Source organism: Ignavibacteriota bacterium (genome assembly GCA_016713565.1).
Taxonomy (GTDB): Bacteria; Bacteroidota; Ignavibacteria; order Ignavibacteriales; family Melioribacteraceae.
Window position 1 is genome coordinate 403701 of record JADJOX010000001.1, and the last position, 57671, is coordinate 461371.

At 30.7% G+C, this 57671-nt stretch carries 48 protein-coding genes (2 of these 48 cut by a window edge); 24 read left to right on the forward strand and 24 right to left on the reverse strand.

Annotated features, from left to right (window positions below; genetic code table 11):
- From IPK06_01670 to IPK06_01680, 3 genes are all read left to right on the forward strand, one after another.
- On the forward strand, nucleotides 1–1888 hold the 3' portion of the coding sequence (locus IPK06_01670; GenBank protein ID MBK7978724.1) for a T9SS type A sorting domain-containing protein. Its footprint begins 1028 nt before the window's first position; 1888 of the gene's 2916 nt are visible here — the last part of the coding sequence; the start codon falls outside the window, past its left edge; its stop codon occupies nucleotides 1886–1888.
- A 106-nt stretch (nucleotides 1889–1994) separates the two neighbouring features.
- A complete protein-coding gene (locus tag IPK06_01675; GenBank protein MBK7978725.1) occupies nucleotides 1995–3380 on the forward strand; it encodes a DUF1080 domain-containing protein in 1386 nt (461 codons plus the stop codon).
- Nucleotides 3381–3464: 84 nt separating this feature from the next.
- Nucleotides 3465–4211, forward strand: coding sequence for a glycerophosphodiester phosphodiesterase (locus tag IPK06_01680; GenBank protein MBK7978726.1), 747 nt, complete (start codon nucleotides 3465–3467; stop codon nucleotides 4209–4211).
- 76 nt (nucleotides 4212–4287) lie between these two features.
- Here IPK06_01680 and IPK06_01685 read toward each other — a convergent pair whose 3' ends face one another.
- The 6 genes from IPK06_01685 to IPK06_01710 all read right to left on the reverse strand — a co-directional run bounded on the left by IPK06_01685 (nucleotide 4288) and on the right by IPK06_01710 (nucleotide 12503).
- On the reverse strand, nucleotides 4288–4995 hold the full coding sequence (locus IPK06_01685) for an aquaporin family protein (protein MBK7978727.1): 708 nt from the start codon (nucleotides 4993–4995) through the stop codon (nucleotides 4288–4290).
- 10 nt (nucleotides 4996–5005) lie between these two features.
- Nucleotides 5006–6565: a glycerol-3-phosphate dehydrogenase/oxidase gene (locus IPK06_01690; protein ID MBK7978728.1), complete on the reverse strand. Its 1560-nt coding sequence runs from the start codon at nucleotides 6563–6565 to the stop codon at nucleotides 5006–5008.
- Nucleotides 6566–6580: 15 nt separating this feature from the next.
- Complete coding sequence (glpK, locus tag IPK06_01695) at nucleotides 6581–8071, reverse strand: glycerol kinase GlpK (protein ID MBK7978729.1); 1491 nt, start codon at nucleotides 8069–8071, stop codon at nucleotides 6581–6583.
- Between the two features lie 254 nt (nucleotides 8072–8325).
- Nucleotides 8326–10254 carry a hypothetical protein gene (locus IPK06_01700; GenBank protein MBK7978730.1) on the reverse strand — a complete coding sequence of 643 codons (1929 nt, stop codon included), beginning with the start codon at nucleotides 10252–10254 and terminating at the stop codon, nucleotides 8326–8328.
- Nucleotides 10255–10727: 473 nt separating this feature from the next.
- Nucleotides 10728–11441 (reverse strand): NAD(P)H-binding protein, encoded by a 714-nt coding sequence (locus IPK06_01705; GenBank protein ID MBK7978731.1) that lies wholly within the window; start codon nucleotides 11439–11441, stop codon nucleotides 10728–10730.
- A gap of 177 nt (nucleotides 11442–11618) precedes the next feature.
- On the reverse strand, nucleotides 11619–12503 hold the full coding sequence (locus IPK06_01710) for a cation transporter (protein ID MBK7978732.1): 885 nt from the start codon (nucleotides 12501–12503) through the stop codon (nucleotides 11619–11621).
- 334 nt (nucleotides 12504–12837) lie between these two features.
- Between IPK06_01710 and IPK06_01715 the strand changes: the two genes are divergently transcribed.
- Both IPK06_01715 and IPK06_01720 read left to right on the forward strand, forming a co-directional pair.
- Nucleotides 12838–13362, forward strand: coding sequence for a hypothetical protein (locus tag IPK06_01715; protein ID MBK7978733.1), 525 nt, complete (start codon nucleotides 12838–12840; stop codon nucleotides 13360–13362).
- A 99-nt stretch (nucleotides 13363–13461) separates the two neighbouring features.
- Nucleotides 13462–13995 carry a hypothetical protein gene (locus IPK06_01720; protein MBK7978734.1) on the forward strand — a complete coding sequence of 178 codons (534 nt, stop codon included), beginning with the start codon at nucleotides 13462–13464 and terminating at the stop codon, nucleotides 13993–13995.
- 40 nt (nucleotides 13996–14035) lie between these two features.
- Here the strand turns inward: IPK06_01720 and IPK06_01725 are convergent, their stop codons facing one another.
- Nucleotides 14036–15658 carry a PAS domain S-box protein gene (locus IPK06_01725; protein ID MBK7978735.1) on the reverse strand — a complete coding sequence of 541 codons (1623 nt, stop codon included), beginning with the start codon at nucleotides 15656–15658 and terminating at the stop codon, nucleotides 14036–14038.
- A gap of 123 nt (nucleotides 15659–15781) precedes the next feature.
- Between IPK06_01725 and IPK06_01730 the strand changes: the two genes are divergently transcribed.
- Nucleotides 15782–15994, forward strand: coding sequence for a 4Fe-4S binding protein (locus IPK06_01730; protein ID MBK7978736.1), 213 nt, complete (start codon nucleotides 15782–15784; stop codon nucleotides 15992–15994).
- Complete coding sequence (locus IPK06_01735) at nucleotides 15984–17153, forward strand: NAD(P)/FAD-dependent oxidoreductase (protein MBK7978737.1); 1170 nt, start codon at nucleotides 15984–15986, stop codon at nucleotides 17151–17153. The genes IPK06_01730 and IPK06_01735 overlap by 11 nt, the downstream gene beginning before the upstream one ends.
- Before the next feature lie 154 nt (nucleotides 17154–17307).
- Here IPK06_01735 and IPK06_01740 read toward each other — a convergent pair whose 3' ends face one another.
- The gene (locus IPK06_01740; protein ID MBK7978738.1) at nucleotides 17308–19032 is read right to left on the reverse strand and encodes a T9SS type A sorting domain-containing protein; all 1725 of its coding nucleotides are present in this window, start codon (nucleotides 19030–19032) and stop codon (nucleotides 17308–17310) included.
- 206 nt (nucleotides 19033–19238) lie between these two features.
- On the opposite strand from IPK06_01740, the gene IPK06_01745 reads away from it, so the two are divergent.
- The 6 genes from IPK06_01745 (at nucleotide 19239) to IPK06_01770 (ending at nucleotide 25564) form a co-directional block, all read left to right on the forward strand.
- Nucleotides 19239–20303, forward strand: coding sequence for a PAS domain S-box protein (locus IPK06_01745; GenBank protein ID MBK7978739.1), 1065 nt, complete (start codon nucleotides 19239–19241; stop codon nucleotides 20301–20303).
- A 19-nt stretch (nucleotides 20304–20322) separates the two neighbouring features.
- Complete coding sequence (locus IPK06_01750) at nucleotides 20323–21687, forward strand: sigma-54-dependent Fis family transcriptional regulator (GenBank protein ID MBK7978740.1); 1365 nt, start codon at nucleotides 20323–20325, stop codon at nucleotides 21685–21687.
- A gap of 270 nt (nucleotides 21688–21957) precedes the next feature.
- Nucleotides 21958–23208: a hybrid sensor histidine kinase/response regulator gene (locus IPK06_01755; GenBank protein MBK7978741.1), complete on the forward strand. Its 1251-nt coding sequence runs from the start codon at nucleotides 21958–21960 to the stop codon at nucleotides 23206–23208.
- A 65-nt stretch (nucleotides 23209–23273) separates the two neighbouring features.
- A complete protein-coding gene (locus tag IPK06_01760; GenBank protein MBK7978742.1) occupies nucleotides 23274–23792 on the forward strand; it encodes a UpxY family transcription antiterminator in 519 nt (172 codons plus the stop codon).
- Nucleotides 23793–23804: 12 nt separating this feature from the next.
- A complete protein-coding gene (locus tag IPK06_01765) occupies nucleotides 23805–24794 on the forward strand; it encodes an HD domain-containing protein (GenBank protein ID MBK7978743.1) in 990 nt (329 codons plus the stop codon).
- Nucleotides 24795–24823: 29 nt separating this feature from the next.
- Nucleotides 24824–25564 (forward strand): NAD-dependent deacylase, encoded by a 741-nt coding sequence (locus tag IPK06_01770; GenBank protein MBK7978744.1) that lies wholly within the window; start codon nucleotides 24824–24826, stop codon nucleotides 25562–25564.
- A gap of 4 nt (nucleotides 25565–25568) precedes the next feature.
- On the opposite strand, the gene IPK06_01775 is transcribed toward IPK06_01770, so the two are convergent.
- Nucleotides 25569–25991, reverse strand: coding sequence for a 6-carboxytetrahydropterin synthase (locus IPK06_01775; protein MBK7978745.1), 423 nt, complete (start codon nucleotides 25989–25991; stop codon nucleotides 25569–25571).
- Entirely contained in the window at nucleotides 25988–26626 is a 639-nt protein-coding gene (locus tag IPK06_01780) for a radical SAM protein (GenBank protein ID MBK7978746.1), read from the reverse strand. The genes IPK06_01775 and IPK06_01780 overlap by 4 nt, the downstream gene beginning before the upstream one ends.
- Before the next feature lie 128 nt (nucleotides 26627–26754).
- Here IPK06_01780 and rpsT point away from each other — a divergent pair, with 128 nt between their 5' ends.
- A complete protein-coding gene (gene rpsT / locus IPK06_01785) occupies nucleotides 26755–27015 on the forward strand; it encodes a 30S ribosomal protein S20 (protein ID MBK7978747.1) in 261 nt (86 codons plus the stop codon).
- Between the two features lie 88 nt (nucleotides 27016–27103).
- Here the strand turns inward: rpsT and IPK06_01790 are convergent, their stop codons facing one another.
- The 8 genes from IPK06_01790 to miaB all read right to left on the reverse strand — a co-directional run bounded on the left by IPK06_01790 (nucleotide 27104) and on the right by miaB (nucleotide 35537).
- Nucleotides 27104–28612: an NTP transferase domain-containing protein gene (locus IPK06_01790; GenBank protein ID MBK7978748.1), complete on the reverse strand. Its 1509-nt coding sequence runs from the start codon at nucleotides 28610–28612 to the stop codon at nucleotides 27104–27106.
- Between the two features lie 73 nt (nucleotides 28613–28685).
- Nucleotides 28686–29291 carry a hypothetical protein gene (locus IPK06_01795; protein MBK7978749.1) on the reverse strand — a complete coding sequence of 202 codons (606 nt, stop codon included), beginning with the start codon at nucleotides 29289–29291 and terminating at the stop codon, nucleotides 28686–28688.
- 4 nt (nucleotides 29292–29295) lie between these two features.
- Nucleotides 29296–30762 carry a glycosyltransferase gene (locus tag IPK06_01800; GenBank protein MBK7978750.1) on the reverse strand — a complete coding sequence of 489 codons (1467 nt, stop codon included), beginning with the start codon at nucleotides 30760–30762 and terminating at the stop codon, nucleotides 29296–29298.
- Nucleotides 30763–30843: 81 nt separating this feature from the next.
- Nucleotides 30844–31362: a hypothetical protein gene (locus IPK06_01805; GenBank protein MBK7978751.1), complete on the reverse strand. Its 519-nt coding sequence runs from the start codon at nucleotides 31360–31362 to the stop codon at nucleotides 30844–30846.
- Between the two features lie 97 nt (nucleotides 31363–31459).
- Complete coding sequence (locus tag IPK06_01810; protein ID MBK7978752.1) at nucleotides 31460–32533, reverse strand: sigma-54-dependent Fis family transcriptional regulator; 1074 nt, start codon at nucleotides 32531–32533, stop codon at nucleotides 31460–31462.
- A gap of 185 nt (nucleotides 32534–32718) precedes the next feature.
- Entirely contained in the window at nucleotides 32719–33486 is a 768-nt protein-coding gene (locus IPK06_01815; GenBank protein MBK7978753.1) for an MBL fold metallo-hydrolase, read from the reverse strand.
- 23 nt (nucleotides 33487–33509) lie between these two features.
- Nucleotides 33510–34181, reverse strand: coding sequence for an SPOR domain-containing protein (locus IPK06_01820; protein MBK7978754.1), 672 nt, complete (start codon nucleotides 34179–34181; stop codon nucleotides 33510–33512).
- Entirely contained in the window at nucleotides 34182–35537 is a 1356-nt protein-coding gene (miaB, locus tag IPK06_01825) for a tRNA (N6-isopentenyl adenosine(37)-C2)-methylthiotransferase MiaB (GenBank protein ID MBK7978755.1), read from the reverse strand.
- 162 nt (nucleotides 35538–35699) lie between these two features.
- On the opposite strand from miaB, the gene IPK06_01830 reads away from it, so the two are divergent.
- The 9 genes from IPK06_01830 (at nucleotide 35700) to IPK06_01870 (ending at nucleotide 49738) form a co-directional block, all read left to right on the forward strand.
- Nucleotides 35700–41093 (forward strand): alpha-2-macroglobulin family protein, encoded by a 5394-nt coding sequence (locus IPK06_01830; GenBank protein MBK7978756.1) that lies wholly within the window; start codon nucleotides 35700–35702, stop codon nucleotides 41091–41093.
- A gap of 2 nt (nucleotides 41094–41095) precedes the next feature.
- Entirely contained in the window at nucleotides 41096–43399 is a 2304-nt protein-coding gene (gene pbpC, locus IPK06_01835; GenBank protein MBK7978757.1) for a penicillin-binding protein 1C, read from the forward strand.
- Nucleotides 43400–43416: 17 nt separating this feature from the next.
- Nucleotides 43417–44124 (forward strand): SDR family oxidoreductase, encoded by a 708-nt coding sequence (locus IPK06_01840; protein MBK7978758.1) that lies wholly within the window; start codon nucleotides 43417–43419, stop codon nucleotides 44122–44124.
- Nucleotides 44125–44126: 2 nt separating this feature from the next.
- Nucleotides 44127–44810, forward strand: a complete 684-nt coding sequence (gene rpiA, locus IPK06_01845; protein MBK7978759.1) for a ribose-5-phosphate isomerase RpiA — start codon at nucleotides 44127–44129, stop codon at nucleotides 44808–44810.
- 103 nt (nucleotides 44811–44913) lie between these two features.
- On the forward strand, nucleotides 44914–45846 hold the full coding sequence (locus IPK06_01850; GenBank protein ID MBK7978760.1) for an ATP-binding cassette domain-containing protein: 933 nt from the start codon (nucleotides 44914–44916) through the stop codon (nucleotides 45844–45846).
- Nucleotides 45847–45958: 112 nt separating this feature from the next.
- Nucleotides 45959–46684 (forward strand): ABC transporter permease subunit, encoded by a 726-nt coding sequence (locus tag IPK06_01855; GenBank protein MBK7978761.1) that lies wholly within the window; start codon nucleotides 45959–45961, stop codon nucleotides 46682–46684.
- A gap of 9 nt (nucleotides 46685–46693) precedes the next feature.
- A complete protein-coding gene (locus tag IPK06_01860) occupies nucleotides 46694–48217 on the forward strand; it encodes a Gldg family protein (GenBank protein MBK7978762.1) in 1524 nt (507 codons plus the stop codon).
- On the forward strand, nucleotides 48210–49133 hold the full coding sequence (locus tag IPK06_01865; GenBank protein MBK7978763.1) for a DUF4340 domain-containing protein: 924 nt from the start codon (nucleotides 48210–48212) through the stop codon (nucleotides 49131–49133). The genes IPK06_01860 and IPK06_01865 overlap by 8 nt, the downstream gene beginning before the upstream one ends.
- A 65-nt stretch (nucleotides 49134–49198) precedes the next feature.
- A complete protein-coding gene (locus IPK06_01870) occupies nucleotides 49199–49738 on the forward strand; it encodes an NAD(P)H-dependent oxidoreductase (GenBank protein ID MBK7978764.1) in 540 nt (179 codons plus the stop codon).
- Here IPK06_01870 and IPK06_01875 read toward each other — a convergent pair.
- On the reverse strand, nucleotides 49735–51801 hold the full coding sequence (locus IPK06_01875) for a thioredoxin domain-containing protein (protein MBK7978765.1): 2067 nt from the start codon (nucleotides 51799–51801) through the stop codon (nucleotides 49735–49737). The two genes, IPK06_01870 and IPK06_01875, sit on opposite strands and share 4 nt — an antisense overlap.
- Nucleotides 51802–51923: 122 nt before the next feature.
- Nucleotides 51924–52109: a hypothetical protein gene (locus IPK06_01880; protein ID MBK7978766.1), complete on the reverse strand. Its 186-nt coding sequence runs from the start codon at nucleotides 52107–52109 to the stop codon at nucleotides 51924–51926.
- A gap of 109 nt (nucleotides 52110–52218) precedes the next feature.
- Between IPK06_01880 and IPK06_01885 the strand changes: the two genes are divergently transcribed.
- Nucleotides 52219–54672 carry a PAS domain S-box protein gene (locus tag IPK06_01885; GenBank protein MBK7978767.1) on the forward strand — a complete coding sequence of 818 codons (2454 nt, stop codon included), beginning with the start codon at nucleotides 52219–52221 and terminating at the stop codon, nucleotides 54670–54672.
- Between the two features lie 3 nt (nucleotides 54673–54675).
- Here the strand turns inward: IPK06_01885 and IPK06_01890 are convergent, their stop codons facing one another.
- The 4 genes from IPK06_01890 to IPK06_01905 all read right to left on the reverse strand — a co-directional run.
- Nucleotides 54676–54987: an isoamylase early set domain-containing protein gene (locus IPK06_01890; GenBank protein ID MBK7978768.1), complete on the reverse strand. Its 312-nt coding sequence runs from the start codon at nucleotides 54985–54987 to the stop codon at nucleotides 54676–54678.
- A 226-nt stretch (nucleotides 54988–55213) separates the two neighbouring features.
- Nucleotides 55214–55378, reverse strand: a complete 165-nt coding sequence (locus IPK06_01895) for a hypothetical protein (GenBank protein ID MBK7978769.1) — start codon at nucleotides 55376–55378, stop codon at nucleotides 55214–55216.
- A 15-nt stretch (nucleotides 55379–55393) separates the two neighbouring features.
- A complete protein-coding gene (locus IPK06_01900; GenBank protein MBK7978770.1) occupies nucleotides 55394–56701 on the reverse strand; it encodes a T9SS type A sorting domain-containing protein in 1308 nt (435 codons plus the stop codon).
- Nucleotides 56702–56966: 265 nt separating this feature from the next.
- Nucleotides 56967–57671, reverse strand: the 3' portion of a protein-coding gene (locus IPK06_01905) for a beta galactosidase jelly roll domain-containing protein (GenBank protein ID MBK7978771.1). 366 nt of this gene lie beyond the right edge of the window; the window shows 705 of its 1071 coding nt (coding positions 367–1071); its start codon lies beyond the right edge, outside the window; the stop codon is at nucleotides 56967–56969.

A 57671-nucleotide genomic window follows, 5' to 3' on the forward strand; every position in this document is an offset into this window, starting at 1 on the left:
TACACCGGCTCCGGCATTAGCTCCTAGGTTAGCGTCAAAAGTAACTGGCAGCACACCGTTTACTGATGCAGAAGTAACCTTGACCAATATACCAAATGTGATGATAGAAGTAATGAATTGGTATCGACCATTGGCAGTAGCCCAATTAGCCGGAGGAATGATAACGACAACTGAAGTGGATATGGATAGAAGAAACGCAGAATATTGGTTAAATGAATTGGACGCATCATACACAACAAGCAATCCGGCATTTATCGGTACAGATGGCAAGCCAATTGGCGCAGATTGGGGAAGTAAAGTAAACCAAGAACAAGTAGTTTGGAATGAGAAAGTTATAGAAGAAAATGAAGGATTTGTAAATCAAATAATTTTGGGAGATACACTTTCAGACGGTTCTCAAGCACATAACGCATATATTTTTAAAAGAGGCGCAACTTATTTTGTAAATGGACAAATTAGCAATATTGGTTTTGAGATAAAATTAGCAGCAGAATCAGGAACGGGAACATTGCCAATAATAAGAAATTGGCCGGATGCAAATGGTGAATTAGGAAGAATATTGGATGCAAATGATGATGCATATGTCTATAATTTGTATTTAGATGGTATGGGTCCCGACTTAACAACAACAGAACCGGATCCTTTATACACAATGAACGGACAGTTGTTAAGAGCAGGCGCGGCAGGAAAAGTTTTAGTAGTAGATGGCTGTGTACTAAATAATGTAGGACAAACAATAATACGCTCAAATAGCGGAGCAAGAAAAGTACAGGTAACAAACTCAATAATAGCAAATGCGGGACAATTATCACGGGATAATTTAGGAAATGGAAGAATAATAGATTTTCGTAATGGCATAACAGATACAGTAATATTCAGAAATTGTACAATGGTAAATAGTTATGACAGGTTAATAAGACACTATGGAGCTGCCGCAAATTCAAATACAGCCTATGTAAATTATTTGGAATTAGATCATAACACGATAGTTCATAATACAGGAGCTTATGGATTTATCTATTTAGGCGATATAAGCGGAAGTGTAAAGATCACAAATAATTTATTTTATAACCCAATGACATTAGGAGTAGATCCAGCCGACCAGCAAAGGTTTGCAGAAATATCCTCAATAAGTGAAGTTGGTCCAGATGGAAATCCGGTAAATCCATTGATAATAGAACAGCCGAATGATTTATATAATCCAACATATTTGATGAGTAATAACATAATAGCATACGATCAAACAGTAAAAGAATATATGACGGCAAATAATGTTACACCGGCTCCGGCATTAGCTCCTAGGTTAGCGTCAAAAGTAACTGGCAGCACACCGTTTACTGATGCAGAAGTAACCTTGACCAATATACCAAATGTGATGATAGAAGTAATGAATTGGTATCGACCATTGGCAGTAGCCCAATTAGCCGGAGGAATGATAACGACAACTGAAGTGGATATGGATAGAAGAAACGCAGAATATTGGTTAAATGAATTGGACGCATCATACACAACAAGCAATCCGGCATTTATCGGTACAGATAGCAAGCCAATTGGCGCAGAATGGGGAAGCGTTATTACAAGTATTGAAAGCAATATAAATGAAATTCCTGTTTCATATATGTTGAATAATAATTATCCTAATCCATTCAATCCAACAACAACAATTAGTTTTGGCTTACCGGAAAAATCAATTGTTAGCTTAAGCGTTTTTAATATATTAGGACAAAAAGTTTTTGAATTAAAAGAGCAGAATTTATCTTCAGGAATTCATTCTTATAATTTTGATGCATCTCAACTTACTAGCGGTATTTATATTTATACAATCAATGCAACTGGTATTGATGGCCAAAATTTTGTTTCTTCTAAAAAGATGACATTATTGAAATAATCTGATATTAATCTAAAGTTCCTCCATTAAAATTAATTTTGATGGAGGAATTCTTATTTAAATTATGAACCAATTCTAAAATTAATAATTAAGGGTAAACAATTAAGTGAAATCGAAAATAGTTTTTTGTTTAATATTATTTATAAGTGTTTTCAAAATCAGCTTAGCGCAAAATGGTTGGGTTCCTCTTTTTAATGGTGAGAATCTGCAAGGTTGGAAAGTTGTTGATGGTGAAGCTAATTTCGAAGTTGTTGAAGGCGTAATTGTAGGTACATCAAAATTCAATTCTCACAATACTTTTTTAGTTACCGAAAATGAGTTTGATAATTTTGTATTGGAGTTTGATGTTTTAATTGATGAAGAATTAAATTCCGGAGTTCAGATTAGAAGTGCAAAATCTCCTGAAATAAATGGCGGCAGCGTTTATGGATATCAAGTCGAAATAGATCCATCAAAAAGGAGTTGGTCCGGAGGAATTTACGATGAAGGAAGAAGGGGCTGGCTTTATAATTTAGAATGCAATCAAAATGGTAAAAAAGCTTTTCAAAATGGTAAATGGAATAAATACAAAGTTGAAGCAATGAATGAAAACATTCGAGTTTGGGTTAACGGAATTCAAACTTCAGATTTAATTGATGATTTGAGTCCAAAAGGAATAATTGCTCTGCAAGTTCATAGTATAGATAAAGAAGAATTAAATGGCAGAAAAGTAAAATTTAAAAATGTTAGAATCAAAAACATAGATTTGCAAAAAGAAATTGCACATGAAAATAACCCAATTAGACAAATCAGTTATCTTTCAAATAAATTGACAAAAAGAGAAATTTCAGAAGGATGGAAATTACTTTGGGATGGGGAAACTACTAACGGATGGCGTGGAGCCAAAATGGAACATTTTCCCGAAAAAGGATGGCAAATAAAAAATGGAATTTTAACAGTTTTAGATAGTGGCGGATATGAATCTAGAAATGGCGGAGACATTGTTACCGTTAAAAAATATAAGAATTTTGAATTGGAAGTTGATTTCAAATTAACAAAAGGCGCGAATAGCGGAATTAAATATTTTGTAAATACAGAACTTAATTTAGCCGAAGGTTCCGCAATCGGCTGTGAATATCAAATATTAGATGATGAATTTCATCCGGATGCTAAATTAGGAGTAAATGGAAACAGAACACTTGCATCTTTATACGATTTGATTTCTCCCAATGCTTTACTTTATGCGCCGAATGAAAATAATGCTAAAAGAGTAAATAAGTATGGATGGAATAGAGCTAAAATTGTTGTTAATAAAAATCATGTTGAGCATTATCTCAATGGAATTAAAGTTGTTGAATATGAACGTAATAATCAAGTATGGGAAGCTTTAGTTGATTATAGTAAATACAAAGATTGGCCGAATTTTGGAGATTTTGAAGAAGGACATTTATTATTGCAAGATCATGGAAATGAAGTATATTATAGAAATATAAAAATTAAAGAATTAAACTAATCTATTGATTTTTAAGTTTAGGAAGTCAATCCTATATTGTAAGGTAAATTATTTGTGATATTAATAGTTTTATTAAATTTATTTATGAATTTTAGTTTTAATCAAAAAGACTTTGTTTCAATTACTGCACATAGAGGTGCATCCGGTTATGCTCCGGAGAATACTATGTCCGCCTTTACGACTGCTATTATTATGGGTTCAAATTATATTGAACTGGATGCACAAGAAACTTCTGACGGAGAAATAATAATTCTTCATGATAATACATTAGAACGAACAACTGGTATTAATAAGAATATTTGGGAAGTTAGTTATTCAGAAATAAAAAATTTAGACGCTGGATATTGGTTTAATGAAAAATTTAAAAATGAACCTATTCCGAAATTATCAGATGTAATAAATAATGTAAATGGGAAAATTAAATTAAATATTGAATTGAAAACAAATGGGCATGAAAAAAAACTTGCTGAAAAAGTAGTTAAAATAGTTGAAACAATGAAATTTACTTCAGATTGTATATTAACTTCATTCGATTTTTCTCAAATCCGTAGAGTAAAGGAATTAAATCCAAATATAAAAGTAGGATATATTTTAAAATCATTACCGGAAAATATTGATGTATTTAAATCCGATATTGAAATTTTAAGTGTTCACTATAACCTTGTTAACAATGAGTTTATGGAAAAAGCAATTAAGAATAACAAAGAAGTGCATGTATGGACGGTAAATGATGAGGATGAAATGAAAAGAATAATTGATTTGGGAGTAAATAATATTATTACCAATTATCCAGATAAATTAAAAGAAATTCTTGGTCAAATTAAAAATTGATGAATATTGTTAAATTTATTTAATTTAAATATTAAATAATAATTAAAATATTTCTAATTTATATAAAACTTATCCTTTATATTATTAATAGATAAATAAGTGAAGATAAAATTGAACCTACTATTGGACCAATAACAGGGATCCATGCATATTTCCAATCGCTGTCTCCTTTATTTGCTACGGGCAGAATTGAATGCATAATTCTTGGACCCAAATCTCTTGCCGGGTTAATTGCATAGCCTGTTGTTCCACCAAGAGAGAGACCAATTGCAAAAACCAGTAATGCAACGGGCAATGCATTCAAAGATCCAATTCCAACCTCAGGCGCAGTAATTAGTAAAACTCCAAGAATAAATATAAAAGTTCCGATAATTTCGGAAAGTAGGTTATTGGCGTATGATCTTATAGCGGGTTGTGTACAAAAAACCGCTAATTTTGAATCTTTATCTTCTGTTTCTTGAAAGTATTGTTTATATTGAAGCCAAACAATAGTTGCCCCAATAAATGATCCAATCATTTGTCCTAAAATATATATTGGAACAGTATTCCATGCAAACTTTCCTGTTATAGCCAAACCAATTGTTACGGCTGGATTTAAGTGAGCTCCGCTAAATGATCCAACACAATACACAGAAACAAAAACAGCCATTGCCCATCCAAATGTGATTACAATCCAACCGGAGCCATTTCCTTTTGTTTTTTTTAATACAACATTTGCAACTACTCCATCTCCTAATGTTATTAGAAGTGCAGTACCAATAATTTCAGCTAGAAACGGAATCATAATTTCTCCATTAATTGACTAAATAATTACTCGCTAATTTACAATAGCTTAAAATTTGATTTTTTTCCCACTCTAATGATTTGTTAAGTTCCGATGAAATTATTTTAGCTATTTTAGGCGCCATTTTTATACTTTCTTCTGCATCAAGAAAAAGTGTTCTAGTTCTTCTTGCCAAAATATCTTCAACATTTCTTGCCATTTCATTTTTTATATGCCAAATAATTTCCGCTTTCGTAATTGAAAATATTTCTGATATTTTTCCAGAAAGACCTATATTATTTTCTGAAAGATTTTTAATCTCTTTCATATCTGAGCCATAAACACTTAATGGATCAGTAATATCCGCGTTATTCAAGTAGCCGTGAATTTTCAGATTTTTTGTTATTGATTGTCTTTGCTCAAGATTTCCTACCAAAACAGCTTGATCAATTGTATCTTCACCCATCTTTCTATAAGTAGTCCATTTTCCGCCGGTAATTGTTACTAATTTTGAGTCGGAAATAAATATATTATGGTCTCTTGAAATTGAAGATGTAGCTTTTTTATTTGATGATTTTACAAGTGGTCTAATTCCCGCAAAAACACTTTTTATATCCTTTCGATTTGGATATTTTGAAATATATTTCTGCAAATGTTCAAGAATAAAATCAATTTCCTTTTCTAACGCTATTGGTTCTAAAACTGCATTTTTAATTTTTGTATCCGTTGTTCCAACAATTATTTTATTGTGCCAAGGAACAGCAAATAAAACTCGACCATCTTCAGTATGAGGAATCATTATTGCAGTTTTTCCAGGAAAAAATTCTTTATTAAAAATTAAATGTATACCTTGACTATGCGTTATTATATTCTTTGTATTTGGATTATCTAATTTTAATATGTTATCTGTAAAAATTCCTGTAGCATTTATTACAACTTTAGCTTTTATAGAGTATTCTTTTTCAGATTCTTTGTCTACCGCAATTACTCCGTTTACAATTCCATTTTTTTTTATTAAAGAAACGACTTCAAAATAATTTAGTACAATTCCATTCTGCTCAACTATTGTTTGAGCTAAATTTATTGCTAATCTAGAATCATCAAATTGTCCATCTTGATAAATTATTCCACTGCGCAAACCATTAGTTTTAATATTTTGAATATGGTTAATTACTTCTTCTTTTGTTAATAATTTAGAAGCTCCTAAACTTAATTTACCCGCCAAAAGATCATATGTTTTTAACCCAATTCCATATAACGGATAGTTCCACCAATCATAATTAGGCACAATAAAATCTTGACTATGTACAAGATGAGGCGCGTTTTGCAGTAGCAGTCCTCTTTCATGTAAAGCTTCAAGAACAAGGGTTATGTTACCTTGCTGTAAATACCTTACCCCGCCATGTATTAATTTTGTACTTCTGCTGGATGTGCATTTAGAAAAATCATGCTGCTCTAAAAGTAAAGTTTTATATCCGCGAGATGCCGATTCTAACGCTGTTCCTAGTCCTGTTGCTCCTCCGCCAATTACAATTAAATCCCAAAGCTCATTTTTATTTTCAACCCTTTCCAAGAATTGCTCTCGATTCATTTGTAATACCATCCTTTACTGCAGCCAACCTTTTGATCTGATAACAGATTGCTGCCAATTATTTAAGAGTTTTTCAATATCGCTATTATCCATTTTTGGCTCAAATTTCTTACCAATAATCCATTGATTAGAAATTTCCTCTAAGTCATTCCAATAACCAATTGCCAAACCCGCCAAATAAGCTACACCAAGAGCCGTTGTTTCTGAAATCATTGGTCGAACTAGTGGAATGTTTAAAATATCGCATTGAAACTGCATTAATAAATTATTAGATGTTGCTCCGCCATCAACTCTTAATTCAGAAACTTTTATCCCAGAATCGGATTCCATAGCCTTTAGAACATCTGAAGTTTGATAGGCAATTGCTTCTAAAGCCGCACGTGCAATATGTCCTGAGTTTGTGCCTCTTGTTATTCCAACAATTATTCCCCGTGCATATTGATCCCAATGAGGAGCGCCTAATCCTGCAAACGCAGGAACTAAATAAATTCCGCCATTATCACTAACAGAATTTGCCAATTCTTCAACATTTTCCGAGCTCTTTATTATTCCCAGACCATCTCTTAACCATTGAACTACCGCTCCGGCAATAAAGATGCTGCCTTCTAAAGCATAGGTTACCTTACCATTAATTTCCCAAGCAATTGTAGTTAATAAATTATTTTTTGAAAAAATAGGTTTATCTCCTGTATTAAAAACAAGGAATCCTCCGGTACCGTAAGTGTTTTTAATCATTCCCGGTTTAATGCACATCTGACCAAATAATGCGGATTGTTGATCTCCGGCAATTCCTGAAATTGGGATTTGATTGCCAAATAAAGATCTTGAAGTTTCGCCGTAAATTTCACTCGATGATTTTACTTCAGGTAGAATATTTTTAGGAATGTTTAACAATTTTAAAATTTCATCATCCCAATCTTTTGTATGAATATTAAATAACATTGTTCTGCTTGCATTTGATATATCCGTAATGTGTTTTTTTCCATTTGTTAACTTCCAAATTAACCAGCTGTCTATTGTTCCAAATGCAAGATCGCCATTTTCTGCTTTAATTTTGGCTCCGTGAATATTCTCTAATATCCATTTTATTTTTGTAGCAGAAAAATATGCGTCTAATATAAGTCCAGTCTTTTCTTTTATTTTATTTTCATAGCCTTGCGACTTTAAGTTTGAACAAAAGTCGGACGTTCTTCTATCTTGCCAAACTATTGCGTTGTATATAGGATTTCCACTTTTTCTATCCCAAATTAAGGTTGTTTCTCTTTGATTTGTTATTCCGATAGCTGCAATTTGCTCAGAAGTGAGTCCAGCTTTTGTAATTGATTCTACAGTAACTCCGGCTTGAGTTGACCAAATTTCATTAGCATCGTGCTCAACCCATCCTGGTTGCGGATAATATTGCTTAAATTCTTTTTGTGCAACTGATATTATTTGGCCGCTTTTATTAAATATAATAGATCTTGAACTTGTTGTTCCTTGATCGATGGCTAAAATATATTTGTCCATTTTGTCCTTTAAAAATATATTTGTATAAATTCAGTTTGTTCCGTTAAGGTAATTTTCAACTTAATAAAATATTATAAATTTATTGGATAAACTTGTCTGGCAGTTCAAAATAATTGAATAATAGCAATAAATGAATAATTATATAATTGATATTATAATTATTATCTAAAGAAGAAGTTGTAATAATTATTTTAAATTAATTTTAGTTATTGCAAAAAATGTAAAATATTTTGTTACTAATATGATTCATTCAGTTAATTAAATTCTCTTTTCAAATTATAAAAATCCAGATGTAAGAATTTTGAGTTACATTTGAAATTCATAATCTTAGGCTTGATTTTAGCTTGTATATACGGAGAGTCATATCGGGTATATTTTGTAATTATTTCGGAATTATTGATTAAAAATTTACCATTATATTTTAGTTCATATTTTTGATCGCCGGAAATATATTCCAATGTCAAATCTCTTTCGTTAAATTTTATTTTATTTAATAAAATTCTTTCTATAAAATTTTTAAAAGATTTATCATCTTCTAACGAACCGGCTTCAATAATCCAAAATGTTTTATTTCCTTTTTGCAGCAGATCATTATAATTTTTCAGATTTAAAGTGAAATTATTTTTACCAATTAATGCAATATAAGCTGAATCTTTTTTTCCGAACGCATAATTTTTTGAAATATAAACGGAATCAAATAATTTTGTGGGAAAATATGCATGAGTAAAACTTAAAAGATCAAGTTCCATAATTTGTTTTTTAAGTGGAATGTTATATATGGAAAGGCTCACATTATTATTTTGAACGGAATGTGGTCTATGTCCATATCCAACCCAATAGTTTGGCGACTGAGATTTTACATTTTCATTAACTGCCGGATGTGTATGAAAAACTGCGAAGGAGTTTCCCAGATTCATTCCTGTAATATGTTGTTGATCTGCAAAAGTGCCTGGCGAATAATTTTGTATGGTGTAAAGCGAATAATCTTTTGTCCTAAATGTATAAGTATTTGCCTTTTGTATCGCAACTCCATTAGTCTGAGGGTTAAGAACATAAGCTAGAAATTTATCTAGATAAGTAATTTCAAAGAACTTAAAATCAAGATATTTAAACGAAGCTAAAAACTCATTTGAAAATAAATTATTTCCTTTAATGTATTCAATTGAATTTCTTATTATTTCATAATTGCTAAATGCCCCTGATCCCCATTGCATCATAATACTTCGTTCATCGCTTCCAAAATATCCTTCATTTTTAAACTCGGAAATATCTAAACCGTTACATTGTTTAATTATTACATTAGTTCTATCATTTCCGATTTCTTTTATTACAGTCGGAAGTTTATATTTTTTGCTTGCAACAAAGCCGTAATTCAAGTGCGGACTAAATGCTTCGTAAGGATACCAAATATGATTTATTATATTTTTGAAAGATGATTTAGGATCGCCTTTTCTATTTTTTTCATAAGCTCTTCCGCTAACGGATAAAAACATGTTCTCGTTTTTATGAGCAGCGATATCGTACATAATTAAATCCATTATTATTGAGGCTTTTTTTGAAATTTTCTCATCTTTGGCAAAGTCAATTAAATTAATTACTCCAGCTATTGTTTCATTGTAATATACATTTGAATAAAATTCCGAAAAACCAAATTTCCATTTCATTTCAAGCCAATCTAATATCCTCTTACGAGCCTTCAACATATGCTCACTTCCGGTTTTCTTGTCATTATTAAAGACTTTGTCCGGATACATTTGTCCCAGTAAATACTCTGAAGATGAAAACAATATTTGATGATTTTCGCTCCAATAACACATACCATTTTCACCCGGCTCGTCCATCCAATATCTAAAATTAAAAATAGTTTGTTCAATTTTTAATAAGACGTGTCGGGGAATATTTTCGTGATATTTATAAAGTAAACGGACGAGTGAATTTAATTTAAAGTCCGCAACATCATATTGATTTGAAATATAATCTAACGTTGTATTTAGTCTTTCCCAATTTATTAAAGTTGTCCCATTTTCTAATTCATAATAAATTTCATCAATTTCTGTTGTTATTTTATTACTTGGAAGTGATTTGTAAAATTTATAATTGTTGATTCTAATTAGATCTAAAATTGAGGTTATTATTATTAAGGATGTAATGAAAAATATGCCAAATTTAAAAACTGATTTCAAAATTTATCCAATTAAAAATTATTTATAAAATTAGTAAAAGCATAAATAACAAATTAGAAATACATGATTTAAATTTATTAGTAGTCAATATGAATGGTTTAAAAATTCCAAGTTATCAAAAGGGAATGTTGATGAACTTATTGGAAGCCACAGAACATATTTAATTATTCGATTGCCAAGTTAGATGGAGGTGGCTTATTAGGATTGGTTGTATTCTTTTAAGTATTAAGAATTTTGAAATTTATACATTCCCGGTTTATTGGCTCTGTACAATTCCGCCATTTTTCGTGATTTTATTTGTATTTATTCTATTTCCTACAAAAAAAAAGTTAAGTTATTTTATTGTAGAAAATTTACAGAATTGATTAGACGATTTTGACTAGTCTCTATTTTGTGTTGGAATATATAAAAATTCACCAACTAAATTATTGTTTATATAGCTCTCTTTTGAGACCAGATTTATTTGAATAATTTTAAACTTTATTGTAAATAACCGGTGTCTTGAATTTCCATTTATTCCACAAATCATTGTTTGTAAGTAAATCAACCATAAAATGGCTCACGTTTATTCTGCTGGTTTTGCCGGGATTAAATATTGGACTAGTCTTTTTTTGATCTAAAACTTCATATTCACTTTCAAATGATTCGTCAATAAGTGAATCGGGACGAACGGCTACCCATTCCATATTTGAATCCTTACCGATTTTATTAATTAGAAAATCAGCAGCTAACATATTATCTCTATGCGGCGGCAGAAATATTTTCAGAAGAGAAAGAATAAAAATTTCACCAAAAGTGTTTTTCTCTCCAATTTTACTGTTTGTATATCCTGTTGTATTCATTAAAATAAATTTCTTATTTAGATTCCGGCTTCGCATAATATCAAATATGTTTATAACGGTACCGAAAACAAGTTTATACGGAGGAAGAAAAATTCCTTTAAAACTTAAGTTATGTCCAAGACAGCAAATAACCGCGTCACAATCCATTATTAAATTATTGAGCTGCTCCATACTGAATTCAGTAATATTTCCCTTAACAATTTCTATGTACTGATTATCAGCGAAGTTATTGGGAATTATTGATGATTCTCTATATATAGCTTTTACTTTGTTTTCTCTTTTCAAAGCATTTTGAATAACTAATTTCCCGGTTGCTCCGCTCGCGCCTATAACAAGAACCTTCATAAAGCACCAATTTATTTATATTATTTTTAATTAAGTTAAAGAAATAGTAACAAAAATTCACTTGATATTTTTATGAGTTTAACGCTGAAAGTAAGTGTTATTAATAATTTATAATTAGATAGATAATTGAATTGTACAAATCGTAGATATATAAAATAAGTAGTTTATTAATCTCTATTAATCGTGCAGCGTTTCCAAATGCGAAGTAATTATGACTTTCTTATTTAGACTCGCTTTAATTTTGTTTTCAATTTCCGTGGCGCAATTATGAGCGTTTTCTAATAAAATGTTTTTTGGAAATAGCAAATGAAAATCAACCCAAATTGTTTCACCGCTTTCTCTAATTCTAAGTTTATGAAAATCCAATTTCTTTTCTTTTACATTTTCACTTAAAATGTTTTTAATTATCTCAACATCTTTAATGTCAACCTCATCCATTAGTCCCGCAACAGATTTTCTAATTAACGAACCGCCGGCGAATAATATATTTATTGCGGCAACTATTGCAATTATCGGATCGAAAGGAAGCCATCCGGTAAACCAAGTTAAAAGCAGACCAATTACCACTCCGAAACTTGTCCATGAATCCGTAAGCACATGCTTGCCGTTAGCTATTAAGATTAAAGAATCGGTTTTTTTTCCTTTTCGAATTAAAAATAGACCTAAGAATAAATTTATTATTGATGCAGCTATGGTAAAAAATGTTCCCTGATCGATATTTGAAATTTCAATACCGTAAATAAGTCTATTTATAGAAATGAAGATTATATACAAAGCGGCAAGAATGATTAGTCCGCCTTCAAATCCGGCAGAAAAATAAGTAATTTTTTCATGCCCGTAATTATGTTCGTCATCAGCCGGCTGTTGGCTGTACCATAAGCTGAATACCGCAAAACCCACTCCTATTATATGCACAATCGATTCTGCCGCATCGGATAAAATAGCAGATGAATTTGTTAAAAAATATGCATACCATTTTATCAAAAGCATCACAAATCCAAATGCAAAAGATAATTTTATTGCAAAGAATTTTCCTTCAACATCTTTTTCGATTTTACTCATAAAATAATTTTTAAATATTATGAATGTCAAAAACCCTTATTAAATTACAAAATTATTCAATTAAATTAGTAAAAGTATTTTTAAGTAACTTTGTTCAGCGTTAACAATTTTGCAATAACCTTATTGCAGCAATGCGCCAAAATAATTCTATAGTAAACATTTTTTCATTTTGTTAAATTGCGTTACGCCAAAAGACTCAAAATTTAGTGAGAAAAATTTTCAATTAAAATAAATGCCTTTTTGTTAATGTGAATATTAGCAGACAGTAAAAAATGATTAGCAAAGATGAAATAAAAAGCTTAAAATGCAGTTATTATATAAATGAGTATTGGTTATGAAGAAATTAATTTTTCTTATATTAATTATCTTTGTCGTTTTAAATTGCTCAGATGATAATATAACCGAAAATGAATTAGAAAAAGGATTGAACTTTTACTTACTAAGCGATACTTCTCTTACAGCATATCAGATATCCAATAAGAACATTAATGAGCTTATACTTGCGCCTAAACCGTTCATTTCATATAAAGATATGAATTATTATAAATGGACAACACACACTTTTGAAGTTAATTTAGATTTTGTAAACGAAATAAAAAAACTGTGCCACAATCGTTCAACCGTATTCGGAATTCCATTTGTTGTAACCGTTGATAAAAATAGAATTTACCTGGGCGCAATTTGGTTTTTACATTCCTCAATTTCGCCGACATTACCGCATTTTTTTGAGATTACCGGTTTTGAAGAAAATCCAGAGTTAATAATTATAAGCAGATCATGGAATACTAATGATGAAGATTTACGGTATGATCAAAGCATATACAATTCGCTTAAACAATATGGAATATTAATTGAATAAAATTCTGCCGAAATATTTTACTTGAATATATATTCAATTGATGATAATAAAATATAATTTTATTTTACGAAAATTCATTTCACATTTCAGAAAAAATAAATGGCAACAGTTTTAGAAACGAAACTTATTAGTTCATACAAAAATGAAATGATATCTTTCCTAAAATCCAATCCTCGATATTTTAATGAAGCAATGAACCTGGCGGTTTCAAATAAGCAGCCTTTCGCTTGGCGTTCGGCATTTCTGCTTTTTGACTGCATGGAAATAAACGATAAACGTGTTAAAAAAAATATTAAAACTATTATAGAATCAATTAAAGATAAAAACGACGGACATCAGCGTGAGCTGCTAAAAATTTTATATAAAATGGAAATTAATGAAAAGTATGAAGGTATTTTGTTTAATATCTGCATTGATCTTTGGGAACAAATAAATAAATCGCCATCGGTTAGAGTAACAGCTTTAAAATTTATTTTTAAGTTGATAAAAAAACATCACGAACTTTTTGATGAAATCAAATATCTTCTTCAAGATCAATATTTGGTAACTTTATCTCCTGGAGTAAAATATTCTGTTGAAAAAATGATACTGGAATTGAACGGGAAAAAAACAAACAAGTCGGAAGTAATTTAGTGAAGTAAGCAACTATTTAAATGAAGATTTTTTAAAACTTTTATGTATTGAAAATTACGGTAAATACCGAACCTATATTTTTTTCGCTTTTTACTTTTAATTCAGCATTGTTCAATTCTGCATAACTTTTTACAAGTGAAAGTCCCAAACCAATTCCTTCATATGTTCTTGTATAGCCTTGTTCTTCTTGAGAAAAAGGATCAAAAATTTTGCTAATATAATCTTGAGAAATACCTATTCCTGTATCTGTAATATCCACTTGAATGTTTCCGAATGGATTTTGCGATGACTCAATAGTAATACTGCCTTTGTTTGTATACTTAATTGCATTTTCTATTAAATTGATGAACATTTGATTTATAGAATATTGATCACAAACTAAACGCAAAGGAGATTTTGAATTTATTATTTCTAATTTTATTCCTTTGGCAAAAGCTTTTGAATGAAGTTCTTTTACAATAGGCCAAATAATATCATCTTCCAAATTAACTTCACTTAATTCAATTTTATATTTTTGATTTTGTATTCGAGATACATTAAGAATTAAATCAATTGTTCTTGTAAGTCTGTTTCCGCCGCGTTCTATATATTCAAATGTTTCAGCCAATTCAGAGGTTAATTGTCCGTTTAATTCATTTTTTATCAATGAAGAAAAACTTAATATAGAATTTAAAGGTGTTCTTATTTCATGTGAAATTTGAGCAAGAAAATCTGATTTTAATTTAACGGCATCTTCAGCTTCTTTTCTAGCTAAAACTAATTGTTCTTCATATTTTTTTCTTTCTATAACTCTGGAGATTTGATCCGCAACAAGTTCTAAAATTTCCTTATCCTCATTTGAATAATAATTTCCGGAATATTTTTTAATAACAATTGAACCTACTATTTCATGGTGAAATTTAACCGGGATCCCAATAATTGAAAGCGGACGATTTATATATTCACAAAGATTCGCATTTGAAATTAGCTCTTCTATCTCAAAACTATTTAATAAAACTGAACTTCCTACACTCTGGATATATTTAAATTCCTCAATCAGATTATGTTTTTCATCAAATTCAAATTCATTTAAATGAAAAGGAAATTCAATTTGATTTGTTTTGGAATTTAAAAGAGAAACCGCAAAGTTTTTAATGGGAATTAATTGAGTTAAATAATTATAAATCGATTCGTAAAAGTCGCAGTCAATGTCACATTGATTTATAAGGTTCGAAATTTGCAGCAGTACGGATTGAACAAGTTCATTCTTTAATCTGTTAGTTACATCAATTGCGGTCGTTATTCTTAATTTATTGCCGTCATCGTCATTTACTCTAAAATTAGTAGTTTGTACATAAAAATAAGTGCCGTTTCTATGTTTTACCTTTTCTTCAGCTTTTAGAATGCTTGTTCCGTTAAAAACTTTTAAATGATTCGAAGAAGCAACTGATTGAGAATCTTCGGAAAGTAAGTTTAAATAATCTTTTCCAACTAATTCGTTTTTTTCATATCCAAATAAATCTGCAAAATGCTTATTAATTTCAATTATTTTACCGTCAAAATTAACAATACAAATGGCAGTTTGCGATTCATTGAAAATAGATTTGAAGAAATCCACATATTTTTCGCTATTATTTTCGTCCAAATCCTTTCCGATAACTGTATTTTCTGAATTAATTTGCATTTCGTTGATTATTTTCTTTAAACATTATCGGAAATTGTCAAATGTTTTTGAGATGAATCACATATAATTCTTTAAATTGAACGTACCTTTAATTATTTTTTACAATCACTTCAAAAGGGAACAATAGTGTTACTAATTGAAATTATACCAGACAAATGTGATTTTTGCGGCTGTTGTGTCGGCGTTTGTCCCGAAGACGCAATAGAATTGAAAGAAGCTGAAATAAAGATTATTGAAGAACTTTGCACAAATTGTTCAAAATGTGTGTGGTCGTGTCCAATTGAGGTCTTGAAATTTAACTTTGATAAAACAGCCGGAAAAAAGAATGAAAAATGAATATGATATAATTGTTGTGGGAGCAGGGCCCGCAGGATCGATAGCTGCAAAATATGCATCGGAAAAAGGTGTTTCTGTTTTAATGCTTGAGAAAGATAGAGATGTCGGCTATCCGGTTAGATGCGGTGAAGCTGTAAGTTTAGCAGGCGTTGAAGAATTTGTGAAACCGGATCCAAAGTGGATAGCTTCGGAAATTACAAAGTTCAGCTTTATTTCACCTGATAAAACTGAAGTATTAATTCCCTTTGAAGGAAAAGGAATTATTTTAGAGCGAAAAATTTTTGATTATGAATTGGCAAATTCAGCCGCAAAGAACGGAACGGAAATAATTACAAGAGCATATGTAAATGGATTGTTATTTGAAAACAATTCTGTTGCCGGTGTAAAGTATGAATTCCGCGGTAAACAATATCAAATAAAATCTAAAATTGTAATCGGTGCAGACGGTGTTGAGTCAAGAGTAGGAAGATGGGGAGGATTAAAAACATTTTCGGATTTTAGAGATATGGAAAGCGGAGTTCAAATTACTGCGGCTAATATTAATGTTGATCCGAATACGTGCTATTTTTATTGGGGAAGCGAATACGCGCCTCAAGGTTATTTATGGATATTTCCCAAAAGTAATGGTTTAGCAAATGTTGGTTTGGCAATAACCGGAGATATAGGCAAAAAAAGATCCGCAATTTCATATCTTAATGATTTCATGAATAATTATTTTCCCAATGCTTCGGTTTTATCATCTGTTGCAGGAGGAATTCCATTTACTCCTACTTTAGAAAAAATCGTTAATCCGGGAATAATGCTCGTTGGTGACGCGGCAAGACAAATAAATCCTCTTTCCGGCGGTGGAATTATTAGCGGCATGATTGGAGGCAGTATTGCGGGAAAAGTTGCAGCCGATGCAATTATTAGTAATGAACTAAGCAAAATCTACGAATATGAAAAACTTTGGCATGATCGGCTTGGCAAACGGCACGAAATGTTCAATAGAATAAAAAATGGAATTTATAAATTTTCGGACGAAAAATATGATCAAATTGCGCATTCGCTGGTTGGACTCCCAGATGAAAAAAGATCATTAGGCAATGTGGCAAAAAGAGCGGTTATAAATAATCCGTCGTTATTGATTGATGTAGCTAAAGTATTTTTCAGTAAGTGATTGAAAATGGTGGAATGCTGAAACAGAAGCGTCAATCGAAATACGGGAGAAATTAATCATTAAATTCGCAAGAGAAAAGGATTTTTATTTTTTGCAATTAGATAATTTTCAATATGAACTTTGCTAAACCTTGAAGCATTTGAGAAATTTGAATTTATTTTAAAAGTAATATCTTTTTTGTTTCAATGTAATTATTGATTAAAATCTTACAATAATAAATTCCTGATGCTAAATTTTCAGCGTTGAAATTTACTTCGTAATTTCCCGGATTTTGAAATTCATTTATTAATTCAGAAAGTTCATTTCCCAAAACATCATATATCTTTAATTTTACGGGCAGATTTTTATTCCCTTCAATAAAAGGTACAGTATAATTTATTTTTGTTGAACTATTAAAAGGATTAGGATAAATTCCGAACTGGTAGTTTAAATTGTTATTGCCGTTTTCTCTATTTATATCCGTAATTGTAGATATTCCGTAAATTGTAACGTTCATTAACTTTGGTAAACCGTATTTATAAATTTTTAATGAATGATTGCCTACAGTTAAAATTTTGTTGAAAACAAATGTTACAGGTCTTGTATAAAATTCGTTATTAGCAATAATTTTTTGATCAGATAAATCAACTTCATTATCATCAACAGTTATTTTGATATCGTCATTATAACTCATTTCGAATGAGAGTAAAGAAGTAATTTCAGAATTTTCATTAACATTGAAAACTATATCTTTAAATAAACCATCGTTTTCATCGGCTTCTTCCAAATAATTTCTATTAAAAACAGTTTTGCTGTTTTGCGAATTCAAAATTAAAACATCGCTAATAAAAGGAGTTCCGTCCGTATAAATTTTCAAATTATGATTCCCGGCGGAAAGATTGATGGGAAGTGAAATTGAATAACCGCTGCCTTTTAAATTTTCGCCGTTTAATGAATTTACTGTATTCCATCCAAAATCCACATCATCGACAATTATTTTAAGATCATCGTCATTTCTCAATTCACTTAAATTTTCCGCATTGCCTGTTAAATAAAACAAAACTTCACCGGAATTACTCAATGTAAAATTGTATTCTTTCCATAAGCTTTCAGTATCACCGTTAGGGAATGTATTTGGACTTTCCCACATTAAAATATTATTGAATTGATTTCTTTGAATTTTTGTGCCGTTCAATCCGCTTATTTCAACAAAATCTACATAAATTGAGGAGCCTTCCGAATTATTATTCCAAAAATCAATCGGTGCTTCAATGTTTAATACTCGATTATCAATCCAAACATCGAAACGCATATTGTCATCAGGAATATATTTGTTTGATGAAAAATACAGAAGATCATCAACAAAAAATGTTGCCAAATTATTTTGCAGAACTATTTTATAAGTATGCCATTGTGTTTCGTCGATAACGTTCTGAAGATTAATTGATTGAATTTTTTTAATTGAGTCCTGACCTATTCCAAATTGAAACCAATTGTAATTATTTTCGGTTCTTTCGCTTTTCTGCTGCATAACCCACGCAAAATCATTTTCGTTTAATACATCATTTAATGTAAAATCACCATCCCAAAATCCCCAACCTCTTGAGCCAATATGCTGCGGAGTACATTTAAGTCTTACGCGCAAAATGGTTCCTTGTTTGTAAAGCTCAATTGGATCATAAATTTCGGTATTGCAATATTCAGTACTTATTGCGTTTAATAATGTAAGCTGCAAAAAACCGTTTTTAACTTCGGGAATCGATTGGTTTCCATCATTTCGATTAAACCAGTAATTACCTGGTTTACTAAAATCGTCTCTTAATAATATTTGAGCATTTAAGCACAAAACAGAAGCAAAAATTAAAGCTGTAATTATTTTATAATTCGTTTTTATATTCATGATATGAAGTGCAACTGAAATCTCAATAAAAAATTATTTCCGAAAATTTACTATTTCTTTATTTAATATTTGTGTTTTTGAACATTGTTTTTATCATAAACAATGATAGAAAAACAAAATTTGACAATTAAATACAACTGTAAATTTGTTAAATTTATTAAGATAAAAATAAATTTATAATTTGTTAAAAATTCTAAAATAAATAGATGAATTCAAATTTGGGTGTAAATCCTAAATATTTGCATAATGTATTCAAGTACTTGGACTCTGCAATTATGGTTGTAGACGAAAAAGAGGAATTTCTTGTTTGGAATAAAGGCGCGGAAAAAATATTCGGTTATACGCAGGAAGAGATTATAGGAAAGAATTCATCGGCACTTTTACCCGAAGGTGAAAAATATATTTTAGAGCTTAATAATATTATTGATGAAGTCAAATTAAAAGGTTTTGCCGAAGTAATTGAAACCGAACGAAAAACAAAAGACAATAAAATAATTCCGGTTCAATTAAATGTTGCCAAATTACCCGGCGAAAACAATTCTTATGCTGGAAGAACAGTAATTATAACGGATGTTTCTGAAGTTAGAAAACTTCAGCAGCAGGTGGACCAATCGGAAAAATTAGCTGTTATTGGTCAATTAGCTGCAGGTGTTGCTCACGAAATTGGAAATCCTCTTGCGGCCATTTCTTCAATTGTACAGATACTTCAGAGAAAATCTTCTGATCATTTCACTTCAGAACAACTTTCAAACGTTAAAGATAATATTAATAGAATTTCTAAAATTGTAAGAGAATTGGTAGATCTTTCGCGTCCGCCGAGTCATGACGAAGTAATTACACAGATAAATGAAGTTATTAAAACTGCTGTGGGAATTGTGAAATACGATAAGCGTGTTAAAAAAGTTGAATTTAAAACTTACTTAGATGAAAATTTACCGATGATTAAAGTTGTTCCAGATCAATTGATTCAAGTATTCATCAATATCTTAATAAATTCATTAGATGCTGTTGAAGGTGAAGGAATTATTAAAGTTAAATCATATTTAAATGATAAATTTATTTTTGTAAATATTAGTGATAACGGCTGCGGCATTGATGAAAAAAATTTATCTAAAATCTTTAATCCTTTTTTTACAACTAAACAAGTTGGAAAAGGAACCGGTTTAGGACTTTCGGTAAGTTACGGAATAATTAAAAAATTCAACGGTGATATAAAAGTCAAAAGTCAATTAGGAAACGGTAGCGAGTTTCAAGTGCAGATTCCTATTTAATTTGTTAAAAAGGATAAAAATGGATATCAAAATTTTAATTGTTGATGACGAAAAGGGAATTCGAGATTCTCTTCAAATGATTTTAAATGAAGAAGGATATCAGACAATTGCGGTTTCGGACGGAATGGAGGCATTAAATTTAATTAAAAATAATGAATTCCAGTTAGTTGTTTCGGATATAAAAATGCCCGAAATGGATGGAATTGAATTATTGGAAAAATGTTCAAAAATCTCTCCGGAAACTTATTTTATTATGATGACAGCTTATGCTTCCGTAGAAACGGCTATTAGCGCGCTAAGAAACGGAGCTTATGATTATTTGCTTAAACCGGTTGAATTTGACGACATCTTAAATAAAATAAAACGACTTCTAGATTTTAAAAAATTGTCGGACGAAAATAAATTTCTTAGACAAAAGATTTCGCAAACTGCCGACTTTGAAAATATTATCGGAAAAAGTGACCCGATGAAAAAAGTTTTCAATATTATTAGTCAAGTTGCGCCGACAAACACAAATATTTTTATTTCAGGAAAAAGCGGTACCGGAAAAGAACTTGTAGCAAAAGCAATTCATTACAATAGTAAAAGAAAAGACAGAATATTTTTACCTATCAATTGCGGCGCTATTTCAGAGAATTTAATTGAAAGCGAATTATTCGGACATAAAAAAGGCTCATTTACCGGAGCCGTGGGAGATAAAGACGGCTTATTTAAAGTTGCTGATGGCGGAACTTTATTTCTTGATGAAATTGGCGATCTTCCATTAAATCTTCAGGTAAAACTTTTGCGAGCAATAGAAGACAAGGAATTTATGCCGGTCGGCGGAACCAAACCGGTAAGAACGGATGTAAGAATAATTGCCGCGACAAATCAAGAAATTTATGAAAAAACTAAAACGGGTGAATTTAGAGAAGATCTATATTACAGATTAAACGTAGTTGAAATTAAACTTCCATCCTTAAATGAAAGAAGGGAAGATATACCTCTTTTGGTAGATCATTTTGTTGAAAAATACTGCAATGAAATGGGGAAGCCGGTAACAGGTGTTAGCAATGAATCTATGAAAAAACTTATTAATTATGATTGGCGAGGCGGTGTACGTGAACTTGAAAATATTATAGAAAGAGCGATAATATTTTCACAAGGTGATAAAATTGAAGTAAATGATCTTGCGGACAATGTAAATTCATCTGTCAGCATAAGCAATATGCCGGAATCAATTAAAGAAGCGACTTTAATTTTTGAAAAAGAACATATTAAACGAATTGTTAAAAAATATGAAAATAATAAGGAAGAAGCCGCAAAAGCTTTAGATATCGGATTATCTTCTCTTTATCGAAAAATGGAATTGCTTGGAATTCCAACAAGACCAATTAATGAATAATTTTTGAAATTTTTAATATATTTTAGATTGAATTTATTAGCATAAAATTTTGGGGCTGATATCATAAATAATAAATTACCGGATGAGCTTCTATTTCCTAACGAAAATTATTTTTTTGTTTCATGGAGTTACAGCGGCGGATTTAATTGTCCGTCTTCTTTCGAAAATTTAACCGGATTTTCTAAAGATGAAATTTCCATACTCCCGTATAAACATCATTCTCTCACAGAAAATGGTGAAGATGAAAGTATTTATAATTCTGTAATTCAATTGCAATATGACGACTCTGTTAATCAAATTGTAAAAACATTTAAAGTAATTTCTAAAGAAGAAAAACCGATTTGGTTTAAAGAATTTATTTCATTAGACAAAGTAAATAATAACAGTTTTTTCAGTTTGCTTGTTGATATAACTGATATAAAGCAAAAGGAAATTGAATTCAATAATATTATTGAAGCCAAAACAGTTCAAAATAATTCTAAAGATAAATTAATTTCAATAATTTCTCATGATCTTAGAGCGCCATTTACAAGCCTTTTAGGCTTTTCGGAAATTTTATTGAACGAACCGAATCTTGGCGAAGAAGAAAAACGCGAATACCTAAATTATATTTATGACGCTTCCCAAATACAGCTGCAAATGGTAAATCATTTGTTGGATTGGACAAGACTGCAAACCGGAGCGATGAAGTTTGAACCGCAGAGAATTGAAATTAGAGATATAATTGAAAATTGTATTTCTGTTTTAACGGGAGTCGCAATAAGAAAAAATATTGAAATTAAAGTTGAAGGCGGAAAAGGTGTTTTTGTAAACGCGGATGAAAAACTTATTACACAAGCAATTACAAATCTTTTGAGCAATGCGGTTAAGTTTACGCCCGGCGGAAAAAAAATTAAAGTTGATATTGGATTGTTTAAAGAGAATATGATAGAAGTTATTGTGAAAGATGAAGGTGTTGGTATTTCCGAAAGCAACCAAATGAAATTATTTAAGGTCGAAAGCAAATTTTCACAGTTAGGAACTGCAGGAGAAAAAGGAAGCGGCTTGGGACTTGCGTTAGTGAAAGAAATTGTTGATAAGCACTCCGGTAAAATTTGGTTTTATTCAGAGCTGCAGAAAGGGAGCGAATTTCATTTCACAATACCAAGAGCCGATGATACGATATTAATTGTGGAAGAACATGAAGATTTACGAAAGGAATATGAAAAAATATTTAAAATTAAATTTCCTAATTTTAATATAACATACTGCAAAACCGGTTTTGAAGCAATGAATTTTATTCTTGAACGAATTCCTTCCGTAATTATCAGTTATCATAAAATGCCGCTAATGAACGGTTTACAACTTGCTTCCTCATTAAGAAAAAAAGATATTCATAATAAAGTTCAAGTAATTATTCTTGCAGATAAACTTAATGATGATGACATAGTTGAATATAAAAAAATAAAAGTTGATAATTTTATCAATTTTAATAAATCGCCTAAAGAAATCGCCGAATTAGTCTCCGGTATCATTTCTTAAATTCCAACAATTTCAATTTTTTACTTATCTTTAAGATTCAAATTCAAAAATTTATAAGGGGAAAATTGCATAATTCTGAAATTATTGCGCAAAAATATTGGTATGCACTTTATACAAAACCACGGCATGAATTTAAAGCTTCAAGTCAGTTAACGGCAAGCGGAATAGAACATTACTTACCTACCGTTACAAAAATTAGGCAGTGGAGCGATAGAAAGAAGAAGGTAACTGAACCTTTGATGAGCGGTTATATTTTTATTAGAGGTAACGAAAAAGACAGACTAATTGCTTTAGAACAGCAATCCGTTGTAAGAGCAATATTCTTTGAAGGAAAACCGGCAATTGTTCCAAATTGGCAAATTGAAAATTTGCAAAAAATGCTCGAGAGAGGTTTTGACGTTTCCGTAACAGATAGTATTGCAATTGGAAAAAGAGTTAAAATAATTTCCGGACCATTCCAAGATATAGAAGGAATTGTTTATGAAAATGCAAATCAAGATAAAATTTTGGCTATTACAATTGATCTGCTAAGAAGGTCTGTAATTGTTAAAATACCGAAAGAAAGCGTTATTGAAGCAAAATAGAAAGGAAGAAAAATGTTGAATCAAACAAAATTAAAACAACTGAAAAACCAAGATAAAGTTGATCACTTTTTGTTGCTCTCAAATTTTTCTATTAAATCCGCTAAAACCGGAAAGAATTTTTTGGATATGGAATTAAGAGACGATTCTTCATCACTGAACGCAAAGATGTGGAATGGTTTTGAACAATTTTTAGACCAACTTAAACCCGGTGTTATATTGAAAGTAAACGGAATTATTGATGAATTTAATAATCAGCTCCAAATTAAAATTGATAAATTAAAAGCCGCAAATCCAAATGAAAATATTACAGTAGAAGACTTTCTTCCAAAATCAAAGCGCAGTTTGGATGAAATGGAAGCTGAATTTGGTACAGCAATTAATTCAATAAATTCAATTAAATTAAAGCTTCTTCTTAAAAATATTTTCACCGCAAAAAATTTTAATAAATATAAGAAAGTTCCCGCCGGAAAATCTTGGCATCACGCGTATATTTCCGGCTTGCTTGAACATACATTAGAAATAGTAAAAATTTGTGAATTGATGTGTAAGTTTCACCCTGAAGCAAACAGAGATTTGTTAGTCGCAGGTGCAATTCTACACGATTTTGGCAAAATTGAAGAATTGGATTTTAAATCCGGTTTTGATTATACCGATAAAGGGAAATTATTAGGACATATTGTAATTGCAGCGAATATAATTGAAAATGAATCAAATAAAATTGATGACTTTCCTGAAGAATTGAAAAATCAACTTCTGCATTTAGTGTTAAGTCACCAAGGAAAATTGGAATACGCTTCTCCAGTTACTCCAAAAACATTGGAAGCAATAATTCTTTATCAAGCGGATGAACTTAGCGCAAAAGCCAATGCATACAAAAATGCAATTGCCGCTGAAAAGGAAAGCGGAAATAAATGGACTAAATATTTACCACTTGCCGAAACCTCGTTGTATCTAAAAGATTTTAATGAAGATGAAAATGGATTTAAAGAAACGTTGTTTTAAAAAAGTCTATTATAGATTAAAATATTTTTATGGAACTTAAAAAAGAATTAATCGAAAAGTTGAAATCAGCAGATTCGTTATTATTTTTTACCGGAGCCGGAATCTCCGCTGAAAGCGGAATTGCGACTTTTAGAGGAAAAGACGGATTATGGAATAAGCTTAAACCCGAAGAACTTGCAAATTTTAATGCCTTTATGAAAAATCCCGATATGGTTTGGGAATGGTATCAATACAGAAGAAAAATAGTTGAAGAATCAGTGCCAAATAAAGGTCATTTGGCAATTGCAGAATTACAAAATTACTATAAAGTTTACGTCTCCACTCAAAATGTTGATAATTTACATGCGCGAGCGGGCAGTAAAAATATTGAAGAATTACACGGCAGTATTGTTAGAAATTTTTGCATAAATTGTAAAACATTTTATGAGCATCAAGATTTTTTGTTTGAAAACAAGGTTCCGCGCTGCCCAAAATGCGGCGGCTTAATTCGACCCGACGTAGTTTGGTTTGGTGAAAATTTAAGAGGGCAAGCTTTTCCTAACAGCGAAAAACTCGCGAAACAATGTGATATTTGTTTTGTCGTTGGTACAACCGGTATAGTTTATCCTGCCGCTTACATTCCGCTTACCGCAAAAGAATACGGCGCATATTTAGTTGAGATAAATATTGAGCCAACCGAAATGACTTATAATGTTAACTATTCACTGTTTGGAAAATCCGGTGAGATTTTACCCAAAATATTGAATTTGGTAAAAGAGATTAAAAATTAAGTTACTAATTTCTGTTTAAACAAATTTCATCTTCGGCATATGTATTTTCTGTTTCGCAAACTCTGACTTTAATTTTTGTAACATTATCGGCTAATTTTTTTTCGGAGATTTTCTTCAAAAAATATTTACATAAATTTTCCGCAGTACTTTCAAAATTTACTATAACGTGCGCCGATTTTAATTTTTGTATTGCGTCAATTAATTCAGAATCTTGATCGCTAATAATAATAGTATGATCAAGTTCTTCTACTAAAGGACCGACAATATCCTTAACATCAAAATAATCTAAGACCATACCTTCATTATTTATTTCACCGGAAAATTCTACAATTAATTTATATGAATGTCCGTGCAAATTATGGCATTTACCTTTGTGGCATTGTAATCTGTGACCCATTTCCCATCGGAATTCCTTTGCGATTTTCATACGCCTCTTTTATTTGGTTCCCAAATATGTTTATGCTGCTGAATTTGAAATCTCACATTTAAATTTTCATTTAAGATCCATTCAACTAATTGTTTGTATTCAATTTTGCCGAATACCGGTGAAAATAAAATTTCACATTTTTTTTTCAACTCAAATTTTTCAATTAAATTTTTAGACCATAAAAAATCTTGATAATCTCCAATAACAAATTTTACTTCGTCAATAGGTTTTAAAAAATTAACATTTTCATAATAATTTTTCTTTTCCATTTTACTTGAAGGACATTTAAAATCTAATATTATTTTTACTCTTTTATCTACATTTTCAATGGAAAGACTTCCTCCGGTTTCTAACATTACCTCATAATTTTTATCACACAACATTTCCATCAAAGTCAGACTTTCTTTTTGAAAAAGCGGCTCACCTCCGGTAATCTCAACTAATTTACATTTGTACTTTTCTATTTCAGAAAATATCTGCTCAACTGTAAAATCTTTTCCTTCGTAAAAGGCATATTCGGTATCGCAGTATGAACATCTTATATTGCAGTAAGTCAGCCTTACAAAAATACAAGGTAAACCCGCATACGAGCTTTCGCCTTGAATGGAGTAAAAAATTTCATTTATTTTAATCAATTTTCAACTTTCTTTGCAATTTAAGTCCAAAAATACTAATAAAAATGAAGTTTTTGTACATTTTAAAGTTGCGGATAAAAAATAAATTTTCTAAGTTTATTATCTGAAAAAATTTGATAAGGTAAAGAATGGCAAATCATAAATCTGCTAAGAAAAGAGCAAAAACTAGTGAAAAAAGAAGACAAATAAACAAAGCTTCATTGTCTAAAGTAAAAACATTAGTAAAAAATGTTCTTGAATCAAAAGAAAAAGAAACTGCAGAAGTTAATTTGAAAGATGCTGTTGCATATTTAGATAGAGTTTCCGGAAAAGGTAGAATTCATAAAAATAATGCTGCTAGAAAGAAATCTCAATTAACAAAATTTGTAAATTCATTAGCTGTAAAATAGATTTTAAGTTATACATTAGAATAGATTATAAAGCGATCTTGGAATTTCCCGATCGCTTTTTCATTTTTAAAGAAGATTAATACTTGTTTTATAATTCCTCAATCGCGTCAATTCCTTCAGGCATTGGTAGAAAGAATTTAATCGCTTGAACTTTTCCATCTTTCCTAATTAATTTATCGACTTTTTTCTTGATCAAAACGCTGTGTTCTATGAAAAGATCATCATCTATAATTGACCCAAAAACATAGCTTGTTCCTTTAATTATAACATTTTTGCCTATTCTGGTCGGATCTTCATCACTTCCCGTAATATTTACGCTCGATTCAATTCTTGAATTTTCCCCAATAGTAATATTGCCTTTTATAATGTCGCCCCATAAAATTTCAACATTATCTTTTAGCTCTAACTTTTGATTTGAGAAACATGAAAGATGAACATTTTCACCTACAATAATATTTTGTCCGAAGATTACATTCCCATTTACGTAAACATTTTTTCGCAATTTAATATTATAATTTAATTTTACACCTTCGCCGACAAAAACACCCTTACCTATTTTTACGTCTAACGGCTGACCAATTTTATCAGCTTCAATTATATCGTGCATTACATCATCCGCAATGAAAAAATCGTCCGGATCATCAATTTCAATTATATCTTTTAATTTATCATAAGCGTGTTTTCTTGCAATGTCATCCATTTCTTTTAAAACGGATTTATTATTGAATCCCATTATAACGTGCTGCTGCTGTGCACTAATTGCACCGACCGACAGTTTATTTTGGTTAAAAAGCGCAATTAAATCAGTTATATAAATTTCACCTTGAGCATTGTTGCTGCTGATTTTATTTATAAGTTTTACCAAAAAATTATACTTAAACGCAAAGACGCCGGAATTGAATTCATTGTTTTTTATTAGTTCATCTTTTGTAAAACTATAATTTCTTCCGTTGAAATTTCTTGTATAAGGTTGTTTTTCATCAAGTCTTAAAATATCTTTATACTCAATTATTTCAATTACCTTCCCGGTATCTTTTCCGGAGGATTTTCCATTGTCGTCTGTCGGTTTTACTCTTACAATTCTGCCGTAACTATTTTCAAATGGATCTATCCCATCATACATTCCGGTTAAAACCATCATATCTGTTTTTGATTTAACAAATTCTTTCTTAAACATTTTCAAAGTTGAATCGTCAATTAATCCCATATCTCCGGGAAGTATATAAACCGTGCCATTATATTTTCTATTATCTATTTTCTGAAGAGCAATTTGAACGGCGTGTCCGGTTCCTTGTTGAACTTCCTGAAATGCAAAGATGTTATTTTTTTTACTGCCTATAACTTTTATTACGTCATCAGCTTTAATTCCGGTTACAATAATTGAGTTTGATTTTGAAAGGCCGTTTTTACAAGCTTCATAAACTCTTTGAACGGTTGATTTTCCCCAAATTTTATGCAGCATTTTTGAGGTTTGAGATTTAATTCTTTTTCCATGACCTGCAGCTAAAATAATGGCTGTTTCTTTATTATTATAATTAAAATTAGATGAATATTCTTTAATCAGTACGTCAATATTTGAATTATTGTGTTGAGACATTAGTGCTCCAAAACTTTAATAAGTGATAAATTTTGATGTGCCTAATAACGTGGAATTATTTTCAATTTCCAAATCAGTTTGTATTTTTATTCTCAATTATTGATTTAATTTCTCTAATTCTTGCTTCAAACTTATTTGATAATTCGGGTTTAATAATTTTTAATTTTTCAAAAATTTCTAAAGACTCAAAATAATTTCCCTGCGAAGCGTAAATTTCGGCAAGAGTTTCAGTAATTATAGGTTCAGTATCGAATTTATTTTTAGAAAAATTAAATTCTTCGTCAGAAATTAATTGAGAGGAATCAATATTGTCGAAATCAACTTCGGCAATTTCCGAACTGTATTGTTCATTATCCAAATCAAATAAATCAATATTTAAATTATCTTTATTTAATCTGATATTCTCAATCTGACGATGATAATATTCCAAAGTTGATTTATCGCCGAGAAGATTATCTCCTTTAATAAGACTCTCGCCGGCTAAATCAAATTGACCTGTGTAAGCAAAAGCTACTGCTTTAAGGAAAAAAACAGTAGGGTGAAATGGAAATTTATAAGAAGCTTTTTCAAATAGTTCTAAGGATTTTTCGAAATTTTTTTTTTCTAATTCCTTTGCTGCTTCATATACAATTAACGGAGATTCTTTATTAAACTCGTAAATGAGTGCAAATTTATCCATCGAATCAATTTTTATTTTCTAATGCGTGTTTAATTGATAAACCGGCAACCGATGAAAATCCCAAGAAAAACATTAAGTGAAACGGTAAAGCCGCAATTTCAAAAAAGTATAATGACGCTACAACGCCGATTAAACAATAAGCGGCAAGTATTATTTCTACCATAACTGTAGAATTAATTTTGTGTGATGCTAAATAGCCTTCATTCTTTTTAATTTTATCTGATTTATCAACTATTTTGAATTTCGGTGTTCTAACAAATTCACTTTTTCTATTCATTAATCCTTCAAATACAGCACGCGAATTATTTACAGCAAATCCCATACTTCCTGCCATAAAAATAGGGAATAGCGCAATTTTTTTTCTCCAATCGGTATAAACATCTTTTTGAGCATAAAGATAAAATAAAAATGAACTGATAAATGCCAAAACAAATACAGACATAAAATTGAAAAATATTGCATAAGGTCCGCTGTTTTTAATAAATACAAGCGGAACATTTAATATTCCGGCAATTAAAATAAAAGGGAATACAATATTGTTTGTTAAGTGAAAAGTGGATTGAATTTTAGTTCTAATTGGAATTTTAGATTTCCAAACCAAAGGCAATAATTTTTTTGCGGTTTCAATAGCGCCTTTTGTCCATCTAAATTGCTGAGCTTTTAAGGCATTCATTTCTGCCGGTAATTCGGCAGGCGTAGTAATATCTTTAAGATAAACAAATTTCCAGCCATTTAGTTGTGCTCTGTAACTTAAATCTAAATCTTCGGTTATTGTATCATCATGCCAATTTCCGGCATCTTCAATACAAGCTTTTCTCCAAACTCCTCCGGTTCCGTTAAAGTTAATGAAAAATCCGGCACGATTTCTTACCGGCTGTTCCATTACAAAATGACCGTTTAATGCTAAAGCTTGAATTCTGGTTAAAATTGAATAATCTTCATTGAGATGTTCCCAGCGGGTTTGAACCATTCCAATTTTAGGATTAGAAAAATATTTTAAAGTATTTTTCAAAAAATCCGGTTTCGGAACAAAATCAGCGTCGAAAATGGCAATTAATTCACCGGTGGCCGTTAATAAACCTTCCTTTAACGCACCGGCTTTGTAACCCTTTCTGTTGCTTCTTCTAACTTGTTTAATGTCAAAACCTTCTTTTTGTTTTTCCTCAACCTTTTTTCTAACCAAATCAACCGTCATATCAGTTGAATCATCCAAAACTTGAATTTCCAATAAATCTTTCGGATAATCAATTTTACAGACAGAATCTATTAATCTATCAGTAACATATTGTTCATTATATAAAGGAAGCTGAATGGTTACTTTTTTATCAAAATTATCGGTTTCAGATGGCTCCGGAATGTTTGATATGTACTTTTTGTAATAATAGAGCATAATAACGCCGTGACTTGCAAATACGAGCAAAACAACCATTGTAAGAATGTAAACTATTAAAACTATTTCGTCTAAAATCATTTTAAATCCTAAATTTTTAAAATAAATATTTCAAAAAAAAACAGACAGTAAATATAAGTATTTTTAGAAGATATACAATTGCTACCAATCAGAAACAACGGCGAGCAAAATTTCATCGGATAACTTGTCAATTGCTTCGGTAATTGCGTTAACTCTATTTGTGTAAACATCACCGGTATTTGAATAATCTGCGTAATCCGAGAAATTTTTTTCAAAAATTGTTTTTTTCATAACAAAATCTTTGTAAACAACTCTTGTGTTTATGGTTAATCTAATTGAAGAAACAGATTCGCCGCTTTTTATTGAATTTGGCGATTCGGAAATTGAATTTATTGTACAATCTAAAAGAGCATCTGATTTAGCTTTATCAGTAATTGCGAGAGAATTATCAGTAATGAATTTTTCAATTAAAGTGCTAGTAAAATTATCAGCCATGTTTGGTTCACCTGAACCGCTTCTATCAATAGCAAAAGGTATTGCAATTGTTTTCAAGTGATTAGGAACCGAACTTCCGGTAAATGAATAAGCGCAGCCAGCCAATGTTATTGTTATAAAAACCAATATAACAAATTTTTTATACTTTATTATTTTTTTTAACATTTACAATTTTCAACAATCAATTTTTCTTTTGGTTCAAATTTATAAAGATTTCCAAACATATTTTTTTACTTTAATTCAGCAGATATAGAATTTCGGCTTAAATTCCATATTCCTTAATTTTTCGGTAAAGAGTTCTTTCACTTATTCCAAGTAAGTTTGCTGCTTTTCTCTTGCTCTCTTTTGTAAATGCCAAAGCCTTTTTAATAGCATCTTTTTCAAGTTTGGTAATTGGAATAATTTCATCTAAATCGATATTTGTTTCTTCAGTTTTAGTTGATACACTACTTCTATATGCCAAATTCTTAAGTTCATTTAAATCTTTTTTTATTTCGATTAAAGCGCCTAAAATTATTTCTCTGTCTAATGATTCTGATGATTTTTGTAAAAGTATAGGAAGATTTTTTGTCTCTTCAATTTTTGGAACAGAAAGTAAATTTTTAAAAGATTCTTCCGTTAGTTTTCCTGTTTTGCTTAATGCCGCGGCAGTTTCAACCACATTCTTTAATTCTCTAATATTCCCCGGCCAAAAATAATCATTTAACAGATCATATGATTCATTTGTCATGGTAAGAGATTCAATCTTGTGATTTTCAGCATAATTTTTCAAAAAATAATTGATGAGAAGTGAAATATCTTCTCTTCTTTCTCGCAATGGAGGAATATTTAGAGTAACTGCCTTCAATCTGAAAAATAAATCTTTTCTAAATCTTTTTGCGTCCACTTCAGCTTGCAGATCTTTATTTGTAGCGGCAATAATTCTAACATCTACTTTTTTTGTGGTTTCGCTTCCAAGCGGTAACAATTCTCCGGTTTCTAAAACCCGCAGTAATTTTACTTGAGTTGTTAATGGCATTTCCGCAATTTCATCCAAAAAAAGCGTACTTTTATCCGCCATTTCAAAGTATCCTTTTCTGTCATCTATTGCTCCCGTAAACGAACCTTTTTTATGTCCGAATAATTCGCTTTCTAAAATTCCTTCGGGAATTGCTCCGCAATTTACGCTTATTAATTGCTTATTTGCCCTTTTGCTCGTGCTGTGAATTTCTTGAGCAAAAACATCTTTTCCCACTCCGCTTTCTCCGTAAATTAATACAGAAATATCAGACTGTGCTACCTGATGCGCGATATCTATCAGATCTTTTATTTGTTTGGATTTACCTATTATTTCCATTTTTAATAATAATGTGACATTATGACAAATTTATACGACAAAAATATAGATTTTTACCGATTTTTTCAATGCATCGCAGTTTAAAAATTACCGTAAGTTTTGTTTTGTATAATTTGATGAGATCTTTTTTTAATGTTTTTTTGGACTTCATCAGAAAAAAAATTATGCATGTTTTAAATACTTAACTAAATTTTTATACTCAAACCATCGTGAGCAATAATTAATTGCCTTTGAAAATTTTTAGGAAGATTATTATGCCAATCCGAAATTAATTCTTCATCCGAATAATTTATATGAGTAAGGAATGTTCTTTTTATTTTTCTATCAATTATGTAATTCTCAATTTCCTTTAAACTTAAGTGAGTCGTTTCACAAATAAATGTATCAACATTAAAATTATTAAATAACAGAAGATCTTTCGCGCTTCCAATATCAGCAGTATGAAAAATGTTCTTTTTATTTATCTTAAATAAAAAGCTGACTGAAACAAACTCTAAGTTTTTGATTTTAATGTTATGCTTATTTGAAATATGTGAATTTTGTTTTGCAACAAATTTGAAATCTTTATCAAACTTACATTCCTTATTTAATTCAAATTCATGAAGATCAATTTTAAAATCATACTTTTCTATAAACAATAAATTTGATCGTAAAAAATTCTGCAATGTAATCTGTAAGCCTTTCGGAATAAAAATATCTATTGAAGTATTTCTTTTTGAAATTATCATTTGGGTTAATAATGACGGTAATCCGGCAATATGATCTGAATGAAAATGAGAAATTATTATTTTATTTATTTGATTTGGTAAAATTTTTTGATGAAGTAAAGATCTCGAAACTCCGTCACCGCAATCAATTAAAATTTTAGATGAATCATTTTCAAATAAAATTGCCGAATGATTTCTATTTGGATTTGTTTGTCCTGAACTTGTGCCAATGAATTTTAATTTCATGAAAAATATTTATTCTATCTCTCTTACTTTTCCATCAACCGAAAATTCGGTTTTGAGTCTTTTACTAAATTTTCAGCGTCAGAAATATTTGTAAACTCACCGACAGTAACAACATTTAACTGCAAATTATTCACATTTTTTTGCGTTATTTGAGAAGTCAATCCTTTTTGAACAAATCTATTTTTAAGTTCTTGGGCATTTTGAAGATTGCCGAAAGCTCCGGCTTGAACTGTGAATTTCTTTTCACTTTCCGGTTTTTTGTTGTAAGGTTTATTTTCAACTACTATCATTTCATCGTCTTGAACAAAACTTCTTTCCGTGTTCTTTAAGTAGGGAGAATCGGGATATTCTTTTTGAAGAAGCACTTTTAATGTTTCTGCTTTTTTATAAAGTCCAATCGCGTAAAAATAAGAGAAACTTCTGAACAACGCGGCATCTGCAAATTTACTGTTAGGAAATGTTGAATAAACCAGTTCATAAAGTTTCTGTGATTCCTCACCGTTTTCGGTTAAAACCGCTTGAAGAAAAATTACGTTTGGGTCATTTGAATTTTTCTTTTTAAGGAATTCCAAATTTTGTTTTGCTTCATCAATTTTTCCCTGTTCAATCATTTTCAATTGGGGAATTATATCAATGCTTTGAGCAAAAACTTGAACAGAAAATAACAAAATAAATGTGATTATTAATTTTTTCATTTATGCAATCTTATATTTTTCTTCGTTTGAAAAATCAACTTTTGTCAAAACATTTCCAAACAAGGTTCCCGATGTTGCTTTGTTAATTACAACTTTTATGTAATCACCTTTTGAAATATTTTTTTGAGCGGGAATTATAACAACTTTATTTGTATCGGTTCTTCCGGCAAGAAATTCTTCTGATTTTTTGCTGAAACCTTCAATTAAAATTTCTTCTTCGCTACCAATTAATTCTTGATTTATTTCATAAGAAATTTTCTGCTGTTCGTCAATTATTTCAGTCAGCCTTTTTGATTTAGTTTCTTCATCAACATCATCAATCATTTTATATGCTTTTGTTCCTTCTCTCGGTGAATATTTAAACATATAAGCTCCATCATATCTCACTTTTCGCATAACGTCTAATGTTGCCAAATGATCTTCGTATGTTTCAGTTGGGAAACCTGAGATAATATCCGTAGAAAATGAAACACCCGGAATAATTTTTCTTGCTTTTTCTATAATGCTAAGGTAGTGTTCAATTGTGTAAGTTCTGTTCATTAAATCCAATATTTTGTTAGATCCGGATTGAACGGGAAGATGAATGTAATTACACAAATTTGGGTGTTCGGAAATTGTGTAAAGTAATTTATCGGAAAAGTCCTGTGGATGTGAAGTAGAAAATCTGACACGGATCTTTCTATCAACAACAGCAACTGCCGCGAGCAGATCGGCAAAATCCTGACCGTTATCATTATAGGAATTTACATTCTGTCCTAGCAATGTAATTTCTTTATATCCGTTTTGTGAAAGCTGCTCGACTTCTTTAATCACAGATTCCAAAGTGCGGCTTCTTTCTCTTCCGCGGGTAAAAGGTACAACGCAAAATGTGCAGAATTTATCGCAGCCGCGCATTACGGAAATCCATGCGGAAAGTCCATCATCATTCGTTCTAAAAGGAATCAGATCATCATATGTTTCAGTTTTTGAGAGCTTTACTCCAATGCCTTTTTCACCCGCAAACGCAAAATCTATAAACTCGGGTAAACGTCTGTATTCATCGGGACCAACGACCAAATCAACCATTTTTTTGTCGTTAATTAAATCGTTTCGTAATCTTTCAGCCATACAGCCTAAAATGCCTATTACTAAATTAGGTTTATCGTATTTTAATGTTTTAATATTTCCCAATCGACCGTAAATTCTTTGTTCGGCGTTTTCTCTTATGCTGCAAGTATTTAAAAGAACTATATCGGCGTTATTTATATTATTAGTTAAATCATAACCTTTATTTGTTAAAATTCCCTGCACAATTTCAGTATCAGCTAAATTCATTTGACAGCCGTAAGTCTCAATATATACATTATTTTTTTGCAAATTATTTCCTTTCAACAATCTTTTTAAATTCTAAACAAAATTTACCTATCAGAAAATTGAATCTCAAGACATGAAATCACATTTGACAGAATCATTTTTTTTAATATTGCCAAAAAAAACCCTAATTTTAGCTTAATAATTTTATAAATCATGAGATAAAAGATGAAAATTTTAAAAGTAATTTTTTACGTAATTGCAGTTTTAATATATTCATGTTCCTCCCAAAACTCTGTAAGGGTTGTAGAATTTTCTCCAAAAGGTGAAATTGATAATGCTACAAATTTCACGGTTGAATTTTCTCAAGATTTAGCGCCGACTGATAAAATAGGAGAGTGGCTTTCAGATGAATTTATTTCATTTGAACCGAAAATAAACGGAAAATTCAAATGGCTTGACGCTAGAACATTGCAGTTTTCTCCGGATTTTACTTTAACGGCAATGCAGAATTATACCGCAAAAATTACAAATAAAGTTTTGTTCAATAAAAATCTCAGTACCGATTTTGAAACTTTTAATTTCAATACTCCTAAATTTGACGTAACAAAGGCAGAATTTTTCTGGACTCAAATTCCTCATAAATCTTACGTTACAAGCATACAGACAAACTTACATTTTAATTATCCGGTTCAGCCGCAAGAACTTTCATCATTTTTGGAAATTTCAATTGGTGGAAATAAAGTGCAGAATTTTGAAATTGCGACAACTTCTTCTTCCAATATTATTTCAATTAATTTGGGTGAAATAAAACAATCGACTGAAGATCAAAATATTTCGGTTGAAATTAAAAAAGGATTAAAGTCAATTTTAGGTAAAGAAGGTTTAACGGAAAATAGAAATTTTGATTATGAATTATCTAAAATCACCAAATTAGATATTACCGATGTTGTTTCCGGTTTTGACGGAAATAATGGTTGGATAGATATTTATTTAAATCAAGCTATCATAAAAGACAATGTAAACAACTATTTATCGCTCGATCCGAAGACCGAATTTGAAACTCAAGTTTATGATAATCACATTAAGATCATTACAAAAACTCAGAATGAAAATACACTAACATTAAAAGTGAAAAAAGGTTTACAAGGATTGTACGGCGGTTCATTGGATAGAGATTATGAAAGAGTTGTTTCACTTTTTAACGTTGATCCTTCAATAAATTTTTCCGATAAGCAAGGAAAATACCTAATGCTTTTGGGCTTAAAAAATCTTACGGTAAATATTGTAAATATTGATTCCGTTAATATTGAAGTTTCGCAGATACAGAAAAACAATATCATGTATTTCAAAAATAATTTCAGTAATGATTATTGGGGTTATTACAGCTATGATTATTATATGAATCCCCATGAAACAGACGACAGTTATGGTAAGGCATTATATAAAGAAAAGATTAAATTAAATTCATCTCAAAATTGGATGAACACGATCAATATTAATTTGGAAAAAGCGGTCTCTCAAAATCAAAAGGGAATATTTTTGGTTGAAATAATTTCCAATGAAGAAAGATGGATAAAGGATAGAAAAATTATTGCCGTTTCAGATCTCGGACTTATTTCAAAAAAAGCAAAAGACGAAATTCTTGTTTTCGTAAATTCAATTTCGAAGGCGGAACCCGTTGAAGGAGTAAAAGTTGAAATTTATTCGACTCACAATACTTCAATGATAGAAAGCGTTACCGATAAAAACGGCGTTGCAAAGTTTGTTTTGGAAAATGGAAAATATAAAGATGAAGCGCCAAGAATTATTTTTGCCGAGAAAGAAAATGATTTTAATTATTTAGATCTTCGTGAATCTTATATTGAAACATCAAGATTTGACGTTGGCGGTTTTTCTGATTATCTGGATAATTATAAAGTATTCTTTTACGCTGAAAGAAATTTATATCGCCCGGGAGAAAAAGTTAATATTAGCGGAATTTTAAGAAATGATAAAATAGGAATAATTTCAGATGAACCGGTTGTATTAAAGATCATTTCACCAACCGGAAAGATATTTGAGGAATTCCCCAAAACATTAAACGAACAGGGCTCATTTGAGCAGTCTTTTTTAATGCCAGCATATGCGCAAACAGGTTTGTACAAAGCTGAGCTGTATAACGGCGCAAAAAAAATTATCGGCTCTTATAGTTTTGGTGTTGAAGAATTTGTGCCAGATAAAATAAGAGTAAACTTTAATGTTGATAAGAAAAAAGTTATTTCCGGCGAATCTGTAAAATTCAATTTAAGTTCGGAATTTTTATTTGGAGCAAAAGCATCAAAACTAAAATATGAAGGAGAGATCCAATTTAGGCAATCAAATTTTAGCAGCAACAAATTTAAAGACTTTGCTTTTAATAATTACGTCGGCGAAAACTCAAATATTGATCCGGTTACATTTGACGGAAATTTGGACGATGATGGAACCGCTGAAATAGATTACACAGTCCCGGAAAATTTATTGAGCGGCGGAAAAATTACGGCATACGCTTACGCTAGCGTATTTGATTTAACGGGAAGAACAGTTAACCGCGTTGCTGATTTTGATATTTTTACAAAAAATAATTTCATTGGAATTAAATCGCCGGATTATTACTTAAACAAAAATCAAAACTATAATTTTGAAGTTGTTTCGGTTAATAAAGATGACCAGCCTTCAAAAAGTTTTAAAGGAACGGCAAAATTAGTTAGATACAAATGGGATTCCGTTCTAAGAAAAGATTATGACGGACGAAATATTTATACTTCTGTAAAGACTGAAATTGTTGAATGGGAAAAGGAAATTCAAATTAGCGGAACTCCTTCAAAATTAATTGTGAATGCAAATAATACGGGACAATATGAATTAAGAATTTCCGAAAAAGATAATAAAGCTTATTACAAAACCGAATTTTATGTTTACGGATGGTCCGATTTGACGGTTTCAAACTTTGATATTGATAAAGAAGGTAAGATTGAAATTGTTTTAAATAAATCAACTTATGAACCAAATGAAAAAGTTAAAGCAATTTTTAAGTGTCCGTTTTCCGGAAAAATGCTTTTAACTTTAGAACGAAATGGAATCTACGAACATAAATATATTGATGTGAAAAATAATTCCGCGCAAACCGAATTTAACTTATCGGAAAGTTATTTGCCTAATGTTTTTATTTCGGCAACATTATTCAAGCCTCATGGAAAAGAAAGCGAATCTCCGTTTTTAGTCGGGCATGGATATGCGTCTGTGAAAATAGAAAAGAAAGCGAACAAGCTTCCAGTAAAAGTAATTGCATCCGAAAAAGTTAAGCCGAACACTACGCAAGAAATTACAATAAAAACAAATCAAGAGAAAAATATTTATGTAACAGTTGCCGCTGTTGATGAAGGGATTTTGCAGATCAAAAATTTTGAAACACCCGACGCCTATAACTATATGTATGCCGATAGACCGCTGAAAGTTGAAAGTTATGATCTATATTCTTTACTGCTTCCGGAAATAATTTCAAAAAAATCTTCTACAGGCGGCGATGAACTCGCGAGACAGTTAAAGAAAAGAGTAAATCCGGTAACATCAAAAAGATATAAACTTCTTTCTTATTGGAGCGGAATCAAAAAGACAAACGCTAACGGTGAAGTGAAAATCAATTTGCCAATTCCGCAATTCAATGGAGAAGTAAGAATTATGGCATTGGTTTATAACGGACCAAAATTTGGATCAGCCGATAAAAGCATAAAAGTTTCCGATGATTTAATTTTAGAACCTCAAATACCAAGATTCCTATCCTCAAATGATAAAATTGTTTCTAATGTAACATTAGTTAATACTACTAACAAAAAAAGCAATGTAAAGATCAAAGCATTGGTTTCTGGCCCTCTGGAAATTACATCCGATAAAGTTAAATCGGTTGAAATCAATCCGAATTCGACAGTAAGTGTACAATTTAATTTGTCTGCAAAAAATGAAATAGGCAATGCTAATATTATTTTTGAAACTGAAGGATTGGCAAAAGTAAAAGAAGAAATAAATATTGGAATTAGACCGGCTTCACCTTTAGTTGTTGAAAGCGGTTCGGGAGAAATTAAAGCAGGCGATAAATTAGAATTGAATTTGCCAAATTATTATATAAAAAGTTCGCAGAGTTCTACTTTAACAATAAGCAAACTTCCAATTATTAAATTTGCCAAACAATTAAAATATCTTCTTGGCTATCCTTATGGCTGTGTTGAGCAGACTGTATCCAAAGTGTTTCCTCAATTATATTTTGGAGATATTGCAAAAAACATTGAGCCAAAATTATTTGTAAATAATAATTCCATATATTTTGTAAATGAAGGAATTAAAAAGTTAGAATCTATGCAGCTTTATGACGGTTCTATTTCCTACTGGCAAGGTTCAAATGAATCAAATCTTTGGGGAACAGTTTACGCCGCTCATTTTTTGGTCGAAGCTAAGAAAGCAGGATTTTATGTTGATGAAAATGTTTTTTCCAAATTGATCTCGTATTTAGGAAAAAAAGTTAAAGATAAAAATATTGTAGATTATGTTACGTATTCTAATAATCAAAAAACAATAATTAAAATTGCGCAAAAGGAAATTATTTACGCGTTGTATGTTTTAGCTCAAACCGGCAAAGGCGATATTTCCACCATGAATTATTATAAAGCAATGCCGCAGCTTCTAACAAATGATACAAAATATTTATTAGCCGGCGCTTATGCTTTGATGGAAAAAAGAAATTCATTTGCACAATTAATTCCAAATAATTTTAGCGCCGAACAAACTGATAGACTTTCGGGAGGATGTTTCGATTCCAACATTAGAGCAAACGCGATAATGCTTAATGTACTTTTAGAAGTTGATCCGAGCAATTTGCAAATTCCAATTATTGTGAAATATTTGAGCCAAAATTCTGAAAACATATATTCTACACAGGAAACTGCTTTCACTTTTCTCGCTTTGGGTAAAGCGCTTAAATCACAAGCAAAATCAAATTTGCAGGTCGATGTATTATCAAACGGTAAAAGCATCGGAACATATAAAAATTCCGATATTGTAATTTCTGATAATCAACTTAACTCTGGTAAAATTTCTTTAAATGCAAAAGGCGAAGGCAAAGTGTATTATTTCTGGAATACCGAAGGAGTAAGCACAAAACCGGATGTTAAGATAATTGATTCACAAATGAAAGTGAGAAGAACATATTACAATTATAAAACCAAAAGCGAAATTACAAATAATAAATTCATGCAGGGAGATTTAATTGTTTGTAAAATATCTTTAACCGGCGGACAGAGATCCGCGGAAAATATTGTTATATCAGATTTGATTCCGGCAGGATTTGAGATTGAAAATCCACGAGTTTCTACATCTACAAACTTTAATTGGGAAAATAATAATCAATTGAATGTTCAGTACATGGATGTTAGAGACGATAGATTAATTTTATTTACTGATTTGGCTGCGAACAAAACAAAAGATTTTTATTATATGCTGAGAGTTGTAAATAAAGGCGAATATTTGCTGCCGGCTATTGGTGCTGAAGCAATGTATGATAGGGATTATCATTCGTTCAATGGAAACGGAAAGGTTGTTATAGAATAGTTGTGAAAATTAAAAATGAAAAAATATTTACGCGATTCATTGTATTTATTTTAAGTGCAATTATTTTATTTGCAATTTTAAATTTGATATTTCCGCTGCCCGATGAAAAAATATTTTCCAAGGAAGTTTTAGCGAAAGACGGAACTCTTTTATCAGCTTATCTTTCCGGTGATGACAAATGGAGAATGAAAACTTCTCTAAATGAAATTACGCCGGAATTGGTTAAATCTATAATTGAAAAGGAGGATAAATATTTTTACTGGCACTTTGGTGTAAATCCCTTTGCCATTATACGTGCTTTTTACTCAAATCTATTAAATAAGAAAATCGTTTCCGGCGCGTCGACAATAACTATGCAGTTGGCAAGAATTTGGAATCCGTCAAACAGAACTTACCTTAATAAATTCATTGAAATAATTAGAGCGGTACAAATTGAAATTCTATATTCAAAAAAAGAAATTTTGGAAATGTATTTAAATTATCTTCCATACGGCGGAAATATTGAAGGAGTAAAAGCCGCCTCTTATATTTATTTCAATCGTCCGCCAAATAAATTAAGTCTTGCTCAAGCGGTTACTCTTGCCGTAATTCCAAATGATCCGAATAATTACCGATTGGATAAAGATTATTCGAACACAAAATTAAAAAGAGACATTTGGATAAATAAATTTATCGATGAAAAAATTTTCGATAAAAAGTATTTAATTGACGCGCTCTATGAACCGCTTCATAGTAATAGATTTCCAATTCCCAAAGCCGCTCCGCATTTTTGCAATAGAATGATCAAAGTATCAAACGGACCAATAATAAAAAGCACTTTAGATTTAACAAGTCAGAAAATATCCGAAAAACTTTTATCAAATTATATTTCAAGAAATAGAAGTAAAGATGTTTCAAACGGCGCGGTTCTAATTATGGATAATAAAACTAGGAATGTTTTGGTTTATTGCGGTTCGGCTGATTACAATGATAATGAAAATGCCGGGCAAGTTGACGGCATAACATCTATCCGTTCTCCCGGATCAACATTAAAACCTTTTCTTTACGCGCAAGCATTTGACAAGGGGATTTTAACTCCCAAAATGAAATTGTATGATATTCCAATGGACTTTGGAGGATATGAGCCTGAAAATTTTGATAATAGATTTTACGGAGAAGTAACAGCTGAATTTGCCCTTAAAAATTCTTTAAACATCCCGGCTGTACAACTCCTTCAAAAAGTAAGTATAAATAATTTTATTCAATTGTTGGAAAATGCCGGATTTAATAGAATATCTGCCGATAAAACTAAGTTGGGGCTTTCACTTATTCTCGGCGGATGCGGAACTACTTTGGAAGAGCTTGTAACTACTTATTCTTCATTTTCCAATAAAGGTAATTTTAATAACTTAAATTTTTTAGTAAATAGAAATAGTTCGATTTCTAAAAAAATATTTTCGGAATCTGCTTCTTTCTTAATAACAAAAATCTTATCGGGAATTGAAAGGCCTGATTTCCCAAACACTCTTATCGGCGAAACAAAACTTCCAAAAATTGCTTGGAAAACTGGAACTTCTTACGGGAAAAGAGATGCTTGGGCAATTGGCGTAAATCCCAAATATACAGTTGGAGTTTGGCTTGGAAATTTCAATGGGAAAGGTTCACCTTATTTATCCGGTGCGGAAATGGCAGTTCCACTTTTATTCGACCTTTTCAATTCAATTGATTATGGCTCTGATAAAAAATGGTTTGAAATTCCATTTGAATTATTAGAGAGAAAAGTTTGCGAAGAAACCGGACTACTGCCAACAGAAAATTGTAAAAATATTATTTATGATTATTACATAGAAAACATTTCGCATCATAAAAAATGCGAAAGATATAAAACATATTTAGTTGATGAGAAAGAAACAAAAGTATACTGCGCGGAATGTTTGGGAAACAATAAATATAAAGAAATTGCATATCCCATATTGGATCCCGAATTAAAATTATGGTACAAGAAAATTAATATTAGTATTATAGAACCGCCTTTACATAATCCGGAATGCAACAGCAAGTTGATAAATAGCGGACCAAAAATAATTTCACCTTTGGAAAATTATGATTATTATATAGATAGAAATTCAGACCAAAAAATTTTATTGCAAGCGGTTTCGGCTTCAAATGTTTTAACACATTATTGGTATATTAATGATGAATTTTATAAAAAATGCAGAGCGGGAGAAAAATTATTTTTTGTACCGAAACAAAAGTCGGTAAAAATTGTATGTACAGATGAAAAAGGTGGGTCAAGCGAAATTAAAATTAATTTTAAATATTACTAAATGTGAAAGGAAGAAGCATGAATATAGAAAATAAAGTTATATTAGTAACCGGAGGGAGTTCGGGTATTGGACTATCAACCGCGGTTATGCTAAAAGAAAAAGGCGCAAATGTTATAATTACCGGAAGAAATAAATCCAAACTTGACGAGGCAATTGAAAAATATGGATTTACCGGATTTGTTTCCGATGTTTCAAAGGAAAATGAAGTTATTGAGCTTTTTGAAAAAATTAAAAATAAGTTTGGAACTTTGGATGTATTGGTCAACAATGCGGGATTTGGTTATTTTGAAACCCTAGAAAATGTTAATTTTGAAAAATTTAATAATGTTTTACAGACAAACGTGATCGGTGCCGCGTTGGCTGCAAGAGAAGCTGCAAAAATATTTAAGACCAAAAATGGCGGAGATATTATTAATATTGCTTCAACGGCGGCTACAAAAGGTTTTGCCGGAGGAACTTCTTATGTCGCGTCAAAATTTGCTCTGCGCGGAATGACTGAATGTTGGAGAGCTGAATTAAGGCCTTTTAACATTCGAGTTATATTGATAAATCCCTCTGAAGTACAAACCGATTTTGTTGTTAACTCAGGCAGACCAGGTAGAAATTTTAATCCAACAAAATTGCTTGGTGAAGATATCGCGCATTCCATTTTATCGGCGTTAGAAATGAATGACAGAGGATTTATAACAGAATTAACAGTTTTTGCGACAAACCCGAAAGATTAAAAATGATTGAAGAATATAAAAAACTAGCAGCTGAAAAAGCGGTTGATGAAATTAAATCCGGAATGGTAATTGGCTTAGGTTCAGGAAGTACATTTTATTATGCACTTCAGAAAATTGGAAGCCTGCTTAAAGATGGAAAATTAAAAGACATTGCCGCTATTCCAAGCTCCTTGACCAGCGAAAAACTAGCTAAAGAATTAAATATTCCCATAATTACATTTAACGAAAAGCAAGAGATTGATGTAACAATTGACGGCGCTGATGAAGTTGATAAATATCTTAATTTGATTAAAGGCGGAGGCGCAGCACATTTGCGTGAAAAGGTTATTGCGCAAGCAAGTAAAAAGTTAATAATTGTAGTTGATGAAACTAAACTGTCTGAAAAATTGGGAACGAACTGGGCTGTTCCAGTTGAAGTTTTACAATTTGCGTTTCCGCTTGAAAAGAAATTTATCGATTCAATTAATGGAAAGCCGACATTGCGTTTATATCAAAATGGCAGTCCGGTAATTACGGACGAAGGCAACTTTATTTTAGATGCTGATTTTGGAATTATTCAAAATCCATTTGAACTTGCTGAAAAGTTGGAAAATAGAGCAGGAATAGTTGAACACGGACTATTTCTAAATCTTGCGACAAAAGTTATAGTAGCTGGTAAAGAAGGAATTAAAATTTTAGAAAAATAACATGGAACCGCAAAAAATTATTTTTGTACAATTTACATGTTTTTTAAAAAATACATTTAATCATTTATATTTTTCTCACCGAAAAAAATAGGTATATGAATTTATGAGCGTTACTGTATCGAATCTAACCAAAAAATATCAAACACAAAGAGCTGTTGACAATATTTCATTTGAAGTTAAAACCGGTGAAGTATTAGGTTTTCTTGGTCCAAACGGAGCCGGAAAAACTACAACTATGAAAATAATTACCGGTTACATGGCTCCTTCGGAAGGCGATGCAAAGGTCAATGGAATTTCAGTTTTGGAAGAACCGGAAAAAGTAAAAAAAATGATTGGCTATTTGCCCGAAAGTAATCCGCTCTACCATGATATGCCGGTCTTGGAATATTTGGAATTCATTGCCGAACTTCAAAATGTTCCGAAAGAAAAAATTAAAGACAGAATTGCGCAAATGGTGAAAATTTGCGGATTAAACGTAGAGAAACATAAAAAGATTGGTGAACTTTCAAAAGGATATAAGCAGAGAGTCGGGCTTGCACAGGCATTGATACACGATCCTGAAATCTTAATACTTGATGAACCAACAACAGGATTGGATCCCAACCAAATAGTTGAAATTAGAAATTTGATCAGAGAAATAGGGAGAGAAAAAACAGTAATTCTCAGTACGCATATTTTACCGGAAGTTGAAGCTACTTGTGATAGAATATTAATTATTAATGACGGCAAAATAGTAGCCGACGGTACTTCGGAAAGTTTAAGAAAACAAGCTCAAGGACAAGAAATATTAAAAGTCGGAATTAGCGAAGCAAACGACAAAAATACAGTTATTAAGGAAATGCAGAATTTATCAACAGTTGCGATGGTTGATCCTTTAAACGAAAGTGATTTTACTTTTTACGTTAACAGTAAAAAAGAAGTCAGTTCTAAAAAAGAAATTTTTGAAATGTGTGTTAAAAACAAATGGATATTATCGGAACTAACGCCTATTGAAACTAAACTTGAAGATATTTTTAGAGATTTAACAACAAATTAGAAATATTATTTCAATTTGTAATTCCGAATTTGTACCGGAATTTTTTATTGGAGTATGACGCAAAAACTAATTCAGCAGAAAATGTAAAAAAAGTTAAAATTTGGGAAATAAAATGAAACCAGTTTGGGTAATTGCAAAAAAAGAATTCAGATCATTTTTTGATTCGCTTACAGCTTATATTATTTTAGTTGTGTTTTTAGGTCTAAGCGGATTTTTTACATGGCTTTACGGTTCGGATATATTCTTTATAGGTCAAGCAACACTTATGCCTTTTTTCTCTGTCGCATATTGGACGCTGTTCTTTTTCATTCCTGCCTTAACAATGAAAATGCTTGCGGAAGAAAGAAAGACCGGAACATTAGAATTACTGTTAACAAAACCAATTACCGACTGGCAGATTATCGCGGGAAAATTCTTAGCCGTTTTGATGTTAATAGGCGTAGCGTTGCTTTTAACAATTCCATATTATATAAGTATTTCTATGCTCGGGAAAGTAGATCACGGTTCGGTTTGGAGCGGTTATTTCGGAATGATTCTAATGAGTGCCGCATTCATAAGCATCGGATTATTTGCCAGCAGTATAACAAACAATCAAATTGTAGCATTTTTGGTTGCACTTTTTATCGGAGTTTTCTTCCTAATTATTTTTGATGTTTTATCTTCAAGTTTTACAGGTACAGCGGCTTACATTTTTAATTATTTAAGTTTATCAACTCATTACGAATCAATATCAAGAGGTGTTATTGATTCAAAAGATTTAGTTTATTTTTTATCAATTACTGCTATTGGATTATTATTGGCAGATTCAGTCCTTTCAAAAAGAAATATAGTTGAGTAAGAAAAAATTATGTTAACAAAGAAAAAAATTCAAACCACTCTTTTTTTAGTAATCGCTATCTTAATTTTGTTAAATATTCTTTCGTCAAGATATTTTTTTAGAATTGATTTAACGGAAGATCAAAGATACTCATTAAGCGATGCGACAAAAGATATTTTAAAGAATCTTAAAGAACCGGTTACTGTTACCGCATATTTTTCGGAAGATTTACCTCCGGATATTGAAAAAGTACGCCAAGATTTTAAAGATATGCTGATTGAATATTCAAACCGATCAAATGGAAATGTTGTTTATGAGTTTATAAATCCAAACAAAGATCAAGAAGTTGAAATGAAAGCTCAGCAATCCGGTATTTCTCCAATAATGATTAACGTTAGAGATAAAGATCAAGTAAAACAGCAAAAAGCATATTTAGGCGCTTTGCTTCAAATGGGCGAAAACAAAGAACCAATACCTTTTATTCAGCCTGGCTCGGCAATGGAATATTCATTATCGACCGCAATAAAGAAATTATCTGTAACCAATAAACCGGTTATCGGATTTTTACAAGGACACGGCGAACCGGATTTAAGTCAATTAATACAATTAAGACAACAGCTTAATGTCATGTACGATGAAAAAACAGTTGCTCTTTCTGATACTTCCAATATACCTAGTGATATTAAGACTCTCGTAGTTATTGCTCCATCTGATTCAATTATTGACAGAGATTACAATTATTTAGATGAATTTTTGGCAAGGGGCGGAAGACTGCTTTTGGCAATAAATACAGTTAAAGGAAATTTTCAAAACGCGACCGGTGAACTTGTTAAAACCGGAATTTCAAAATGGTTAAAAAAATATGGTGTTTCCGTTGAAGATAATTTTGTAATTGACGCAAAATGCAGCAGTGTTATGGTTCAGCAGAATCAAGGAATGTTTAGGATGAATATTCCAATTAGTTTTCCATATTTGCCAATCATTTCTAAATTTGAAGAACATCCAATCACAAAGGGATTGGAAGCTGTTATATTTCCATTTGTAAGTTCATTAACAATTGCGCCGAAAGATACGAGCATCAAATATTCGAAATTAGCTGCTTCCTCCGATAAATCTTCTTTGGAAACTTTACCTTTATTTTTTGATATTCAAAAACAATGGGGAAGTCAAGATTTTGGAATGTCGAATATTCCGGTTGCGGTTGCAATGGAAGGAAAAATCGCTAATAACACTTATTCAAAAATGGTAGTTTTTAGCGACGGAGATTTTGCGGTTAACGGAGATGCTCAGCAAGGACAGCAATTACAGCCGGATAATGTTAATTTGATGACAAACTCAATTGACTGGCTTTCTGATGATACGGGTTTGATTGAACTTAGAACCAAAGGCGTTACTGCGCGACCGTTAGACGCACAATTGGAAGACGGTACTAAAACTTTAATAAAATACGCAAATTTTATAATTCCAATTGCAATTATTATTGTGTTTGGATTTGTAAGATTTCAGTATAAGAAAAAAATTAGAAACATTATAAAATCAACTGATTATGTTTAATAAAAACTCAAACAAACTGCTGTGGATAGTTTTGGCAATTTTAGTAATTGCCGTAATATTAATTTTCTCAAACGAATCCACAAAGAATGAAAGAACTTTCAAAGAAGAATTAGTTTCAATAGATACATCCAAGGTAACTAGTATTTCGATTTATCCTAAATCTCTTCAAGGTAAAGAAGTTCGACTCATAAAAGAAAAAACTTTATGGAAAGTAACTTCCGAATTGGGAAAAATATATACCGTACCGGAAACAAAAATAAAGAATTTGATTAATCAATTGATTATGATTAAACCTGAACGCGTTGCCGCGCGAAGTAAAGATAAATGGAAAGAATATCAAATTGATTCGGCTTCCACAAGAATTGAAGTTAATGAAGGCAGTAAAAAAGTCTTGGATTTGATGATCGGTAAATTTGCTTTTCAGCAGCCAAGGACAATGACAACTTTTGTTAAACTTGCCGGTGATAACGATATATATGAAGTTAGCGGCTTTTTAGATATGTTTTTTAACAGAAACGCCGATAGTTATAAAGATGAAACCGTTATTAAATCTGAAAGACAAAAATGGAATAAATTAAAATTTGAATCTGTCAATCCTGACAGCTCATTTGAATTGGTAAAAATTAATAATGTATGGTTTGCAGATGGAAGCAAGACGGATTCGGTAAAAACTGATAATGTATTAAATGCGATTGAAAGAATTTCTAACTCCAATTATAAAAACATTGATAAAGCATCATTGCCTAATTTTACATCAAAACTTACTATAGATGTTGAAAATTCAAGTCCAATAATTATTTCCGCCTACAGAGATTCAACAAATTATATTATTGAGTCTTCGTTGAACAAAGAAAATTATTTTGACGGAAAAAATATAGGCGGCAAAATATTCTTCAGAAAAAATACTTTGTTTTAATTACTAATTTTTGTTTCAAATTATTAATTTTACAAAGGTCTTACATTTTAACAGAAAGATTTTTAATGAAAATTGCTGTGGTTAACGGCAGTGCGCAAAATAGAAATTATATTTCATTTTGTATAAACTGCATAGTAAAAGTTTTAGAAAAAAATATAGATGTTTCAATTGTAAAAATTGACTTGAAAGATTTCAGTTTACCTTTTCCCGGTGAAAAAATAGAGAAGGACGATTCAGTCAAACTTCGCAAACTTTTAAAATCAGCCGATTCATATATTATAGGCACTCCCGAATACAACGGTTCGTTTTCGGCAAAATTAAAATTAATGTTCGAAAACGCAAGTTATCCTTCCGAAATGAAAGATAAACCTATAAGTTTATTCGGCATCGCCAGCGGATCGATTGGCGCAATAAAATCATTGGAACATTTGAGAAGTGTTTGCTCGCATATCGGCAGTTTTGTTTTGCCAAGAGTAGTATCAATCGCAAATATTGAAGAGAAATTCGACGAAAATGGTAAATGTATCGATATAAATGTAACAAGGGATTTACATAATTTAGCAAAGAAACATGTGGAATTTTGTAATCCGATAAAAATATTTTAAGACTTATTAAATAATTTTATAAAATCGTCAATGTTATTAACTGGCAAATTGCATTCAAAATTTTCACAGATATAAGCCGTGGTTTTTTCGTTTATCATTTTGTAATTTTTCAAATACTCTGCCGTTTGAAGTAATTTATCATAATATGGATCGGATTTATCCAAGCAAATTACAACCTTATTCGGATTAAAATCTTCATTTATTATTTTCAGCATTTGTTTTGTAAGCGGATTTTCTTTTTCGCCGACTAATAAAATTTCCTTGGTATTATTTAATTGAAAAATTAACCCCGATAAAAAATAACCAAAACTGATCGGGACTTTTTCTACCGAACTTTTATAAGTCTTGTTTAATAATTCGGCAAATTCTTTATACTTTTGATTTCCCGTAATGTGAAACAATTTTATTAAATTACTGAACATAACGGAATTACCCGAAGGAACGGCTCCGTCGTAAAATTCTTTGGTTCTTACAATTAATTCTGAATTTTCATCTGTAAAAAAGAAACCCGAATTATTTTCAGTATCCCAAAAACCGGAAATTAATTTACCCGTTAGTTCAATAGATTTTTCCAAATAAAATGTCTTATTAGTCGATTCATATAATTCCAATAATCCCCAAATAAAAAATGCGTAATCATCAATCTTAGCGTCAATAGAAGAGTCGCCGTCTCTATATCTATGAAGAAGATCCCCATCTTTTGAAATAAGATTTTTTAATATGAACTGAACGGATTTTTCAGCGGTATCAATTATTTTTTTATTATCAAAAATTCTTCCGGCAATTGCCAGCGCCGCTATTGTTAATCCGTTCCAATCGGTCAAAATTTTATCATCTTTAAATGGATGTATTCTGCTTTCTCTAAATAAAAATAATTTTGTTCTATAATTATCTATGTTATTGTTATCCGCAATTTCATTTGTAAACAATATATTTTTATTTATTAGTTCACCGGTTGATTCTTCGTAATAATTTCCATTTTCCTTCACGTTAAAAATTTGAGAAAATTTTTCTCCGTTTTGATCACCTAAAATTTTTAATATTTCATTTTTCGTCCATGTATAGAATTTTCCTTCTTCGCCTTCGCTGTCGGCGTCTTCAGCTGAATAAAATCCGTCTTCCGGCGATTTCATATCACGAAATATATAAGTAATTATTTCTTCCGCGGTTTTTTTGAAAAAATCGTTTTTGGTCAGTTGAAATGTTTCAGCGTAGGCAATAATTAACATCGCCTGATCATATATCATTTTTTCAAAATGAGGAAGAAACCATTTTCTATCAGTTGAATAGCGATGAAATCCAAAACCTAAATGGTCAAAAATTCCCCCTTTTCTCATTTCAATCAAAGTCTTTTCAACCATATATTTTGCGTCGTCATTTTTTGTCTTTCTAAAATATCTCAATAAAAAAAGCAAATTATGCGGTGATGCAAATTTCGGCCTATCTCCAAAACCGCCAAAGTCATTATCAAATTTTTTTTGAAATTCTAAAAATGCGGTATCCAAAATTTGGGGATTTGTAAAATCAGTTAAATTAATATTATGTTCGGAATTAATATATGAAGTTATTTTATCGGCGGAATCATTAATCTCTTGTTTTTGATTTTTCCAAATTTCACCAACTCTTTTTACAAGGTCAATCATTCCGACTCTATTGCCAAATGAATTTTTTGGTAAATACGTTCCGGCATAAAAAGGTTTTTTTTCCGGTGTCATAATTATTGTTAAAGGCCAGCCGCCGTGTCCTGTTATCATTTGACAAACCGACATGTACAAATTATCAATATCGGGTCTTTCTTCTCTATCTACTTTAATGGAAACAAAAACATCATTCATTAAATTTGCAACTTCTTCATCTTCAAAAGATTCTCTCTCCATTACGTGACACCAATGACAAGTAGAATATCCTATTGATAAAAAAATCGGTTTGTTTTCATTTTCTGCTTTATTAAACGCGCTTTCGTTCCAGCCAAACCAATTAACCGGGTTGTGTGAATGTTGAAGCAAATATGGACTTTTTTCCCAAATTAATTGATTTTCAAACTTTTTGTTTTTCTTTGTCATTGCTTAATTTTCAAATTATTGTTAAAAGGGCAGAATAAAGCTAAGAAAATGATACTAAAAAAGATATAAAATCCTAAAAACTTTTAATCTTTTATAAAACAGCTTATTATGTGAGTTTTGATTTAATGAAATACTTTAAATGGGAATAGAATAATTGCTTTTAAAATGTCAAAAACAGTTCCAACGGCGAATCCTACCAATCTGAAAGGAAGTAAAATAAGCCAAATAAAGGGATAAAGAATTAAAACCGCAATTGCGAGCGGAAAAGAAATTATTGCTAGAATAACCCATAAAATAAAAGTTGCCATAAACTTCTCAATATTTTTTTCCTAATTATAGACGTTTTTGCAGAAAATAAGTTATAAAAATCCGTTCAATAATTTCGATAATGATGAAAAATAATTTACATTGGCGTAAATGACTAACGAAATTACATTCAAACCTTCCATTGCTTTCGACCAAAAAAACATTCTTGATAATTTACGCGAATGTATAGTTGCATTCACAAAAAATTACGAGCTGATTTACTTCAATAATTCATTTAAAGAAAGATTTGAACTATTCATTGGCGAAAAACTGGACGAAAAGAGAAATTTGAATACTTATAGAGGTATTTTAAGATTTTCCGAATTTTACACCGAATGGAATTATTGGATTGATAGATGCCTTAACAATGAAAAATTTACAGAAATTATTGAATATAAATTATCAGGAAAAAAACTTCATTTTCAAATTCAGTTTTTGCCGGTAATTAGAGAAGATGAAGTTGAATATATTCAACTGATAATTTCCGATGAAACCGTTCGTTTCCAATATGAAGATTTGATTAAAAAGAACGTTAAAGAATTTGAAATTGAAAGAGAAGAAATATTTGATGAAAATAGAAGTGTGGAAGAGGAAAGAGATCAAGCGCTAAATTTACTTATTGAAAATGTTGAAAGGCTGCAAATTGTATTTGAAGGCTCAAATGATGGATTTTGGGATTGGAACATAGAGAAAGACGAAATATTTTACAGCAAACATTATTATGAAATTCTCGGTTATCGAAACGGCGGAATAAAATCAGATTTATTCAGTTGGCAAAGCAGAATTCATCCCGAAGATATGGAAATTGTTGTGGAGGCATTGCATTCTCACCTTGAAGGAAATACACCTCAATTTTATCAGGAATATCGAGTTTTAACAAAGACCAATGAATGGAAATGGGTTTTAGATAAAGGTAAAGTAGCGATTAGAGACATGAACAATAATCCGCTTAGAGTTGCCGGAACATTGAGCGATATTTCCGAAAGAAAAAAAGCCGAAGAAATTTTAAAGGAAAGTGAAGCGCGTTTTCTTAATATTGCTAAAACAATGCCTTTAATGCTGTGGATGACTGATGAAAGATTTTCAGTTACATACTTTAATCCCAAAACTAAAGATTTTATTGGCGAAGAAAATTTTAATAAAAATTTGAAAAATTTTATTCACAAGGATGATATTTCAAAATTTAATGAAAAGTACAAAAGACTTGTAAAGTACAATGAAAGATTTGAAAGTGAAATAAGAATTAAAAATAAAGAAGGTGAGTTTAGGTGGATTTTAGTTCAAGTGGTTCCAAGACTTTTACAGAATGGAGATTTTGTAGGACTGTTAGGCGTTGGGAATGATATAACAAAGAGAAAAGAAGCCGAAAAAAAATTATTAGAAAGTGAAACTCAGTTCAATGAAATAACTTCGGTTGTAGCTGAAGGTTTATTCTTAATTGATAAAAATAAAATTCTAAAATTTGCTAATCCGGAATTTTATAAACTGTTGGGTTACAGCTGTGATGAGTTAAAAGACACAAAAGTTTTTGAGAGAATTTATGAACACGCAAATAAACTGGAAAGCGAAGATCCAATAGAAAAAGTTTTTAATGGAGAAGGTACAATAAGAGTTATTCATGATTATTTTAAAACATCAAAAGATGAATTATTGCCCGTTTCGTTTGTTTCATCTCCCATAAAAAGAAATGGAGTAATAAATGGCTGCGTAACGGCATTTCACGATATAACCGAAAGAATTGAAGCAGAAGACGCACTTAAACGATATGTTGAAGAACTTCATTTCAACAAAGAATTATTAGAAGAAAACGCCGTAGAAGCGGCAAGATTAAACGAAATGCTCTGGGAATCGGAAACAAGACTTAAAGAACTGAACGTAAGTAAAGATAAATTCTTTTCCATAATTTCGCATGATTTAAGAAGTCCATTGACATCAATTATCGGTTTTGCCGAAGTTATGCTCGAAGACTTAGAAACATTATCAAAAGAAGATTTAAAAGAATTTACAAACAGTATTTTCAAATCATCCAAAAATTTGCAGAATCTTTTGGAAAATTTACTGCAATGGTCTAAAATTCAAACCGGAAGAATTGAGTTCAATCCAATAAATTTTGAATTGATGCATTTAATAAATGATGTTATTGCGCTTTATCAAGTGAATGCCGCAAGAAAGAAAATTTCACTGCAAAATACCGTTGAAAAAAATTACACAGTAAATGCGGATAAGTTTATGATTGAAACCGTTCTTAGAAATTTGGTTTCCAATGCCATAAAATTCACGCCGCAAGGTGGAGTAATTAAAATAAAAGTTGATGAAGAAAATGACGACAATTTAATTATTATTGTTGAAGATGATGGTGTTGGAATTAAAGAAGATGTTATTGAAAAATTATTTAGAATTGACAGTCATATTACAACCAAAGGAACGGATAAAGAAAAGGGAACAGGACTTGGTTTAATTCTTTGCAAAGAATTTATTGAAAAGCATAACGGAACTATTTGGGTAGAAAGTGAAATTGAAAAAGGCAGCGAATTTAAATTTACACTGCCTTATAAAAAAGATTAAATTTTATACTTTAACAATAGAATTGGAAGAATCACCAAACTGAGTCGCAATTTGGCTGTCTGCATCTTTTTCGTTTAACCAAGTTGAATTGTCCAAATAATATTTGAACTCATATTCCTTTCCAACTTCCAAATCAATAACAATTGAAAAAGAACCATCCTTTACTAATTTTTTCATTCTATGTGAATTGTAATCCCAATTATTAAATGAACCAAGAATATTTGCTCTTTTGTAATTTACGCCAATTTCTGCCGGAATTTTAAAAGTTACTTTGCAAATTTTTTTTGATTTTAAGTACCTTTTTGAAATAGACATAATTTCCCTTTTCTTAAAGTTATTACTTATTTTAAATATAATACAAAATTAAATAAATAAGAGATAATAATCTAACTTAAAAGTGACACGAATTCTTTTTATAAATATTATATACAAATACGAATTTTAGAAATATAAAAATATTTATGGGGAAATTTTTATTCACGATTAAATAAAAAAGCCCGCAATTCGCGGGCAAATTAGAAATAATATTTAATTTTATAAATTATATTAAAAATAATGAAAGCAATAATAATGTTACATAAACAACCCCAAGTCCTATTTTCAAATATATATCTTTTTCATTTTTGACAAGTTCATTTATACTTAATTCATTTTCTGCAACATAATCTTCTTTTGAATAATTTTCTAAAACTGTTTCTGAGTTCATTTAACAAATCCTTTCTTACTTCATTAATAGCATTTTTTTAATAGAAATGAAATTATTGGTTTTAATTTTGTAAATATAAATTCCACTCGCTAAATTACTTGCGTCAAATGAAATTGTATAAACACCGGCTGGTTTTACTTCGTTTTCAATAATTTCGACTGTATTGCCTAAAATATCATATATTCCAAGTTCGACATGTCCTTCATTTGGAATAGAATACGTAATTGCAGTAACAGGGTTAAATGGATTTGGGTAATTTTGTCTAAGTTCAAAATTTTGCGGTAAACCTAAATTTGTCTCAACTATACCCGAATATTCAAATGCTCCATCAATATCAATTTGTTTTAATCTGTATGAGTATTTGCCTGAAGCTTCAATTATCTTATCTTTGAAAGAATAATAATTTGGAGAATTGCTATTTCCATGACCTTCAACAAAACCTATCTTTTCCCATTCAGAATCTTTATTAATTAAGTTTGATTTTAATTTTTCAATTTCGAAACCATAATTATTAACTTCTGTAGCTGTTTCCCAATTTAATTCTATATTATTACCGGAAAGATTAATTGTAAATGAAGTAAGCTCAACCGGCAGAGGAGATGAAGGACATGGGTCGACGAAATTAAAAACTACAACAGCACCGAAATTAAAAGGATCACCAAAAAATGTATATGAACCTTCAGAATAACCAACGCCAATAAAACCTTCATTTGAAGCTGATCCAAAATTGTTGTTAAATAAAGCAAAACATGTGTTTCTGTGTCCCCATGAATCACTCGCGTCTTCATAAATCCAGCCATATACCGCTCGTTCAATTGGTAATGAAGTCGGTGTTGGACTTGTTGATCCAAAATTAGATAAGTTCTCAGGTCCAAAGATCCACCCTGATTCACTACATCCACTGATTGAAGGATCAGAATTCAATCTATCTGAAGGTGATCCGTTTAAACTATGACCGAAAAGATTATTTGTGCGTAAAAAATCAGCATAGTTTTGAGCAATATTGACAATATTGTTACTTACTGCCTCAAAGGGAAGAAGTCCGCGCGCAACCCTTTCAGCATTAATTAGAAATAAAGCTTTCTCACTATTTGATTTAGCATCCCATACTGTTTGATCTGGTAAATTAAGGTCCTGCGGTAATGTTACCGAACCTGCAAGTCCCATAGTATTTTCATTAGCTCGAGCAGTATTAAATGCATTTTCAATATCTGAAACTGTGCTTTGTGCACCTGACCATCCAAAATCTGAAGTTGGTTCCGGATAAGGTTGCGCAAAAAGACTTAATGAGAAAACAAGTAAAAAAGTAAATATTTTTATCATATTTTTTCCCCTTTTATTGGTGTGTTTTGTTATAATTTCAGAAATCACTAAGTGGATTCTGAAAAATTCTCAGAAGGAAGTTACTTTAAATCATTTGTGATTTAAATGAGATGAAATATCCTTTTAAAACATGATATATACAAGATAAATATATTTTTATTTTTTGGAATTTTAATAAGATTTAGGCGGTTTTATTGATCCAAATTAAAAAAAGGAAATTTAGAAAGAAAATTGTAAAAAACTAATTCAAAATTTTCATTAATAATTATTCAAACAGCTTTTCAATAAAGTTCTTTTTCTTTAAATCTGTATTTTTTGTAATATATCTTATATAATTCTTTAATGTTACAATTCCAACCGGACCTTCATAAATTCCGCCATATTGAAACCCGTCATATACTCTAACCGCAATAACATTTTTACCGCTGCGTAAATCTGCTTTATTTATTTTATAACCGCGAAGTTGTTTATATTCACTATTATCGCCGTTGGAAAAATTTTTTATCAAAGGCATTGCCAATACATCTCCAGTTGATCCAACCTTTTTTTCATTTAGGAAAGTTTCATCAATATCGTCAATTTTACCAACCATTAAAACTAAATCATTGCTCTCAAAATCCTTTTCTAAATTTATATTAAATGTAATTCTGTACCATGCGAAACCGTCATAACCGTCAAACCCTTGCTGCTCCCAAGTTGAAGGGACAATTATTGATTTCCAATCTCTATCGTCAAAATTATTTTTTAACCAGCTTGAATTATCGCCGGTCCTAAATTTCCAATATCCTTCAAAATTAGCAATAAAATTTAAAGCCAAATCATTTGTAAAAATTCCAATGTCACCGTTATAAATTCCGCCGTCTAACTGTTCATCAAAAACTCTAATCGCAATTATATTTTTACCATTCTGCGCTAAATCGGAAATTTGTAATGGAATCCATATTTTTAGATTATAAGCAGTTCTAAAATT

Bases quoted from the DNA above. Each gene is read 5' to 3' on its own strand.
- IPK06_01680 (MBK7978726.1), top strand. From the start codon at position 3,465: ATGAATTTTAGTTTTAATCAAAAAGACTTTGTTTCAATTACTGCACAT.
- IPK06_01685 (MBK7978727.1), bottom strand. From the start codon at position 4,995: ATGATTCCGTTTCTAGCTGAAATTATTGGTACTGCACTTCTAATAACA.
- IPK06_01690 (MBK7978728.1), bottom strand. From the start codon at position 6,565: ATGAATCGAGAGCAATTCTTGGAAAGGGTTGAAAATAAAAATGAGCTT.
- glpK (MBK7978729.1), bottom strand. From the start codon at position 8,071: ATGGACAAATATATTTTAGCCATCGATCAAGGAACAACAAGTTCAAGA.
- IPK06_01705 (MBK7978731.1), bottom strand. From the start codon at position 11,441: ATGAAGGTTCTTGTTATAGGCGCGAGCGGAGCAACCGGGAAATTAGTT.
- IPK06_01710 (MBK7978732.1), bottom strand. From the start codon at position 12,503: ATGAGTAAAATCGAAAAAGATGTTGAAGGAAAATTCTTTGCAATAAAA.
- IPK06_01715 (MBK7978733.1), top strand. From the start codon at position 12,838: ATGAAGAAATTAATTTTTCTTATATTAATTATCTTTGTCGTTTTAAAT.
- IPK06_01720 (MBK7978734.1), top strand. From the start codon at position 13,462: ATGGCAACAGTTTTAGAAACGAAACTTATTAGTTCATACAAAAATGAA.
- IPK06_01725 (MBK7978735.1), bottom strand. From the start codon at position 15,658: ATGCAAATTAATTCAGAAAATACAGTTATCGGAAAGGATTTGGACGAA.
- IPK06_01735 (MBK7978737.1), top strand. From the start codon at position 15,984: ATGAAAAATGAATATGATATAATTGTTGTGGGAGCAGGGCCCGCAGGA.
- IPK06_01740 (MBK7978738.1), bottom strand. From the start codon at position 19,032: ATGAATATAAAAACGAATTATAAAATAATTACAGCTTTAATTTTTGCT.
- IPK06_01745 (MBK7978739.1), top strand. From the start codon at position 19,239: ATGAATTCAAATTTGGGTGTAAATCCTAAATATTTGCATAATGTATTC.
- IPK06_01750 (MBK7978740.1), top strand. From the start codon at position 20,323: ATGGATATCAAAATTTTAATTGTTGATGACGAAAAGGGAATTCGAGAT.
- IPK06_01765 (MBK7978743.1), top strand. From the start codon at position 23,805: ATGTTGAATCAAACAAAATTAAAACAACTGAAAAACCAAGATAAAGTT.
- IPK06_01770 (MBK7978744.1), top strand. From the start codon at position 24,824: ATGGAACTTAAAAAAGAATTAATCGAAAAGTTGAAATCAGCAGATTCG.
- IPK06_01775 (MBK7978745.1), bottom strand. From the start codon at position 25,991: ATGAAAATCGCAAAGGAATTCCGATGGGAAATGGGTCACAGATTACAA.
- rpsT (MBK7978747.1), top strand. From the start codon at position 26,755: ATGGCAAATCATAAATCTGCTAAGAAAAGAGCAAAAACTAGTGAAAAA.
- IPK06_01790 (MBK7978748.1), bottom strand. From the start codon at position 28,612: ATGTCTCAACACAATAATTCAAATATTGACGTACTGATTAAAGAATAT.
- IPK06_01795 (MBK7978749.1), bottom strand. From the start codon at position 29,291: ATGGATAAATTTGCACTCATTTACGAGTTTAATAAAGAATCTCCGTTA.
- IPK06_01800 (MBK7978750.1), bottom strand. From the start codon at position 30,762: ATGATTTTAGACGAAATAGTTTTAATAGTTTACATTCTTACAATGGTT.
- IPK06_01805 (MBK7978751.1), bottom strand. From the start codon at position 31,362: ATGTTAAAAAAAATAATAAAGTATAAAAAATTTGTTATATTGGTTTTT.
- IPK06_01810 (MBK7978752.1), bottom strand. From the start codon at position 32,533: ATGGAAATAATAGGTAAATCCAAACAAATAAAAGATCTGATAGATATC.
- IPK06_01815 (MBK7978753.1), bottom strand. From the start codon at position 33,486: ATGAAATTAAAATTCATTGGCACAAGTTCAGGACAAACAAATCCAAAT.
- IPK06_01820 (MBK7978754.1), bottom strand. From the start codon at position 34,181: ATGAAAAAATTAATAATCACATTTATTTTGTTATTTTCTGTTCAAGTT.
- IPK06_01830 (MBK7978756.1), top strand. From the start codon at position 35,700: ATGAAAATTTTAAAAGTAATTTTTTACGTAATTGCAGTTTTAATATAT.
- IPK06_01840 (MBK7978758.1), top strand. From the start codon at position 43,417: ATGAATATAGAAAATAAAGTTATATTAGTAACCGGAGGGAGTTCGGGT.
- rpiA (MBK7978759.1), top strand. From the start codon at position 44,127: ATGATTGAAGAATATAAAAAACTAGCAGCTGAAAAAGCGGTTGATGAA.
- IPK06_01850 (MBK7978760.1), top strand. From the start codon at position 44,914: ATGAGCGTTACTGTATCGAATCTAACCAAAAAATATCAAACACAAAGA.
- IPK06_01855 (MBK7978761.1), top strand. From the start codon at position 45,959: ATGAAACCAGTTTGGGTAATTGCAAAAAAAGAATTCAGATCATTTTTT.
- IPK06_01860 (MBK7978762.1), top strand. From the start codon at position 46,694: ATGTTAACAAAGAAAAAAATTCAAACCACTCTTTTTTTAGTAATCGCT.
- IPK06_01865 (MBK7978763.1), top strand. From the start codon at position 48,210: ATGTTTAATAAAAACTCAAACAAACTGCTGTGGATAGTTTTGGCAATT.
- IPK06_01870 (MBK7978764.1), top strand. From the start codon at position 49,199: ATGAAAATTGCTGTGGTTAACGGCAGTGCGCAAAATAGAAATTATATT.
- IPK06_01875 (MBK7978765.1), bottom strand. From the start codon at position 51,801: ATGACAAAGAAAAACAAAAAGTTTGAAAATCAATTAATTTGGGAAAAA.
- IPK06_01880 (MBK7978766.1), bottom strand. From the start codon at position 52,109: ATGGCAACTTTTATTTTATGGGTTATTCTAGCAATAATTTCTTTTCCG.
- IPK06_01885 (MBK7978767.1), top strand. From the start codon at position 52,219: ATGACTAACGAAATTACATTCAAACCTTCCATTGCTTTCGACCAAAAA.
- IPK06_01890 (MBK7978768.1), bottom strand. From the start codon at position 54,987: ATGTCTATTTCAAAAAGGTACTTAAAATCAAAAAAAATTTGCAAAGTA.
- IPK06_01895 (MBK7978769.1), bottom strand. From the start codon at position 55,378: ATGAACTCAGAAACAGTTTTAGAAAATTATTCAAAAGAAGATTATGTT.
- IPK06_01900 (MBK7978770.1), bottom strand. From the start codon at position 56,701: ATGATAAAAATATTTACTTTTTTACTTGTTTTCTCATTAAGTCTTTTT.